At 54.7% G+C, this 57671-nt stretch carries 49 protein-coding genes and 7 tRNA genes (2 of these 56 cut by a window edge); 32 read left to right on the forward strand and 24 right to left on the reverse strand.

The annotated features are described in order from the left end of the window. The 7 genes from sucC to sdhC form a co-directional block, all read right to left on the reverse strand. On the reverse strand, positions 1–673 hold the 5' portion of the coding sequence (gene sucC / locus ACMYSK_RS11530; protein WP_434643149.1) for an ADP-forming succinate--CoA ligase subunit beta. It extends 494 nt beyond the left edge of the window; 673 of the gene's 1167 nt are visible here — the first part of the coding sequence; the start codon lies at positions 671–673; its stop codon lies beyond the left edge, outside the window. Between the two features lie 144 nt (positions 674–817). Continuing rightward, positions 818–2044 (reverse strand): 2-oxoglutarate dehydrogenase complex dihydrolipoyllysine-residue succinyltransferase, encoded by a 1227-nt coding sequence (gene odhB, locus ACMYSK_RS11535; RefSeq protein WP_434643152.1) that lies wholly within the window; start codon positions 2042–2044, stop codon positions 818–820. Between the two features lie 14 nt (positions 2045–2058). Continuing rightward, positions 2059–4866: a 2-oxoglutarate dehydrogenase E1 component gene (gene sucA, locus ACMYSK_RS11540; RefSeq protein ID WP_434643154.1), complete on the reverse strand. Its 2808-nt coding sequence runs from the start codon at positions 4864–4866 to the stop codon at positions 2059–2061. 323 nt (positions 4867–5189) lie between these two features. Beyond that, positions 5190–5906 (reverse strand): succinate dehydrogenase iron-sulfur subunit SdhB, encoded by a 717-nt coding sequence (gene sdhB / locus ACMYSK_RS11545; protein ID WP_434643157.1) that lies wholly within the window; start codon positions 5904–5906, stop codon positions 5190–5192. Between the two features lie 15 nt (positions 5907–5921). Further along, positions 5922–7688 carry a succinate dehydrogenase flavoprotein subunit gene (gene sdhA / locus ACMYSK_RS11550; RefSeq protein WP_434643160.1) on the reverse strand — a complete coding sequence of 589 codons (1767 nt, stop codon included), beginning with the start codon at positions 7686–7688 and terminating at the stop codon, positions 5922–5924. Further along, complete coding sequence (gene sdhD, locus ACMYSK_RS11555; protein ID WP_434643163.1) at positions 7688–8035, reverse strand: succinate dehydrogenase membrane anchor subunit; 348 nt, start codon at positions 8033–8035, stop codon at positions 7688–7690. The genes sdhA and sdhD overlap by 1 nt, the downstream gene beginning before the upstream one ends. Then, a complete protein-coding gene (sdhC, locus tag ACMYSK_RS11560) occupies positions 8029–8433 on the reverse strand; it encodes a succinate dehydrogenase cytochrome b556 subunit (protein WP_434643166.1) in 405 nt (134 codons plus the stop codon). Before sdhC ends, sdhD begins: the two co-directional genes overlap by 7 nt. A 324-nt stretch (positions 8434–8757) precedes the next feature. Here sdhC and ACMYSK_RS11565 point away from each other — a divergent pair, with 324 nt between their 5' ends. Both ACMYSK_RS11565 and gltA read left to right on the forward strand, forming a co-directional pair. Beyond that, positions 8758–8889, forward strand: a complete 132-nt coding sequence (locus ACMYSK_RS11565) for a hypothetical protein (protein ID WP_418325369.1) — start codon at positions 8758–8760, stop codon at positions 8887–8889. A gap of 181 nt (positions 8890–9070) precedes the next feature. Continuing rightward, positions 9071–10357: a citrate synthase gene (gltA, locus tag ACMYSK_RS11570; RefSeq protein WP_434643168.1), complete on the forward strand. Its 1287-nt coding sequence runs from the start codon at positions 9071–9073 to the stop codon at positions 10355–10357. Positions 10358–11438: 1081 nt separating this feature from the next. On the opposite strand, the gene nei is transcribed toward gltA, so the two are convergent. From nei to ACMYSK_RS11610, 8 genes are all read right to left on the reverse strand, one after another. Beyond that, positions 11439–12230: an endonuclease VIII gene (gene nei / locus ACMYSK_RS11575; RefSeq protein ID WP_434643171.1), complete on the reverse strand. Its 792-nt coding sequence runs from the start codon at positions 12228–12230 to the stop codon at positions 11439–11441. Between the two features lie 15 nt (positions 12231–12245). After that, on the reverse strand, positions 12246–12890 hold the full coding sequence (gene pcp / locus ACMYSK_RS11580) for a pyroglutamyl-peptidase I (protein ID WP_434643173.1): 645 nt from the start codon (positions 12888–12890) through the stop codon (positions 12246–12248). Positions 12891–12899: 9 nt separating this feature from the next. Continuing rightward, positions 12900–13895, reverse strand: a complete 996-nt coding sequence (locus ACMYSK_RS11585; protein ID WP_434643175.1) for a DUF979 domain-containing protein — start codon at positions 13893–13895, stop codon at positions 12900–12902. After that, entirely contained in the window at positions 13892–14620 is a 729-nt protein-coding gene (locus tag ACMYSK_RS11590; protein ID WP_434643178.1) for a DUF969 domain-containing protein, read from the reverse strand. The genes ACMYSK_RS11585 and ACMYSK_RS11590 overlap by 4 nt, the downstream gene beginning before the upstream one ends. A 62-nt stretch (positions 14621–14682) precedes the next feature. Next, positions 14683–15429, reverse strand: coding sequence for a 5-oxoprolinase subunit PxpA (pxpA, locus tag ACMYSK_RS11595; RefSeq protein ID WP_434643181.1), 747 nt, complete (start codon positions 15427–15429; stop codon positions 14683–14685). After that, positions 15419–16351, reverse strand: coding sequence for a 5-oxoprolinase subunit PxpC (gene pxpC / locus ACMYSK_RS11600; protein ID WP_434643184.1), 933 nt, complete (start codon positions 16349–16351; stop codon positions 15419–15421). The genes pxpA and pxpC overlap by 11 nt, the downstream gene beginning before the upstream one ends. Beyond that, the gene (pxpB, locus tag ACMYSK_RS11605; RefSeq protein ID WP_434643186.1) at positions 16345–17001 is read right to left on the reverse strand and encodes a 5-oxoprolinase subunit PxpB; all 657 of its coding nucleotides are present in this window, start codon (positions 16999–17001) and stop codon (positions 16345–16347) included. Before pxpB ends, pxpC begins: the two co-directional genes overlap by 7 nt. A 14-nt stretch (positions 17002–17015) precedes the next feature. Beyond that, positions 17016–17759: a type 2 GTP cyclohydrolase I gene (locus ACMYSK_RS11610; protein ID WP_434643188.1), complete on the reverse strand. Its 744-nt coding sequence runs from the start codon at positions 17757–17759 to the stop codon at positions 17016–17018. Between the two features lie 270 nt (positions 17760–18029). Here ACMYSK_RS11610 and dtpD point away from each other — a divergent pair, with 270 nt between their 5' ends. Next, positions 18030–19508 carry a dipeptide permease DtpD gene (gene dtpD / locus ACMYSK_RS11615; protein WP_434643190.1) on the forward strand — a complete coding sequence of 493 codons (1479 nt, stop codon included), beginning with the start codon at positions 18030–18032 and terminating at the stop codon, positions 19506–19508. Here the strand turns inward: dtpD and phrB are convergent. Together phrB and ACMYSK_RS11625 are read right to left on the reverse strand one after the other, a co-directional pair. After that, positions 19480–20922, reverse strand: a complete 1443-nt coding sequence (gene phrB / locus ACMYSK_RS11620) for a deoxyribodipyrimidine photo-lyase (RefSeq protein ID WP_434643191.1) — start codon at positions 20920–20922, stop codon at positions 19480–19482. The genes dtpD and phrB overlap by 29 nt on opposite strands. Positions 20923–21119: 197 nt before the next feature. Continuing rightward, positions 21120–21326 carry a DUF2517 family protein gene (locus ACMYSK_RS11625; protein WP_434643193.1) on the reverse strand — a complete coding sequence of 69 codons (207 nt, stop codon included), beginning with the start codon at positions 21324–21326 and terminating at the stop codon, positions 21120–21122. Positions 21327–21634: 308 nt separating this feature from the next. On the opposite strand from ACMYSK_RS11625, the gene kdpF reads away from it, so the two are divergent. The 9 genes from kdpF (at position 21635) to potE (ending at position 33729) form a co-directional block, all read left to right on the forward strand. Next, entirely contained in the window at positions 21635–21724 is a 90-nt protein-coding gene (gene kdpF, locus ACMYSK_RS11630) for a K(+)-transporting ATPase subunit F (RefSeq protein ID WP_015584874.1), read from the forward strand. Beyond that, positions 21724–23403, forward strand: coding sequence for a potassium-transporting ATPase subunit KdpA (kdpA, locus tag ACMYSK_RS11635; protein ID WP_434643196.1), 1680 nt, complete (start codon positions 21724–21726; stop codon positions 23401–23403). The genes kdpF and kdpA overlap by 1 nt, the downstream gene beginning before the upstream one ends. A gap of 20 nt (positions 23404–23423) precedes the next feature. Continuing rightward, positions 23424–25472, forward strand: a complete 2049-nt coding sequence (gene kdpB / locus ACMYSK_RS11640; protein ID WP_434643198.1) for a potassium-transporting ATPase subunit KdpB — start codon at positions 23424–23426, stop codon at positions 25470–25472. A 10-nt stretch (positions 25473–25482) separates the two neighbouring features. Further along, entirely contained in the window at positions 25483–26058 is a 576-nt protein-coding gene (gene kdpC / locus ACMYSK_RS11645; protein ID WP_434643200.1) for a potassium-transporting ATPase subunit KdpC, read from the forward strand. 1 nt (position 26059) lies between these two features. Then, positions 26060–28747 carry a two-component system sensor histidine kinase KdpD gene (gene kdpD, locus ACMYSK_RS11650; RefSeq protein ID WP_434643202.1) on the forward strand — a complete coding sequence of 896 codons (2688 nt, stop codon included), beginning with the start codon at positions 26060–26062 and terminating at the stop codon, positions 28745–28747. A 155-nt stretch (positions 28748–28902) separates the two neighbouring features. Continuing rightward, the gene (gene kdpE, locus ACMYSK_RS11655) at positions 28903–29580 is read left to right on the forward strand and encodes a two-component system response regulator KdpE (RefSeq protein ID WP_434644054.1); all 678 of its coding nucleotides are present in this window, start codon (positions 28903–28905) and stop codon (positions 29578–29580) included. A gap of 278 nt (positions 29581–29858) precedes the next feature. After that, a complete protein-coding gene (gene speFL / locus ACMYSK_RS11660; RefSeq protein ID WP_113991227.1) occupies positions 29859–29963 on the forward strand; it encodes a leader peptide SpeFL in 105 nt (34 codons plus the stop codon). Positions 29964–30214: 251 nt separating this feature from the next. Beyond that, entirely contained in the window at positions 30215–32413 is a 2199-nt protein-coding gene (gene speF / locus ACMYSK_RS11665) for an ornithine decarboxylase SpeF (RefSeq protein ID WP_434643204.1), read from the forward strand. After that, a complete protein-coding gene (gene potE / locus ACMYSK_RS11670; RefSeq protein ID WP_434643206.1) occupies positions 32410–33729 on the forward strand; it encodes a putrescine-ornithine antiporter in 1320 nt (439 codons plus the stop codon). The genes speF and potE overlap by 4 nt, the downstream gene beginning before the upstream one ends. 113 nt (positions 33730–33842) lie before the next feature. Here the strand turns inward: potE and pgm are convergent, their stop codons facing one another. Both pgm and seqA read right to left on the reverse strand, forming a co-directional pair. Continuing rightward, a complete protein-coding gene (gene pgm, locus ACMYSK_RS11675; RefSeq protein WP_004859615.1) occupies positions 33843–35483 on the reverse strand; it encodes a phosphoglucomutase (alpha-D-glucose-1,6-bisphosphate-dependent) in 1641 nt (546 codons plus the stop codon). Between the two features lie 32 nt (positions 35484–35515). Further along, positions 35516–36064, reverse strand: a complete 549-nt coding sequence (seqA, locus tag ACMYSK_RS11680) for a replication initiation negative regulator SeqA (RefSeq protein WP_434643209.1) — start codon at positions 36062–36064, stop codon at positions 35516–35518. Positions 36065–36247: 183 nt separating this feature from the next. Between seqA and ybfF the strand changes: the two genes are divergently transcribed. The 4 genes from ybfF (at position 36248) to fur (ending at position 38873) form a co-directional block, all read left to right on the forward strand. Continuing rightward, positions 36248–37021, forward strand: a complete 774-nt coding sequence (gene ybfF, locus ACMYSK_RS11685; RefSeq protein WP_434643211.1) for an esterase — start codon at positions 36248–36250, stop codon at positions 37019–37021. A 133-nt stretch (positions 37022–37154) separates the two neighbouring features. After that, positions 37155–37448 carry a LexA regulated protein gene (gene ybfE, locus ACMYSK_RS11690; RefSeq protein ID WP_434643214.1) on the forward strand — a complete coding sequence of 98 codons (294 nt, stop codon included), beginning with the start codon at positions 37155–37157 and terminating at the stop codon, positions 37446–37448. Between the two features lie 149 nt (positions 37449–37597). Beyond that, on the forward strand, positions 37598–38128 hold the full coding sequence (gene fldA, locus ACMYSK_RS11695) for a flavodoxin FldA (protein WP_434643217.1): 531 nt from the start codon (positions 37598–37600) through the stop codon (positions 38126–38128). Positions 38129–38420: 292 nt separating this feature from the next. Then, positions 38421–38873 (forward strand): ferric iron uptake transcriptional regulator, encoded by a 453-nt coding sequence (fur, locus tag ACMYSK_RS11700; protein WP_434643220.1) that lies wholly within the window; start codon positions 38421–38423, stop codon positions 38871–38873. Positions 38874–38944: 71 nt separating this feature from the next. Here fur and chiQ read toward each other — a convergent pair whose 3' ends face one another. From chiQ to nagE, 4 genes are all read right to left on the reverse strand, one after another. Continuing rightward, complete coding sequence (gene chiQ / locus ACMYSK_RS11705) at positions 38945–39277, reverse strand: ChiQ/YbfN family lipoprotein (RefSeq protein WP_434643222.1); 333 nt, start codon at positions 39275–39277, stop codon at positions 38945–38947. Between the two features lie 47 nt (positions 39278–39324). After that, positions 39325–40728: a chitoporin ChiP gene (chiP, locus tag ACMYSK_RS11710; protein WP_434643225.1), complete on the reverse strand. Its 1404-nt coding sequence runs from the start codon at positions 40726–40728 to the stop codon at positions 39325–39327. A 450-nt stretch (positions 40729–41178) separates the two neighbouring features. Continuing rightward, entirely contained in the window at positions 41179–42846 is a 1668-nt protein-coding gene (glnS, locus tag ACMYSK_RS11715) for a glutamine--tRNA ligase (protein ID WP_434643228.1), read from the reverse strand. Between the two features lie 178 nt (positions 42847–43024). Next, a complete protein-coding gene (gene nagE, locus ACMYSK_RS11720) occupies positions 43025–45046 on the reverse strand; it encodes an N-acetylglucosamine-specific PTS transporter subunit IIBC (RefSeq protein WP_434643231.1) in 2022 nt (673 codons plus the stop codon). Positions 45047–45358: 312 nt separating this feature from the next. On the opposite strand from nagE, the gene nagB reads away from it, so the two are divergent. The 12 genes from nagB to ACMYSK_RS11780 all read left to right on the forward strand — a co-directional run bounded on the left by nagB (position 45359) and on the right by ACMYSK_RS11780 (position 52430). Continuing rightward, positions 45359–46159: a glucosamine-6-phosphate deaminase gene (nagB, locus tag ACMYSK_RS11725; RefSeq protein WP_123755961.1), complete on the forward strand. Its 801-nt coding sequence runs from the start codon at positions 45359–45361 to the stop codon at positions 46157–46159. Between the two features lie 128 nt (positions 46160–46287). Continuing rightward, on the forward strand, positions 46288–47436 hold the full coding sequence (nagA, locus tag ACMYSK_RS11730; protein ID WP_434643234.1) for an N-acetylglucosamine-6-phosphate deacetylase: 1149 nt from the start codon (positions 46288–46290) through the stop codon (positions 47434–47436). A gap of 7 nt (positions 47437–47443) precedes the next feature. After that, a complete protein-coding gene (gene nagC, locus ACMYSK_RS11735) occupies positions 47444–48664 on the forward strand; it encodes a DNA-binding transcriptional regulator NagC (RefSeq protein WP_434643237.1) in 1221 nt (406 codons plus the stop codon). A 47-nt stretch (positions 48665–48711) separates the two neighbouring features. Further along, positions 48712–49464, forward strand: a complete 753-nt coding sequence (locus ACMYSK_RS11740; RefSeq protein ID WP_015584887.1) for an HAD-IIA family hydrolase — start codon at positions 48712–48714, stop codon at positions 49462–49464. A gap of 279 nt (positions 49465–49743) precedes the next feature. Then, complete coding sequence (asnB, locus tag ACMYSK_RS11745; RefSeq protein WP_434643241.1) at positions 49744–51405, forward strand: asparagine synthase B; 1662 nt, start codon at positions 49744–49746, stop codon at positions 51403–51405. Positions 51406–51633: 228 nt separating this feature from the next. Continuing rightward, positions 51634–51710: transfer RNA gene (locus ACMYSK_RS11750), tRNA-Met, on the forward strand. 9 nt (positions 51711–51719) lie between these two features. Next, a tRNA-Leu gene (locus tag ACMYSK_RS11755) sits at positions 51720–51804 on the forward strand. A gap of 110 nt (positions 51805–51914) precedes the next feature. Next, positions 51915–51989: transfer RNA gene (locus tag ACMYSK_RS11760), tRNA-Gln, on the forward strand. A gap of 37 nt (positions 51990–52026) precedes the next feature. Next, positions 52027–52101 (forward strand) — tRNA-Gln (locus ACMYSK_RS11765). 21 nt (positions 52102–52122) lie between these two features. After that, positions 52123–52199: transfer RNA gene (locus tag ACMYSK_RS11770), tRNA-Met, on the forward strand. Positions 52200–52244: 45 nt separating this feature from the next. Then, positions 52245–52319, forward strand: a tRNA-Gln gene (locus tag ACMYSK_RS11775). Positions 52320–52355: 36 nt separating this feature from the next. Further along, positions 52356–52430, forward strand: a tRNA-Gln gene (locus tag ACMYSK_RS11780). A gap of 133 nt (positions 52431–52563) precedes the next feature. Here the strand turns inward: ACMYSK_RS11780 and ubiF are convergent. Continuing rightward, positions 52564–53739, reverse strand: coding sequence for a 3-demethoxyubiquinol 3-hydroxylase (gene ubiF, locus ACMYSK_RS11785; protein ID WP_434643243.1), 1176 nt, complete (start codon positions 53737–53739; stop codon positions 52564–52566). A 254-nt stretch (positions 53740–53993) separates the two neighbouring features. Here ubiF and miaB point away from each other — a divergent pair, with 254 nt between their 5' ends. The 4 genes from miaB to corC all read left to right on the forward strand — a co-directional run. Further along, positions 53994–55418 (forward strand): tRNA (N6-isopentenyl adenosine(37)-C2)-methylthiotransferase MiaB, encoded by a 1425-nt coding sequence (gene miaB / locus ACMYSK_RS11790; protein WP_434643245.1) that lies wholly within the window; start codon positions 53994–53996, stop codon positions 55416–55418. 153 nt (positions 55419–55571) lie between these two features. Then, on the forward strand, positions 55572–56618 hold the full coding sequence (locus ACMYSK_RS11795) for a PhoH family protein (RefSeq protein ID WP_434643247.1): 1047 nt from the start codon (positions 55572–55574) through the stop codon (positions 56616–56618). After that, positions 56615–57082 (forward strand): rRNA maturation RNase YbeY, encoded by a 468-nt coding sequence (gene ybeY / locus ACMYSK_RS11800; protein ID WP_434643250.1) that lies wholly within the window; start codon positions 56615–56617, stop codon positions 57080–57082. The genes ACMYSK_RS11795 and ybeY overlap by 4 nt, the downstream gene beginning before the upstream one ends. Positions 57083–57182: 100 nt before the next feature. Further along, positions 57183–57671 carry the 5' portion of a CNNM family magnesium/cobalt transport protein CorC gene (corC, locus tag ACMYSK_RS11805; RefSeq protein ID WP_434643253.1) on the forward strand. The gene runs 390 nt beyond the window's last position, so the window shows 489 of its 879 coding nt (coding positions 1–489); the start codon lies at positions 57183–57185; the stop codon falls past the right edge of the window.

Consider the following 57671-nt stretch of genomic DNA (forward strand, 5'->3'; position numbering starts at 1 on the left):
GGAACAGTGCGTTGCCGTCAGCACCCAGTTTGCCGTCGAGGCAAATCAGGTCACCCTGCTTAGTGATAACCAGCGGGTTAATTTCGATCAGCGCCAGATCGCGCTCAAGGAAAATGTTCGCCAGGCCCATAAAGATTTTGGTGAACTGCTGAACCTGCTTACCTTCCAGGCCCAGTTTGAACGCCAGCTCGCGGCCCTGGTAAGGCATCGGGCCTGCCAGCGGGTCGATAGCAATTTTGTGGATCAGGTGCGGGGTTTCTTCCGCCACTTTTTCGATTTCCACGCCGCCTTCGGTGGAAGCCATAAACACCACACGACGGGAGCTGCGGTCAACAACCGCGCCCAGATACAGCTCTTTGGCAATATCGGTCGCTGCTTCAACCAGAATCTGGTTAACCGGCTGGCCGTTAGCGTCTGTCTGGTAGGTCACCAGACGTTTGCCCAGCCAGTGTTCAGCAAATGCGCGAATGTCTTCTTTGCTGTTAACTACTTTCACACCGCCCGCTTTGCCGCGGCCACCGGCGTGAACCTGACATTTCACTACCCACGGACCCGCACCGATTTTTGAAGCGGCTTCTTCTGCTTCGCGCGGAGTAGTACAGGCATAACCCACCGGCGCCGGTAAGCCATAGCGGGCAAACAGTTGTTTTGCCTGATATTCATGTAAGTTCATGTGTTCAGTCCATCCTTCAGGGTATAATTATCTTTAAACCTGTAGGCCTGATAAGACGCGCTAGCGTCGCCATCAGGCATCTCATCAACGCCGGATGGCGGCTAAACGCCTTATCCGGCCTACGGTAGGTCATACACTTGCTGACTACACGTCCAGCAGCAGACGAGTCGGGTCTTCCAGCAGCTCTTTAATCGCAACCAGGAAGCCTACCGATTCACGTCCATCGATCAGACGGTGGTCGTAGGAGAGTGCCAGGTACATCATCGGCAGAATTTCTACCTTGCCATTGACCGCCATCGGCCTGTCTTTTATGGCATGCATACCCAGAATGGCGCTCTGCGGTGGGTTGATGATTGGCGTAGACATCAGAGAACCGAAGACGCCGCCGTTGGTAATGGTGAAGTTACCGCCGATCAGGTCTTCTACGGTCAGCTTGCCGTCGCGGCCTTTCACTGCCAGCTCTTTAATATTCTTTTCGATATCCGCCATGCCCAGCAGATCAACATCGCGCAGAACCGGTGTCACCAGACCACGAGGTGTAGATACGGCCATGCTGACGTCGAAGTAGTTGTGATAAACCACATCGTCGCCGTCGATGGAGGCGTTCACTTCCGGATAGCGTTTCAGCGCTTCAACGACCGCTTTCACGTAGAAGGACATAAAGCCCAGACGGATGCCGTGACGTTTTTCGAACGCGTCGCCGTACTGCTTGCGCAGATCCATAATCGGCTTCATGTTGACTTCGTTGAAGGTCGTCAGCATGGCGGTAGAGTTTTTCGCTTCCAGCAGACGCTCAGCTACGCGTTTGCGCAGGCGGGTCATCGGAACGCGTTTTTCCGAACGGTGGCCCAGTTGAGCAACCGGTGCCGCTGCTGCCGCTGCCGCCGGTGCTTTCGCTTCAGCTTTAGCTGGTGCTGCTGCCAGATGTTTCTCAACATCTTCACGGGTCAGACGGCCGCCAACGCCGGTGCCTTTGATCGCACTGGCATCAAGGTTGTGTTCCGCCAGCAGACGGCGAATAGCCGGGCTGAGGGCATCGTTGCTCTGCTCTTCCAGAGACGCCTGCTGACGCTGAGCCGGGGTGGACTCTTTTGCATCAGCCTTCGCCGCGGACTCTTTGCCTGCGCTGTTGCCTTCACGCAGGCGACCGAGGATCTGGCGAGAAAGTACGGTGGCACCTTCATCTTCCAGCACTGCATCCAGAATGCCGTCCGCTGAAGCCGGTACTTCCAGTACCACTTTGTCAGTTTCGATTTCCACCAGCACTTCATCACGCTGGACGCTATCGCCCGGTTTTTTATGCCAGGTCGCAACCGTCGCGTCAGCTACGGACTCAGGCAGATCGGGAACCAGAATATCTACGCTACTCATTATGTATCCTTTAATTAATCGACGTTCAGCGCGTCATTGACCAGATCTTGTTGCTGTTTCTGGTGAACGGACATATACCCTACCGCCGGAGAGGCGGAGGCCGGGCGGCCTGCGTAACGCAGAGAGGCCCCAAACGGAATCACTTCGCGGAAGTGATGCTGGCTGCAGTACCACGCGCCCTGGTTGAGCGGTTCTTCCTGACACCAGACAAAATCATGCACATGAGCGTAAGGCTTCAGCGCTTCCTGCACCGCCTGATGCGGGAATGGATAGAGCTGCTCTACGCGCACGATAGCGACGTTCTTTTGGTCGTTCTTACGACGCTGTTCCAGCAAATCGTAATAAACCTTACCAGAGCACAGGACAACACGCTTCACGGCTTTCGGGTCGAGATCGTCGATTTCACCGATAGCCGGCTGGAAGGTGCCATTCGCCAGTTCATCCAGGCTGGATACCGCCAGCGGATGACGCAGCAGAGACTTCGGCGACATCACCACCAGCGGACGGCGCATACCGCGCAGCGCCTGACGACGCAGCATGTGGTAAACCTGAGCCGGGGTTGACGGTACGCAAACCTGCATATTCTGTTCAGCACACAGTTGCAGATAACGTTCCAGACGCGCGGAGGAGTGCTCCGGACCCTGACCTTCGTAGCCGTGTGGCAGCAGCATGACCAGGCCACACATACGACCCCACTTCTGCTCGCCGGAGCTGATGAACTGGTCGATAACCACCTGAGCACCGTTAGCAAAATCGCCAAACTGCGCTTCCCAGATAGTCAGCGTGCGCGGTTCTGCAGTGGCATAGCCGTATTCAAACGCCAGGACCGCTTCTTCAGAGAGCACGGAGTCCCAGACTTTGAAATGCTCCTGGCCGTTATGCACATGCTGCAGCGGGGTATAGGTTGAACCGTTCACCTGGTTATGAATCACCGAGTGGCGGTGGAAGAACGTACCGCGGCCGGAGTCCTCACCGGACAGACGAATTGGAATGCCTTCGTCAACCAACGTGGCGTAGGCCAGGTTTTCCGCGCCGCCCCAGTCGAACAGCTTCTCGCCGGCAGCCATCGCCTGGCGGTCACCATAAATCTTCGCCACACGAGACTGCATTTCGATGCTGTCTGGTACGGTGCTGATGCGCTTAGCCAGCTCCTGCAGACGTTTCATCTCAACTTTACTTGGGTAGTTCTCATCCCACTCGTGGTTGAGATACGGTGACCAGGTAAAGGAATGCAGGTTCATCGGACGCCATTCCTCAACCACACATTCGCCGGCATCCAGCGCGTCACGGTAGAGGTTGACCAGCTCGGTCGCATCTTCCAGGGTCGACACTTTGTCCTGCTCAAGTTTGTCGGCATAGATTTTGCGCGGAGTCGGATGCTTTTTAATTTTCTGGTACATCAGCGGCTGGGTTGCACTCGGCTCGTCGGCTTCGTTATGGCCGTGACGGCGGTAGCACACCAGGTCGATAAAGACATCGCGTTTGAAGGTATTGCGGAAATCCAGCGCCAGGCGGGTAACGAAAGCAACCGCTTCCGGGTCATCCGCGTTAACGTGGAAGATAGGTGCCTGAACCATTTTACCGATATCGGTACAGTATGGCGTAGAACGCGCATCCAGCGGATTCGACGTCGTGAAGCCCACCTGGTTGTTGATAACGATACGTACGGTACCACCCACTTCGTAGCCGCGCGCCTTGGACATGTTCAGGGTCTCCTGAACCACGCCCTGACCGGTCACCGCGGCATCGCCATGGATAGTAATCGGCAGCACTTTATTGCTGCTCGGTTCATCGAGGCGATCCAGACGAGCGCGCACGGAGCCGATAACAACCGGGCTGACGATTTCGAGGTGCGACGGGTTAAACGCCAACGCAAGGTGTACCAGACCCCCTTCGGTTTCCATGTCGGAAGAGAAGCCCATATGGTACTTCACGTCGCCGGTGCCGAGGTGTTCTTTATGTTTGCCCGCGAATTCGTCGAACAGGTCCTGCGGTTTTTTACCCAGAACGTTAACCAACACGTTCAGACGACCGCGGTGCGCCATGCCCAGCACCACTTCGCGGGTGCCGCTTTTGCCAGCGTGACGGATCATCTCTTTAAGCATCGGGATCAGCGCATCGCCGCCTTCCAGCGAGAAGCGTTTTGCCCCCGGGAATTTCGCGCCGAGATAGCGTTCCAGACCTTCAGCTGCCGTCAGCTCGGTTAAGAAACGTTTCTTCTCTTCAGCGGTAAAGCTGGCTTTACCTGCCACCGATTCAATACGCTGCTGAATCCAGCGTTTTTCTTCGGTAGAGGTAATGTGCATGTATTCCGCGCCGATAGCGCCGCAGTAGGTTTGTTTGAGCGCGGCAATCAGCTCGCCCAGTTTCATCGTGTCTTTGCCGATGGCAAAAGAACCTACGTTATAGCTTTCCTGGAAATCGGCCTCGGTCAGATCGTGGTATGCAGGATCGAGATCCGCCACTTTCTCTTGCTTCCACAGTCCCAGCGGATCGAGATTCGCATGCTGGTGACCGCGGAAGCGATATGCGTTGATGAGCTGCAGGACTTTAACCTGCTTCACATTGGTATCAGGGTCGGAAATCGAAGAAGTGTAACGTGAGGCATCCTTCGCCAGTCGACGGAAATAATCACGCGTTTTCGAATGAAATTGATCCGGTTTGACTCCGGTGCCAGGTAACTGCTGGAACATAGAACGCCAGTTGGCGTCAACAGAGTCAGGATCGGTTAAGAAGTCTTCATAGAGCTGTTCTATCCAGCTCTGGTTTGAACCAGAGAGGTAAGAAGAGTCCAGCCAGGCTTTCATTGCGCCGTTCTGCATCGTGATCCCTTAAGCATTTATATGCTTATTTCGCCGTAGAAACTACCACGCACATGGATTGTACGTGCCGGGGTTCACTCTTTACGGACGAGTTGTGGCTTCTGCGTCCGCGAAGGAACCTTTAAAAACTGTCTAATAATCTTCCTTGTTCAGGCAGCGACTGTGTGACGCTGAACATGTCGATTATCACTATTCGTATGGCAGTTTTTAGAGGTTTCCTGCTATCTCTTCAGCCTGATGGCGCTGCGCTTATCTGGCCTACAAGGTACGTACCCCGTAGGCCGGATAAGACGTTTACGTCGCCATCTGGCAACAACGACTACTTACGCACTACGATGGAGCAGCATCGACTTAATATGGCCGATAGCGCGCGTCGGGTTCAGCCCCTTCGGACATACACTGACGCAGTTCATAATGCTGTGACAGCGGAATACGCTGAAAGCATCGCTTAACCCTTCCAGGCGGCTCTCGGTTTCGGTATCGCGGCTGTCGATCAGGAAGCGATACGCAGCCAGCAGACCGGCCGGGCCGATAAACTTGTCCGGGTTCCACCAGAACGACGGGCAAGACGTTGAACAACATGCGCACAGAATACACTCGTACAGGCCATCGAGTTTTTCCCGCTGCTCTGGCATCTGAAGATGCTCACGAGCCGGAGGATTTTGCCCATTATTCAACAAGTAAGGCTTAATCTTCTCATATTGTGCATAGAATTGCCCCATGTCTACAACCAAATCGCGGATAACCGGCAGACCGGGCAGCGGACGGATAACAATTTTCTTACCCGGCTGATTCAGCGCGGAGATCGGCGTAATACACGCCAGACCATTTTTACCGTTCATGTTCAGACCATCGGAGCCACAGACCCCTTCACGGCATGAACGACGAAAAGAGAGAGACGGGTCTTTTTCTTTCAGCTGCATCAGGGCATCGAGCAGCATCATGTCACGACCTTCTTCCGCTTCCAGGGTGTAATCCTGCATATGCGGAGCATCGTCTACGTCCGGGTTATAACGATAAACTGAGAACTCGAGTTTCATATTCCTGTCTCCGCATTAATAAGTACGAATCTTCGGCGGGAATGCCGGACGCAGTTTCGGTTCCATATTGACGCTACGACGCGTCATGGATTCCGATTCTGGCAGATACAGGGAATGACACAGCCAGTTCGCATCGTCACGATCCGGGAAGTCGAAGCGGCTATGCGCGCCGCGGCTTTCGGTACGGAAGTTTGCAGAGACCGCAGTGGCGTAGGCGGTTTCCATCAGGTTATCCAGCTCCAGGCACTCTACGCGCTGAGTGTTGAACTCGCTGGATGTATCATCCAGACGCGCATTTTTCAGACGCTCGCGGATCGCTTTCAGCTGCTCAAGACCTTTGGCCATCGCATCACCTTCGCGGAATACCGAGAAGTTGTGCTGCATACACTCTTGCAGCGCTTTGCGGATTTCGACCGGATCTTCACCATCACGGTTGCCGTTCCAGCGGTTGAGACGCTCAAGGGAGGCATCAATTTCAGCCTCGGTCGCATCGCGCAGTTCGCCCTGCTCGGCAATCGACTCCTGCAGATGCAGGCCGACAGCACGGCCAAAGACCACCAGGTCAAGCAACGAGTTACCGCCCAGACGGTTGGCACCGTGTACCGATACGCAGGCAATTTCACCCACCGCGAACAGGCCAGGAATCACCACGTCTTCACCCTGCTCATTCACGGTCAGCGCCTGACCGGTTACTTTGGTCGGGATACCGCCCATCATATAGTGGCAGGTTGGGATAACCGGGATTGGCTCTTTCACCGGGTCGACGTGAGCGAAGGTACGGGAGAGTTCCAGGATGCCCGGCAGACGGGATTCCAGAACTTCTTTACCCAGATGGTCCAGTTTCAGCTTAGCGTGTGGGCCCCACGGGCCGTCACAGCCGCGGCCTTCACGGATTTCGATCATGATGGAACGCGCCACCACGTCACGACCCGCAAGGTCTTTAGCATTCGGGGCATAACGCTCCATAAAGCGCTCGCCGTGTTTGTTCAGCAGATAACCGCCCTCACCGCGACAGCCTTCTGTCACCAGAACCCCAGCCCCGGCGATACCGGTCGGGTGGAACTGCCACATTTCCATATCCTGCACCGGCACGCCAGCGCGAATAGCCATCCCGACGCCGTCACCGGTATTGATGTGGGCGTTGGTAGTCGACTGATAGATACGGCCAGCACCACCGGTTGCCAGTACGGTCGCTCGGGCTTTGAAGTAAACAACTTCACCGGTTTCAATGCTCAGTGCGGTACAACCGACCACCGCGCCATCTTCGTTTTTCACCAGATCCAGCGCATACCACTCGGAGAAAATGGTGGTGTGGTTTTTCAGGTTTTGCTGATAAAGCGTGTGCAACAGCGCGTGGCCGGTACGGTCAGCTGCTGCCGCTGTACGTGCCGCCTGCTCGCCGCCGAAGTTTTTCGACTGGCCACCAAACGGACGCTGATAGATGGTGCCATCTTCCAGACGGGAGAACGGCAGGCCCATATGGTCCAGTTCCAGAATCGCTTCCGGGCCGGTCTTACACATATATTCGATGGCGTCCTGGTCACCGATATAATCGGAGCCTTTCACCGTGTCATACATATGCCATTCCCAGTTATCTTCATGGGTATTACCGAGCGCCACGGTGATGCCACCCTGGGCGGAAACGGTATGGGAACGGGTAGGGAACACTTTGGAGAGCAGCGCACAAGTCTGGCCGCTCTGGGAAATTTGCAGCGCCGCGCGCATACCTGCGCCACCGGCACCAATCACAACTGCATCAAATTCTCTTACAGGCAATTTCATTACACACCCCACACCACAACAAATCCATAAAGAACGTAAGCCACCAGCGCGACAACGATAACCAGTTGCAGAACTAAGCGTACAGCCAGCGGCTTAACGTAGTCCGTCAACACCTGCCACATACCGATCCAAGCGTGAATCAGAATAGAGACGAGGGCTAACAGGGTGAAGACTTTAGTGAATGCGGAGGAGAAAAAGCCCGTCCAGACTTCCCAGGAAATTTCACCGGTGGTGGCAAAAAAGCCGACCATATAGATGATGTAAAGGGTCAGAACGATGGCGGTAGCACGAACCAGAATGAAGTCATGTACGCCGTTGCGTCCCAGTGCTGAGGCGTTGCTTACCATACGAGGACTCCTGCGAGAAGTGAAAGCACGACAGTAATAACAAAAGAAATCTTGGCGGAGCGTGTCCCTACTTCGAGGGTTTCTTCCAGGTGACCAAAATCCATCATCAGGTGGCGGATACCGACCACTGCGTGATAAGCCAATGCGGTCAGAATGCCCCACATAATGAATTTCACGAAGAAGCTATCCATAATGGATGCCGCAGTGAGGAAACCTTCGGGAGAGGAAAGGCTGGTGCCCAGCAACCAAAGCAGAATCCCGACCGCCACGAAGGTGATCACACCGGATACGCGATGGAGAATGGACGCTATCGCCGTGATTGGGAACCGGATCGTTTGCAGATCCAGATTGACAGGTCTTTGTTTTTTCACATTTCTTACCATGAATAACGCCCACATGCTGTTCTTATTGTTTCCTTCCTCCGGTCTGCTTGCGGGTCAGACAGCGTCCTTTCTATAACCTGTGGTCATGATAAAACCCCTTTTCAAGAGCTAAAACGTGACCAAACAACGCTGGGTGGCTCGGGATTGCAGGGTGTTCCGGAGACCTGGCGGCAGTATAGGACGTTCACAAAATCATTACAATTAACCTACATATAGTTTGTCGGGTTTTGTCCTGAACAGTGATCGATGTCACGATAACAACATTATTTTAAATTTTAATCACCTGATTTGACAAATATTAAACATTCTTGTTACAACCATTACCAGATAAATGCAATAATGCTCAAAAGTTATGGGGTCACTCTTTCACCTGAGAATAAGTTATGCAACAGTGTGATGGTATTGACCGATGTAATCAGGACAGTTATTAGTGGTATACAGATTTTCAAATTCGGACTGCTAAAACGCTGATTTGCTGCTGTTTCGTCGTAGGCTGAAGACGTACCATCAAGCGCCTTTGCTCTGTACCCTGCAATTTCCGCTGACGCAGAGCTGTGTGCAACATAACAAACTGGTAACGTAATCAGGCACGAGCCGAAGGCAAATCCCCACCCGGCAGTCTTAAGCAATAAAGGCGCTAAGGAGACCATAAATGTCTGATGCTAAAGCAAAAATCACCCTAGGCGGTGATACTGCTATTGAACTGGATGTGCTAAAAGGCACGCTCGGTCAGGATGTTATTGATATTCGTAGTCTTGGATCAAAAGGCGTATTTACCTTTGACCCGGGTTTCACTTCAACCGCATCGTGTGAATCTAAAATCACGTTTATCGACGGTGATGAAGGTATCCTGCTCCACCGTGGTTTCCCGATCGATCAGTTAGCGACCGAGTCCAACTACCTCGAAGTGTGCTACATCCTGCTTAATGGTGAAAAACCAAATCAGGAACAGTACGAAGAATTCAAAACCATCGTTACCCGCCACACCATGATTCACGAGCAGATTACCCGTCTGTTCCACGCATTTCGTCGTGATTCTCACCCGATGGCGGTCATGTGCGGTATTACCGGCGCGCTGGCCGCGTTCTATCACGACTCCCTGGATGTCAATAATCCACGTCACCGTGAAATCGCCGCCTATCGCCTGCTGTCTAAAATGCCGACAATGGCAGCGATGTGTTACAAATATTCAATCGGTCAGCCTTTCGTTTATCCGCGCAACGACCTCTCCTACGCGGGCAACTTCCTGAATATGATGTTCTCCACGCCGTGTGAAACCTATGAGGTTAACCCGGTCCTGGAACGCGCAATGGACCGTATCCTGATCCTGCACGCTGACCACGAACAGAACGCATCAACTTCCACCGTCCGTACCGCAGGCTCTTCTGGTGCGAACCCGTTCGCTTGTATCGCTGCGGGTATCGCCTCTCTGTGGGGACCGGCGCACGGTGGTGCAAACGAAGCTGCACTGAAGATGCTGGAAGAGATCAGTTCCGTTGAGCACATTCCGGAATTTGTCCGTCGCGCGAAAGATAAAAACGACTCTTTCCGTCTGATGGGCTTTGGCCACCGCGTGTACAAGAACTACGACCCGCGCGCCACCGTGATGCGTGAAACCTGCCATGAAGTCCTGAAAGAGCTGGGCACCAAAGACGATCTGCTGGAAGTGGCGATGGAACTTGAGCATATTGCGCTCAACGACCCGTACTTCATCGAGAAAAAACTCTACCCGAACGTCGATTTCTACTCCGGTATCATCCTGAAAGCGATGGGCATTCCGTCCTCCATGTTTACCGTTATCTTCGCGATGGCGCGTACCGTGGGCTGGATTGCACACTGGAACGAAATGCACAGCGATGGCATGAAAATCGCGCGTCCGCGTCAGCTGTATACCGGCTACGAAAAACGCGACTTCAAATCCGACGTGGTCAAAGGCTAAGTGCGGAACTGAAGACAAAAAAACGCGCTTTCGGGCGTAATGCTGGTCACTTAAGGTGGCCAGCTTTTTTTTGTCTATCGCGGACCAGAGTGATGCCGGTAAGCGGCGGTTTGCGTGAAAGTGTTTTTCGTACTTCGGCGCATGTGTTCTGTGGAGTATTCCGTTCACTTTTGTGGCATGTTCCGTTCACGATGAATCCGGCACTTTTCTCGCACCCGCTGCGGGTGAACGGCATTGCGCTGAAAACGGCCGCTGCGCGGTATGCTCCACTCCGGCTTCATCTGGCGCACCGGGCTGGACTCAGCGTCCCTGTCTCGACCTGCCCTCTGGCCGCCTTATTCGTCCCGTCCCTGGGACTCACCCCTTCGGGGCCGACGTCAACGTCGTTCAAAAACGCCTCCGACGTTTTTGTCCTGGTGGCCAGTCCTGGATGCGCACCTGCGTTCCCGCCCGCTTTCCTGATGCGCCTTACCCCCCGCGCTGTCATCCCGTGGCCGTCCCGTCGCGATATCATTGCTGAAGGTTTTTCAGCGGCAGAATGGTCAGCATGGAATATCAGGACATGCCGCAGGGGGGTGGCGCGGCTAAAAATCGCTGAGACGCAGGCGACTGGCCGGGGCCGCCAGCAGGGATGCTGGCGGAGGCAAGCCTTACAGGGAAGTGACATCTTGCCGTCCCCGAACAGCCAGACGGCGGAGACGAAGGTATCGCGTAGCGACGATTTTTCTTGCCGAAATGCCGGGTTCCCAGGGCCGGGCGAAACCGGCCCTGGGCCGTTCACCTGTCGCGCAGGATACAGGGAGGCGCGGGACCTGTGGTGAACGGAACATTCCACCGTTCTGACAACAACAAACGTTCGTGCACCACCGTAAAACTAAATCCCCGGCTTAACTGTGCCCTCCAGGACTGGCTTGCCTGCAGAGGCGTTGAAAACCTGACAACGCCGCATAAAAAATCGGCAATCTCTGTGAGATGACTGATTCTTACACCACTACCGGATCGGTCAACCGCCCCTTAAACGCTCGGCACTTAATACGGGATCAATGCCTAAAAACGAGCGATCGCTTGACTCATCACGTCGCTAACGTTGGCATCCCGGGCACCAGTAAAACGGCCGCGACGCAAGCATCGTTTTCTCAATAATCCCGCCGCAGCGTTCGCAGGCCTCTCCGTCACGATGGAAAACCTTAAAGCGGAATAGCGCGCCATGATGCTTATTCTCATCCACCGTTCCGCGGGTGCGATACGACAAGCGCGGAATATCCAGCAGCGCATGGGCCAGCGCATCAAGCTGCTCATCATTGAGCTCCGATGCGTTATGTCGCCCGGTTAGCCCGACCTGCCAGAGAATTTCAACGCGTAAATAATTCCCCAGCCCTGCCAGAAAAGCCTGATCCAACAGCAAACCAGAAAACTGCCGCCGGCGAAATCTTGCCGACAGCAGGCGGGCTTTGACCGATTCTGCGGTCAGCGTCATATCCAGCACATCGGGACCAACCCGCAATAAAAACGGATGTTCCGCCAGTTGCCCGGGCGTCAGAATGTCGATATCTGACGCACTATAAAGCAAAATCGCCTTCTCCGCCGTCTGCAGCCTGACTCGTAATACCCGATTGCTGACCGGCTGCTCTCCAGCGTCCACCACCCGCCAGACGCCGTACAGCTGATTATGGCTGTAGAGCGTCAACCCGCCGGAGAAATGCGTGAGCAGCGCTTTGCCGCGGGTTTCTATCTCCGTCACCCGCTGGCCGACCAGCTGCGATTGATAATCGTGCAGCCGGGCATAGGCAAACCAGACATCGGTAAGCGGTTTGCCTTTGACAGCCGCCTCCAGGCTATCCGCCGCGCGGCGGATCTCCGGACCTTCCGGCATAATAACGTCCTTTTGTTAGTGCGTTGCTCCACCGACCATTTTCACATCACCGTCCTGGCGTAGCGAGACCGCAATCGCCGTTTCCAGCGCCGCACGTACCGTTTGTACCGCCATACTCGCCTCTCCCGGATGGGCGGCCGCCTGCTCCGGTAAATACGGAATATGGATGAACCCGCCTTTAACCCCGGCTCTTCCGTGTAGTGCATGCAGCAGGCCATACATCACATGGTTGCAGACGAATGTCCCCGCCGTTTGCGACACCGAGGCGGGGATCCCCTGCTCACGCAGCGCCGCGACGATCGCTTTCACCGGCAGGCTGCTAAACCACGCAGCCGGGCCGCCGGCCACCACCGGCACGTCAATCGGCTGCTGACCTTTATTATCGGCAATGCGTGCATCATCGACATTTATCGCTACACGTTCGACGGTAATATCGACACGACCGCCCGCCTGGCCGACGGCTATAGTTAACACAGGTTGATACTCATCTAGCGCAGCATGCAGCGCCGTCAGCGCCTCACCAAATACGCAGGGTAGCTGCTTCGCGACCACGTGCTCACCGGCAATGATAACGCCATCAAGCTGCCTGACCACTTCCCATGAAGGGTTAACCGCTTCCCCTCCAAAAGGTTCAAATCCGGTAATTAATACGCCCGCCATCTTCCCTCCTTACAGGAACATCAGGAAATAGAGTAAGAATACATTGACGATCAGCAGCAGTACGCCGGTCGGAATCTGCGCCTTAATCACCGCGTTTTTATCCGGTAGTTCCAGCAGGGCCGCCGGCACGATGTTGAAGTTTGCCGCCATCGGCGTCATCAACGTTCCGCAGTAGCCGGAGAACATCCCGATTGCCGCCATCACCGCCGGATTACCGCCGTGCTGCAGCACCAGAATCGGAATACCGATGCCCGCCGTTACAATCGGGAAGGCGGCAAACGCATTACCCATGATCATCGTCAGCAGCGCCATGCCGATGGTATAAACCGCTACGGCAACAAAGCGGCTGTCTACCGCCAGATAATGTTCGGTCAGCCAGGCAATACTGCTCCCCACCCCAGCGGAGGTAAACAGCAGCCCCAGCACCGCCAGAATCTGCGGCAGAATAAACGCCCAGCCCACCGAATCCAGCAGGCGACGCGCCTCCTGCAGCGGTTGAGCAACGTGCTCCCGGGTCATACGGATGGCCATCACCAGACCAATCAGCGTCCCGGCGGTCATCGAGAACAGGGTAATCAGCGTGGCATGATTACCCGGGCCAAACACCCAGACCTGCCACGACGGCAGGTTATTAAACATCAGCACGCCGATCACCGTGACAACCGGAATGGCCAGCGCCGGATAAAACAGCCGGTTGCCCAGGCGGGTCGCGCTGGCGGTTCGCTCCTCCTGGGTGCGCTGATGATAGCTTCCCAGGCGAACGCCGCCAAAACCGGCAATCAACGCCAGCGCCACAACGGCAACACCGACGGCAATATTGACGGTGCGCTTGTCGTCCACCAGCTGATAAGTCCAGTCACCAAGCAGGAACATCAGGCCATACAGCCCCCAGAACAGGCCGGTGGTCAGGCGACGAGGGTTGCTTTTGTCGCGCCATGACATGACCGCAACCACCAGCAAAACGACGCCCGCCAGCCAGTAGAGCCAGGTTTGTTGAAAATTCATGCCGCACCGCCTTTCGCCTGTGCGGCGGCGTTCACCTTATCCAGCTCACGCTGCAGGTGGCGATCGAGGCGCCACAGGCGTGCAGAATGGATCAGGAAGGCGCAAATCGCCGTCGGGATACCCCACAGGGCAATATGTAGCGGCTCGGTCTGGATGCCGCCGGATTCCAGCATAAAGTTATGCATAAAGATGATGGCACCGAAGGCAACGAATATATCCTCGCCGAAGAACAGGCCAACGTTGTCGGTCGCCGCCGACATCGCACGTAAGCGATAGCGAACGCTTCCGGGAAGCGGCCCTAAGGTTTTTTCCGCCGCGCCTTCCGCCATAGGTGCCAACAGTGGGCGTACCATTTGCGGATGTCCTCCGAGGCTGGTTAATCCCAGCGCAGCCGTCGCTTCGCGTACGAACAGGTAGACGATCAGCAGACGTCCGGCGGTGGCGCTGTGGATCTTCGCGATCCACGCCTGGGCGCGCTCTTTCAGACCGTGCCGTTCCAGCAGCCCAATGACCGCCAGCGGCAGCAAGAGAATAAACGGCAGATTGCGGGTATTAAGAAACCCCTCCCCCAGCTTTTCGAGAATGGTGGCGATGGGCATATTTGCCGCTACGCCGGTGACAATTCCAGAGATAATGACCACTAAAACTGGATTAAAACGCAAAATAAATCCGACCACAATCACGGCAATACCGATCAGCGGCCAGAGAGATATCGCTTCTCCCATAATAACGTCCTGTTGGTTGTGAGTGTTGTTGTGAGTGTTGTAATGCCTCAATAATTATTGTTTTATTCTTCTGTTTCCGCACTGACCTGAATGTTGCGTCCAGCAAAAGCCGCACGCAAACGGCGCGCAAAATCCAGCGCATGTTCACCGTCACCGTGGAGACAAACGGTCTCGGCGATAACGTGCGCCCATTCACCGCTGATACTGCGTACCCGATTGTGTTGCACCATTTCCAGCGTCTGCGCTAACGCCTGTTCTTCGCTGTCAATAAGCGCTCCAGGCTGAGAACGCGGCACCAGACTACCGTCGGCCTGATACCCGCGATCGGCAAACACTTCCTGGCGCGTGGCCAGTTTGTAATGCTGACCCGCGCGAATTAATTCGCTTCCCGCCAGCCCGACCAGGATCAGCGCAGGATCGAAATCCCGCACCGCTCTGGCAATGGCATCGGCCAGCGGCGCCTCTTTTGCCGCCTGGTTGTAGAGCATCCCGTGCGGTTTCACATGCTTCAGTTCACCGCCTTCAGCGCGAACAATCGCTGCCAGCGCGCCAATCTGATACAGCGTCTGGGCGTAAACCGTCTCTGGCGGCAGCTGCATCGCTGAGCGGCCAAAATTTTCCCGGTCAGGAAAACTGGGGTGCGCGCCGACGGCAACGCCGTTTTTCAGCGCTTCACGCACGCATTTATGCATCAGTAGCGCATCGCCGGCGTGAAACCCGCAGGCGATATTGGCCGAGGAAATCAGCTGCAACAACGCGCTATCGTGCGCGCAGCCTTCTCCCAGATCGGCATTCAAATCAATGATCATCGCTCAGTCTCCACGCCAGTTGTTCAAGATAACGCTGCTGGTCAGCGCGTGCTTTCAACGCCTCTTCCAGCGTGCACGGAACAAAATGAATCGGTTGACCCAGCGGGATTTGCGCCAGCTGGTACATATCGGCATCGATAATGCAGGCAATTCGCGGATAGCCGCCGGTGGTCTGTGCATCGTTCATCAGCACAATCGGCTGGCCGTTATGCGGTACCTGCACCACGCCCGGCAGCAGGCCGTGTGAGAACATTTCACGATCGGTGGTACGTACCAGCGGCTGGCCCTGCAGACGATATCCCATCCGGTTACTCTGGGCGCTAAGCTGCCAGGGTGAACGCCAGAACGATCCCTGCGACGCATGATCGAATTCATGATATTCCGGCCCCGGTAACGCACGGATGCGGTTTCCGATCGGCAGAGACTTAACGCCGCGCGGTGCGCTAAACCGCCGGGAGGTTTTCCCCAGTTTCAGCCGATCGCCATCCTGCAGCCGCCGTCCTTCAAGACCGCCAATCCCCACTTTCAGATCGGTACAGCGCGAGCCCAGCACCACCGGGACATCAATGCCTCCGGCCACTGCCAGATAGCTGCGGATCCCGTACTGTGGATTTTTAAGCACCAGATGCTGCCCGGCCTTCGCCGCCATTCGCCAGCCAACCCATACCGGCTTGTCATCCAGCATCGCTTCGCAGGCAGCGCCGGTCAGTGCAAACCAGCAGTCGCGCTCAAACTGAATATCAACCTGACCAAGCGTAATTTCCAGCGCGGCGCTATTTGGCTCGTTGCCGACCAGCAGGTTAGCAATCACCAGTGAGGGTTTATCCAGCGCACCGCAGAGACTGATCCCTGACTGCCTCTTTCCCTCACGCCCGCCATCCTGTACCGACGAGTACATTCCGGCACGGATCATCTTCAACATACCCCCTCCTTTTGCGGTACAAAGCGGACTCTGTCACCGGAACGCAGCAGGACAGGCTCTTTACGTGTTGGATCAAAGAGCGCCAGCGGCGTACGGCCCAACAGCTGCCAGCCGCCCGGCGTCGCCAGCGGATATACCCCGGTCTGCGCTCCGCCGATACCGACAGAGCCAGCCGGAACCCGCAGACGCGGCTCCGCCCGTCGCGGCATCGCCAGCCGTTCCGGCAGCCCGCCGAGATAAGGAAATCCCGGCTGAAAACCAAGAAACCAGACGACGTATTCGACGGAGGCATGCAGTTCAACAACCTGCTTTTCACTCAATCCGCTGTGACGAGCCACTTCCGCCAGGTCGGGCCCGTCTTCACCGCCGTAGATAACCGGAATCGTCATCTGCCGCGACTGCGGCTCAAGCGCTTCGCTCTCTTCCCACCAGCGCTGCAGCTGTTCAATCGCATCCCACGCCATCACCTGCGGGTGACGCAGGACGACAGTGATATTGTTCATCCCTGGTATCGCATCCAGGGCCTCTTCGTGATCCGCCAGTCTCTGGGCCAGGCGCCAGATACGCTTTTGGCTTTCCAGCGTGACCGGGGGTTCGAGCTCCAGAACTACGGCGGTTTCGCCTAACATGTAACAACGCGCTCGCTGCACTTTTCTCTCTCTCATCAGGCCGGGTTAGGGATATCAATAAAGGTCACATCCAGATCGGTATTTTCCGTCAGCCATTCGCTCAGCGCGCGAATGCCGCCACGTTCGGTGGCATGATGTCCGGCGGCATAAAAATGCAGAGACTGCTCGCGCGCGGAATGAATGGTTTGCTCCGAGACTTCACCAGTAATAAACGCATCCACGCCAAAGCGAGCGGCGCTATCAATAAAGCTCTGGCCACCGCCGGTACACCAGGCAACCCGGGCAACTTTATCCGGCCCGGTATCGCCGCACCATAGCGGTTTTCGTCCCAGACGCGCCTCAATCCACGAGGCCAGCTCCAGCCCGGAAACCGGCATCGACAGCTCTCCCCACGGCACCAGCGGCTCAATTTCTCCCATGATATTGATACCCAGCAGCTGCGCCAGCTGAGCATTATTCCCCAGCTCCGGGTGCGCATCCAGCGGCAGATGCCAGCTGTAAAGATTGATATCATTCGCCAGCAGCGTCTTCAGGCGCTGGCGTTTTATGCCACGAATCACCGGAGACTCGCCTTTCCAGAAGTAACCATGATGCACAATGACCGCGTCTGCCTGCAGGCGTACGGCCTCATCCAGCAGCGCCTGGCTGGCGGTGACGCCGGTGACAATTTTTTGCACCGTTTCACGCCCTTCTACCTGAAGGCCATTTGGCGCGTAGTCGCTGATTGTCGCGCTATTAAGCTTTTCGTTAATCAGTTGTTCCAGTTCGCTATTTTTCATTGCCGCTCCATCAGGTCATCATTTTGTGCAAAGGCATAACATAGCGGTATCCGCATAGATCGTCGATAGTCTCTGCGCGAGAGACGCTATGTTGACTTTTAGCTTAAACCCGCAATTTGTCTACCCACCCCATAACGCATTCGTGTATATTTATGCATTATTAAAGCATATTAAATAATCAGAAAGCCTTTAAGGCCATGAATATCACTACTAAACCGCTATTCATGCAGAAAGATCGACTTTCGTTTTATGGCAGGAACCAGGCGTTACATGAACAGACAATCCTCACAGCCGCGCGCAATCTATTACGTCGTCGCGCTCCAGATTTGGGAATACTTTAGTTTTTACGGAATGCGGGCGCTGCTGATTTTGTATCTCACCAATCAGCTCAAGTATGACGACAGCCACGCTTACGCCCTCTTCAGCGCATACTGCTCTCTGGTGTATGTCACGCCGATCCTCGGTGGCTTCCTGGCCGATAAACTCCTCGGTAATCGAATGGCGGTAATGCTTGGCGCTTTACTGATGGCCATCGGCCACCTGGTACTGGGCGCCAGCGAAATTGCACCAGCCTTCCTCTATCTGTCGCTCGCCATCATCGTCTGCGGCTACGGATTGTTTAAATCCAACGTCAGTTGCCTGTTGGGCGAACTGTACGAGCCGACCGACCCGCGTCGCGATGGCGGTTTCTCGCTGATGTATGCGGCGGGAAATATCGGCTCGATCGTCGCCCCCATCGCCTGCGGGTATGTGCAGGAAGAGTACAGTTGGGCGATGGGCTTTGCCCTGGCCGCTATTGGCATGATTGCAGGCCTGGTCATTTTCCTCTGCGGCAGCCGCCATTTCCGTCATACCTCAGGCGTGAATCGGCAAGCGCTCTGCGCGCGTCACTTTATGCTGCCTAACTGGGGCTGGCTGCTGGTTCTGCTGATCGTCGCGCCGCTGGTGATTACCGTTCTGTTCTGGAAAGAGTGGTCGGTCTATGCGCTGATTGTTGCGACGATTATCGGTCTGGTGGTGCTGGCAAGAATTTATCTGCGGGCTGAAACCGCCAAACAGCGCAGGGACCTGCGGCTGATTATCGTCCTGACCGGGTTCAGCCTGTTGTTCTGGGCCTTTGCTCAGCAGGGCGGCAGCTCTATCAGCCTGTATATCGACCGCTTCGTGAACCGCCATGTGATGAGTTATGAAGTCCCGACAGCGATGTTCCAGTCGGTGAACGCCTTTGCGGTCATGCTCTGCGGCATGGTGCTGGCCTGGCTGGTGAAAGAGAATATTAACGGCAACCGTACCGTACGGATCTGGGGTAAATTTGCGCTTGGTCTGGGATTAATGAGCGCCGGGTTCTGTATTCTGACGCTGAGCGCGCGCTGGTCCGCTACCTACGGTCAATCTTCGATGCCGCTGATGGTGCTGGGTCTGGCGGTCATGGGCTTTGCCGAGCTGTTTATCGACCCGGTGGCGATGTCGCAAATCACCCGTATCGAGATCCCCGGCGTGACCGGCGTGCTGACCGGTATCTATATGCTGCTCTCCGGCGCCATTGCCAACTATCTGGCCGGCGCGATCGCCGACCAGACCGCCCAGGGGGCCTTCGATGAAGCCGGTGCGACCAGCTATGCCATCGATGCCTACATTAACGTCTTCAGCCAAATCACCTGGGGGGCCTTAGCCTGCGTCGGCCTGGTGCTGGTAATCTGGCTGTATCATGCCCTACGGGTCAGGACCCGCGCCCTGGCCGTGGGGTAATGCTTTTACTGGCGGCCTCCCAGGCCGCCAGCGTCTCCAGCCGCGCCTGTTTATGGTCGACCAGCGGGCGCGGATACGGCAAGGTTACACCTTGCTTATCCGCCCAGATCCACGGCTGATGCAGCGCTTTCTCCGGCACCTCCGCAAGCTCAGGCAGCCATTGCCGAATAAACGTTCCCCCCTTATCAAACTTCTCACCCTGGGTTGTGGGGTTGAAGATCCGAAAATAAGGGGCTGCATCGGTTCCTGTCGACGCCGCCCACTGCCACCCGCCGTTATTGGCCGCCAGGTCGCCGTCAATGAGCTGGCCGATAAAGTAGCGCTCGCCCGCGCGCCAGTCGATGCGCAGGTCCTTTACCAGAAAACTGGCCGCAATCATCCGCAGGCGGTTATGCATCCAGCCCGTGGCATTAAGCTGGCGCATCGCGGCATCGACAATCGGAAATCCGGTTTGCCCGTTTTGCCACGCCTGCAATCCCTGCGCATCATCACGCCATGCCACGTTATCCGTCCATGCAATAAACGGATGTCCTTTGCATAAGTTCGGGTAGAACACCATCAAATGCCGGTAAAACTCCCGCCAGATCAGTTCGTTCAGCCAGACGGACCCCGCTTCACCATCGAGTGCGGCTGGCTGTTCCACCAGCAGTCGATGCAGACACTGACGGGGTGACAGCACGCCCACGGCCAGGCAAGGTGAAAGCCGGCTGGTGCCTTCCTGAGCGGGGAAATCACGCTGCTGGTCATAATCGGCGGCCTTTTGTTGGCAAAAGCTACGCAGCCGGACGATAGCCGTTTTCTCATCCCCGGCAAAAAGATGCGGGTCAAAATCCAGCTGCGGGTACCGAATCTCCGGTAACGGCGCCGGCATCACTCCCCCGTGAGAGCGCACCTTCGGCGCGGAGACACACTCCGGCAGCGCCTCACGCAGCCGACGGATAACGGCATTTTTAAAGGGGGTAAACACCTTGTACATCTCGCGATTCCCGGTCAGCACGCTGCCGGGAGGCAGTAAAAGCGCATCATCGAATCCCTGACACACCACGCGACTCAACCGTTTTTCAACCGCCGCATCGCGCTGACGCTCATTGATTTCATACTGATAGTTATAAAACAGATGGCTGACTTGCCGCTGCGCGCAATAGTCGACCAGCAGCTCGACGCTGGCCGAAAAATCTGCCGCCTCGACCACCTGCAACGGGATCCCTCGCTCGGCAAGTGAGGCCTGCAGGCTGTGCAGATGACGGCTGATGAACGCCGCCTGACGCGGGGCCATACCATGCTGATGCCACTGGCCCGGCGTGGCGATAAACAACGCCTGCACGCTGGCATGCGGATCGCGACAGGCGGCAGCTAGCGCCAGGTTGTCATGGATACGTAAGTCTGCGCGAAACCAGACCAGATGAGTGGCCATATAACTCCTGCAATTGGTGACATTTCGTGGGTTTGATACTTCCTGGCAGCGATAAACGCCCGCAAACCGGTGGAATAAGCATCAGGAAATTCAGTCATATAGTGTTGCAGGAGACGTGCAGGTGCAAGCGGCGGCGGCTGGCTCGGGCAAAAAAAAACCGCCGGAGAACCGGCGGTCATTCAGTCAAGCGGAAGTCATCAGTAAAAATCGGCGGCGGCTTTTTCAGCCTGCGCCATCCACACCGGCTGTTCGCTGGTTTTCGCCCATACGCGGTGCAGCCAGCTGTAATAACGGGCGCGGTCTTTCCAGAACAACATCACCGGAAGTGCCACTACGCCAGCCACGACGGCGAAAGCGCGACGTAAAAAGACAACGTGAGCAGGATAAGTTTTATACAACGTCATAATTTCTCTCCCTTAGTCAGGCCGGCAAGTTACGCCGGTAAAGTGTCAATGTATCTCTGGCTAAAATAATACCGCTTTGCGTGTAATTTTACTACTCATCCGACCACTATAACGCAGTAATTTAGCCTTTATTTACATTCACCCGGTAATTGAGTTACGAAAAAGTTAAATTAATACTAACCATTGGTTAAATTGTGGTTTTTATGATTTTTATATTTTTTTTACACCGCCCGTTCTGATTTTTGCAAAATCTTTGCACCAGAATTCCTATTCTTCGGGTAAATCGTAAATACACCCGGAGGTGGATTGTGAGTGCAGGCGTAATTGCTGGCGTGGCGCTGGTATTCCTGTTGCTGGCCTATTTGGTCTATGCCCTGATAAATGCGGAGGCATTCTGATGGCCGCACAAGGATTTTTACTTATCGCCAGTTTTCTTCTGCTGCTGATGGTGCTGGCTCGCCTGACGGGGATGCTGCTGGCCAGAATGATCAACGATACCCCGCTGCCGGGTCTGGCCGGGATTGAGCACGGCATCTGGCGGCTCTCGGGAATCCGTACACAGGAGATGAACTGGTGCCAATATCTGCTTGCCATTCTGCTGTTTAATGGTCTTGGGCTGGTGGTGCTATTCACGCTGCTGATGTGTCAGGGCGCACTGCCGCTCAACCCTCAGCATCTGCCCGGCCTGTCGTGGGATCTCGCGCTGAATACGGCGGTAAGTTTCGTCAGTAACACCAACTGGCAGGCCTATGCCGGAGAAAGCAGCCTGAGCTATCTCAGTCAGATGGCCGGACTGACGGTGCAAAACTTCCTCTCGGCGGCAACGGGCATCGCGGTGGTTTTTGCCTTCACCCGCGCCTGGTCGCGTCAGCAGGTCAGCACCCTTGGCAACGCCTGGGTCGATCTCACCCGCATCACTTTGTGGCTGCTGCTGCCAGTCTCACTGCTGATCGCTGTGTTCTTTATGCAGCAGGGCGTGCCACAAAACTTCCTGCCGTACCAGGCATTCACCTCGCTGGAGGGCGTGCATCAGTCGCTGCCAATGGGGCCAGTTGCCTCACAGGAAGCAATCAAAATGCTCGGCACCAACGGCGGCGGATTCTTTAACGCCAACTCATCGCACCCGTTTGAAAACCCCACTGCTCTGAGCAACATGGTGCAAATGCTGGCGATCTTTTTGATTCCGGCGGGACTGTGCTTTGCCTTTGGCGATGTTGTCGGCGATCGCCGCCAGGGTCACGCGATTCTGTGGGCAATGACGCTGATCTTTATCGTCTGTGTCGCGGTGGTGATGTGGGCGGAAACCCACGGTAACCCGCACCTGCTGCAGCTGGGCGCAGACAGCAGCCTCAATATGGAAGGCAAAGAGAGTCGCTTTGGCATCTTAGCCAGCAGTCTGTTCGCGGTCGTCACAACCGCCGCCTCCTGCGGTGCGGTTAACGCCATGCACGACTCCTTTACCGCACTGGGTGGCATGGTTCCCATGTGGCTGATGCAGATCGGCGAAGTGGTCTTCGGTGGCGTCGGTTCGGGCCTGTACGGCATGCTGCTGTTCGTTATGCTCGCGGTATTTATCGCCGGGCTGATGATCGGCCGGACGCCGGAATATCTCGGCAAGAAGATCGATGTGCGCGAGATGAAAATGATCGCTCTGGCCATTCTCGTCACGCCAACGCTGGTCTTGTCAGGAACCGCGCTGGCGATGATGACCGAGGCCGGACGCGCCGGGATGTTCAACCCGGGGCCGCACGGTTTTAGCGAAGTTCTGTACGCCGTCACCTCTGCTGCCAATAACAACGGCAGCGCCTTCGCAGGCCTCGGAGCAGCAACGCCGTTCTGGAACCTTCTGCTGGCATTTTGCATGTTGCTGGGTCGCTTTGCCGTCATTGTGCCCGTCATGGCCATCGCCGGTTCGCTGGTGGGCAAAAAAATCCAACCGACCAGCTCCGGTACCCTCGCCACCCACGATGTGCTGTTTATCGGTCTGCTGATCGGTACCGTGCTGCTGGTCGGCGCCCTGACCTTTATTCCCGCCCTGGCGCTCGGCCCGTTGGCGGAATACTTCTCCTTACTTTAAGCGATGCGGAGCAACCTGTTATGAGTCGCAAACAATTAGCCCTGCTGGAGCCGACGCTGGTGCGCCAGGCGCTGCTGGACGCGGTGAAAAAACTGAGCCCGATGGTACAGTGGCGTAACCCGGTCATGTTCATCGTCTGGATAGGTAGCCTGATAACCACGCTGCTTGCCGTGGCGATGGCCAGCGGGCATCTCACCGGAAGCGCGGCATTTACCGCGGCGGTGAGCATCTGGCTATGGTTTACCGTGCTGTTCGCAAACTTCGCCGAGGCAATGGCTGAAGGCCGCAGTAAAGCGCAGGCCAATAGCCTGAAGGGCGTCAAAAAAACCTCCTTTGCCCGTAAGCTACGCTCCCCGCAACATGACGCGACTATCGACCATATTCCGGCCGAAGATTTACGTAAAGGCGACGTGGTGCTGGTGGAAGCGGGCGATATCATTCCCTGCGACGGGGAGGTGATTGAAGGGGGAGCTTCGGTGGATGAAAGCGCCATCACCGGTGAATCCGCACCGGTGATCCGCGAATCCGGCGGTGACTTTGCCTCGGTCACCGGCGGGACCCGCATTCTCTCTGACTGGCTGGTGATCCGCTGTAGCGTCAACCCTGGCGAAACCTTCCTTGACCGGATGATCGCCATGGTCGAAGGCGCCCAGCGCCGCAAAACGCCCAATGAAATTGCGCTGACGATCCTGCTGATCGCCCTGACGCTGGTGTTCTTGCTGGCTACCGCCACCATCTGGCCGTTCTCCGCCTGGAGCGGCAACGCGGTCAGCGTGACGGTACTGGTCGCGCTGCTGGTCTGCCTGATTCCGACCACGATCGGCGGGCTGCTGTCGGCCATCGGCGTTGCCGGAATGAGCCGCATGCTGGGAGCCAACGTTATCGCCACCAGCGGGCGCGCAGTGGAAGCGGCGGGCGACGTGGATGTCCTGCTGCTGGATAAAACCGGTACGATTACCCTCGGTAACCGTCAGGCCTCGGCGTTTTTACCGGCTGACGGCGTGGAAGAAAAAACCCTCGCCGATGCCGCCCAGCTCTCATCCCTGGCGGATGAAACGCCGGAAGGTCGCAGTATCGTCATCCTGGCAAAGCAGCGCTTTAACCTGCGTGAACGGGACCTGCAGTCGCTGCACGCAACCTTCGTCCCCTTCACCGCTCAGACGCGAATGAGCGGGATTAACATCGATCAGCGGATGATCCGCAAAGGTTCCGTAGACGCGATTCGCCGCCACGTTGAGGCCAACGGCGGCCACTTCCCGGCGGATGTCGACAAACAGGTGGAAGACGTTGCCCGGCTGGGCGCAACGCCGCTGGTGGTCGCGGAAGGCAAGCGCGTGCTGGGGGTGATTTCACTGAAAGATATCGTTAAAGGCGGGATTAAAGAGCGCTTTGCTCAGCTGCGTAAGATGGGTATTAAAACGGTAATGATTACCGGAGATAACCGTCTGACCGCCGCAGCAATTGCCGCCGAAGCGGGCGTCGATGATTTCCTTGCCGAAGCGACTCCGGAAGCCAAACTGGCGCTGATTCGCCAGTACCAGTCCGAGGGGCGCCTGGTCGCGATGACCGGTGACGGCACCAATGATGCCCCGGCGCTGGCCCAGGCCGACGTTGCGGTAGCAATGAACTCCGGGACCCAGGCGGCAAAAGAAGCGGGCAACATGGTAGACCTGGACTCCAACCCGACCAAACTGATCGAAGTGGTGCATATCGGTAAGCAGATGCTGATGACCCGCGGTTCGCTGACTACCTTCAGTATTGCCAACGACGTGGCGAAATATTTTGCCATTATTCCGGCAGCCTTTGCCGCCGTTTACCCGCAGCTCGCCATGCTGAACGTCATGCACCTGCACTCGCCTGCCTCGGCGATTCTGAGCGCGGTTATCTTTAACGCGCTGATTATTGTCTTCCTGATCCCGCTGGCGCTAAAAGGGGTGAGCTACCGTCCACTGTCGGCTTCGGCCATGCTGCGTCGTAATCTGTGGGTCTACGGCCTGGGCGGGCTGCTGGTGCCGTTTATCGGTATTAAAGCTATCGATCTGTTACTGACTCTGACCGGACTGCTGTGAGGAAAATACCATGTCATTCATTCGACCAGCACTTGTGCTTTTTATTTTGTTAACGCTTCTCACCGGCGGAGTCTATCCCCTGCTGACCACCGCTCTCGGGCAGTGGTGGTTCCCGCAGCAGGCAAACGGCTCATTGATTCGCATCGCTGGCGAAATCCGCGGTTCAAGCCTGATTGGCCAGAACTTTACCGCGGCTGGCTACTTCCAGGGACGCCCTTCGGCAACCGCTGAAATGCCTTACAATCCACTCGCCTCCGGCGGCAGTAATCTGGCCGTCAGCAATCCGGCACTGGATAAAGCCGTCAGCGAACGGGTGCAGGCACTTCGTCTCGCCAACCCGCAGGCTAACCCACGTGTTCCGGTAGAGCTGGTGACAACTTCAGCAAGCGGGCTGGACAATAACCTCACGCCAACGGCCGCGCTCTGGCAGGTACCGCGCGTCGCTCAGGCCCGCAACCTCAGCATTGACCAGGTCACCCGTCTGGTGAACGACGCCACGCAAAAACCGCTGGCCAGTTTTCTCGGCCAACCTGTGGTAAATATAGTGCAACTGAATATGGCGCTGGATGCCCTGAAGGATAAGTAAAATGAGTGACGAGCCGCTGCGCCCGGACCCCGACCGCCTGTTGCAACATACCAGCGAGCCGCATCGCGGTAAGCTAAAAGTGTTCTTTGGCGCCTGTGCGGGCGTTGGTAAAACCTGGGCTATGTTGGCAGAAGCGCAGCGGCTACGCGCCCAGGGACTGGATATTCTGATTGGGGTGGCGGAAACCCACGGTCGGAAAGAAACGGCGGCGATGCTGGACGGGCTCAGCACCCTCCCCCAGCGCCGCTTTTCTCATCGTGGGCGCTACGTCCACGAATTCGATCTCGACGCCGCCCTGGCGCGCCGACCGGCGCTGATTCTGGTTGATGAGCTGGCGCACAGCAACGCGCCGGGATCGCGTCACCCCAAACGCTGGCAGGATGTTGAAGAGCTTCTTGAAGCCGGGATCGACGTCTTTACCACCGTCAACGTCCAGCACCTGGAAAGCCTGAATGATGTCGTCAGCGGCATTACCGGCGTTCAGGTGCGCGAAACCGTCCCCGATCCTTTTTTTGACGCCGCCGATGACGTTGTGCTGGTCGACCTGCCCCCTGACGATCTTCGTCAGCGACTGAATGAGGGCAAGGTCTATATCGGCGGCCAGGCGGAACGGGCCATCGAGAACTTTTTCCGCAAAGGAAATCTGATTGCCCTGCGTGAGCTGGCTTTGCGCCGGACCGCCGATCGCGTCGATGAACAGATGCGCGCCTGGCGCGACCGTCAGGGCCAGGAGAAAGTCTGGCATACCCGTGACACCATTCTGCTGTGCATCGGCCACAATACCGGCAGCGAAAAACTGGTTCGCGCTGCCGCGCGGCTGGCCGCACGCTTCGGCAGCATCTGGCATGCGGTCTATGTCGAAACCCCTTCCCTGCACCGTCTGCCGGAAGCCAAACGGCGGGCAATTCTGGCCGCGCTGCGGCTCGCGCAGGAGCTCGGCGCAGAAACGGCTACCCTTTCCGACCCGTCCGAAGAGAAGGCCGTCCTGCACTACGCCCGCGAGCATAATCTGGGCAAAATCGTCATCGGTCGCCAGGGAAAACGCCGCTGGTGGAACCGTAGCGGATTCGCCGACCGCCTGGCGCGCTACGCGCCGGACCTCGATCTGGTGGTGATCGCCCTTGATGAAAAAAGCGATCCTCTTCCCGCTCGGGCCAGCGACAGCCGCACCACCATGGAAAAATGGCGCCTGCAAATCCAGGGCTGCTGCGTAGCGCTGGCGCTCTGCGCGGTTATTACGCTGGTGGCGATGCAGTGGCTGGTGGCCTTTGAAGCGGCCAACCTGGTTATGCTCTATCTGCTTGGAGTGGTGATTATCGCTCTGCTGTATGGCCGCTGGCCATCGGTGCTGGCGACGGTTATCAACGTGGTCAGCTTCGATCTGTTTTTTGTTTCACCCCGCGGTACGCTGGCGGTTTCCGACGTGCAATACCTGCTGACCTTCGGGGTGATGCTCACCGTCGGTCTGCTGATCGGTAATCTCACCGCCGGGGTTCGCTATCAGGCCAGGGTGGCGCGCTATCGTGAGCAACGCACCCGCCATCTGTATGAGATGTCAAAAGCGCTGGCGGTCGGGCGCAGTGAGGATGACATTGCGGCAACCAGCGAGCGGTTTATTGCGTCCACTTTCCAGGCCCGCGGCCAGCTTCTGCTGCCTGATAGTGACGGCAAACTGCATCCGCTGACTCACCAGCCGGGTTTGACCTCCTGGGACGATGCCATTGCGCGCTGGAGCTTCGATAAGGGCCAGCCTGCCGGCGCCGGTACCGATACGCTGCCCGGCGTTCCCTATCAAATCTTACCGTTGAAAAGCGCCTCCCGGACCTGGGGTCTGCTGGTGGTGGAACCCGAAAACCTGCGTCAGCTGATGATTCCCGAACAGCAGCGCCTGCTGGAAACCTTTACGCTGCTGGTCGCCAGTGCGCTTGAGCGGCTGACGCTGACCGCCAGCGAAGAGCAGGCTCGGCTCAACAGTGAGCGAGAAAGCCTGCGAAATTCGCTGCTGGCGGCGCTCTCGCATGATTTGCGTACCCCGCTGACCGTCCTCTTCGGACAGGCAGAGATCCTGACGCTCGATCTGGCCAGCGAAGGGTCAAAGCATGCTCCGCAGGCAAATGAAATTCGCCAGCACGTTCTGAATACCACCCGGCTGGTCAATAATCTGCTGGATATGGCGCGTATTCAATCCGGCGGTTTCAATCTGCATAAGGAGTGGCTCACGCTTGAGGAGCTGATCGGCAGCGCCCTGCGGATGCTGGAGCCGGGCCTCGGCGGGCAGCAAATTCAGCTGGCGCTGCCCGATCCGCTGCTGCTGGTTCACGTCGACGGCCCGCTGTTTGAACGGGTGCTGATTAATCTGCTGGAAAATGCGCTGAAATATGCCGGTTCGCAGGCGCAGATTGGTATTACCGCGCAGGCCGGCGATCGTCAGCTGCTGTTAAACGTGTGGGATAATGGCCCCGGGATCCCGGCGGGCCAGGAACAAGCTATCTTTGATAAATTCGCCCGCGGGCATAAAGAGTCGGCGATCCCCGGCGTTGGGCTGGGTCTGGCCATCTGCCAGGCGATCGTTGAAGTACACGGCGGGACGATTAGCGCCCATACGCGGCCGGAGGGCGGCGCCTGCTTCCGTGTTACACTCCCCAGGGAGACGCCGCCGGGACTGGATGAATGGGGCGGAGCGGCGTAGCACTTCATCGGTGGATGCCCCGGAGGCGGTGCTGCGTACCTGCCCGGGCTATCGCCAGCTCCTGACCTTGCGTGAGGATACCCCGGATAAGATGTTAGCCGCACCCCGGGCGTTTCTGAAGGAGAGTGTCCTATCTGTCTGAACGGGAAGAACGGGTGATAAACGTACTGATTATTGAAGATGAACATGCAATCCGCCGCTTTCTGCGCACCGCGCTGGAAGCTGACGGCATGCGCGTATTTGAAGCCGATACCCTGCAACGGGGACTGATTGAAGCCGCAACCCGCAAACCTGATTTAACCATCCTCGATCTCGGCCTGCCCGATGGCGACGGCAATGAATTTATCCGCGAAGTGCGCCAGTGGAGCCAGATGCCGATTATCGTGCTGTCTGCCCGCACTGAGGAGCACGATAAAATTGCCGCGCTTGACGCTGGCGCCGATGACTATCTGAGCAAACCCTTTGGTATCGGTGAGCTACAGGCCAGACTACGGGTAGCGTTACGTCGCCACGCCGGTGCCCAGGCCGATGATCCGGTCGTGCGCTTCGCTGATATTCAGGTTGATATCCCCGCCCGCCGCATCGTACGCGGTGAGGAAGAAATTCACCTGACGCCCATTGAGTTTCGCCTGCTGACGGCGCTACTGAATAATCCTGGCAAGGTACTCACTCAACGCCAACTGCTCAATCAGGTGTGGGGGCCAAATGCGGTAGAGCACAGCCACTATTTACGCATTTATATGGGGCATCTGCGGCAAAAGCTGGAGGTCGACCCGGCGCGCCCGCAGCATTTACTGACCGAAACGGGGATCGGCTACCGGTTTATGCCGTGAATTATTATTCATTTATTTTGAATTTATTTTTAACCCCCTTATCTCACTAACTTAATGGCCAGAAAATAATATTTCCTGGCCATCCTACCTTTTTAATCACGAAAACAAACACAACACTAACACAAACCAAACAACAAAGAGAATAATCACATAAAAGCAACAAAAATAAGCAAAAAATATCGCCATTGATCTATTTAATTGATCAACTTCACGGAAACTACCAGTTTTATGAATAAAATGGCGTTACTTTCAACAGACAACTGAAAGGCACGCTAAAAATGGAAAATAATAACCGAACAATGCCCCACATAAGGCGAACAACACATATTATGATGTTCTCCCACCGCAACAGTTTCGACTTTCATTTCTTTAATGCCCGATAGTCTTTCGACTACGGGCACTTCCGCATACAGGTCTTCCTGACCCTTGCATTACAGGCAACCGCCTGTATTCAGTGGTGCTCACCTCACTAAACCCTGAGTTTACCGTAGCCGGACTGGTTAGGGTTTAGCCTGTACATCCAAAAAAAACAATTTACAGATTCCTGTATCAGTAAATATGTTTTTTCCCGGAGATATCAATTTCTCATTTGAGAAATTGAGGACCTGCTATTACCAAAAAAAGGCAAATGAAAATGTCAGAATTAAAAATAGCCGTAAGTAATACGTGCCAAGATTACTTCTCCAGCCAACGAAAAATAATTAATATTGATGAAACTACATTTATTGATATTGCCGCCGCAGTGATTTCCATCAATGATATTGAAGAAGGAAAACTCGACAAAATTGAAGCAACAGGATACGGAATTCCTGTTTTTGTCGCAGTGCAAGACGAAGAGCGAGTACCTTCAGACTATCTACCGCGAATTTCGGGGGTCTTCGAATACGCTTCCGAGCGATGTGCATTCTATGGCCGCCAGTTGGAAACCGCCGCCAGCCACTATGAAACCCAACTGCGGCCGCCTTTCTTTCGCGCGCTTGTCGACTATGTTAATCAGGGTAACAGCGCTTTTGATTGTCCTGGGCACCAGGGAGGCGATTTTTTCCGTCGCCATCCTGCTGGAAATCAATTCGTTGAATACTTTGGCGAAACGCTTTTCCGTTCCGATCTGTGCAATGCCGATGTTGCCATGGGCGATCTGCTTATCCATGAAGGCGCGCCCTGTATTGCACAACAACATGCAGCAAAAGTGTTTAACGCGGACAAAACCTATTTTGTCCTCAACGGCACGTCATCATCCAATAAAGTCGTACTTAATGCCCTGTTAACGCCAGGCGATCTAGTGCTGTTTGATCGTAATAATCATAAGTCCAACCACCACGGCGCGTTACTCCAGGCAGGTGCGACACCTGTATATCTGGAAACCGCTCGTAATCCGTACGGCTTTATTGGTGGAATCGACGCCCATTGCTTTGAGGAAGGCTATCTGCGCGAACGGATTAGCGAAGTGGCGCCACAGCGTGCCAGAGACGAACGTCCTTTCCGCCTGGCGGTGATTCAACTCGGTACCTATGACGGCACCATTTACAATGCCCGCCAGGTGGTGGATACAATTGGACACCTGTGCGATTACATCCTGTTTGACTCCGCATGGGTCGGCTATGAGCAGTTCATCCCTATGATGGCCGATTGTTCTCCATTGCTGTTAGATCTGAATGAAAACGATCCGGGTATTTTAGTGACTCAGTCGGTACACAAGCAGCAAGCAGGTTTCTCCCAGACATCTCAAATCCATAAAAAAGACCGCCATATTAAAGGTCAGCCTCGCTATGTTCCGCATAAGCGTATGAACAACGCGTTTATGATGCATGCTTCCACCAGTCCGTTCTACCCACTATTCGCGGCGCTGGACGTTAACGCTAAAATGCATGACGGCTTGAGCGGGCGCAATATGTGGATGAATTGCGTGATGAACGGTATCGATGCGCGTAAGTTGATCCTTGAGAACTGCCATCACATTCGCCCGTTTGTACCAGACAGCGTCGATGGTCAGCCGTGGGAATCGTACACAACCAGCCAAATCGCCAACGATCTACGCTTTTTCCATTTTGTTCCTGGCGAAAGCTGGCACGCATTCGACGGCTATGCAGAAAATCAGTATTTCGTTGACCCGTGTAAACTCCTGCTCACTACACCGGGTATTAAGGCCCGTACCGGCGAATATGATACCTTCGGGGTCCCCGCCACCATCCTCGCCAACTTCCTGCGCGAAAACGGTGTTGTCCCAGAAAAATGTGACCTTAACTCAATTTTGTTCCTGCTCACCCCAGCAGAAGATATGGCGAAATTACAGCAACTGGTCGCACTGCTGGTTCGTTTCGAAAAACTACTGGATTGCGACGCGCCTCTGGCAGAGGTTCTGCCGTCAATGTACAAGCAGCATGAAGCACGTTATGCCGGATACACCCTACGTCAGCTATGCCAGGAAATGCACGATCTCTACACCCGCCACAATGTTAAACAGCTGCAGAAAGAGATGTTCCGTAAATCGCATTTCCCTCGAATAAGTATGAATCCTCAAGAGGCAAACTACGCCTTTTTACGAGGTGAGGTTGAGCTGGTTAGTCTGGCGAATGCTGAAGGACGGATCGCCGCAGAAGGGGCTCTTCCTTACCCACCGGGAGTACTTTGCGTAGTGCCAGGTGAGATCTGGGGTGGCTCCGTACTGCATTATTTCAGCGCACTGGAAGAAGGAATCAATCTGCTACCGGGTTTTGCACCTGAATTACAAGGCGTCTATATCGAAGAACACGATGGACGCAAGCAGGTGTGGTGCTACGTCATTAAACTGCGCGAGCCACAGCAAGCTCTGCTGAAAGGGGAATCGCTATGAGCAAATCTAAGTCCAATAAAATGGGCGTTGTCCAGCTCACTATCCTGACGATTGTTAACATGATGGGTTCCGGGATTATTATGCTGCCCACCAAGCTGGCGGAGGTCGGAACTATTTCTATCATCTCCTGGCTGGTTACCGCCGTCGGTTCAATGGCGCTGGCATGGGCGTTCGCCAAGTGCGGAATGTTCAGCCGCAAAGCAGGAGGTATGGGCGGTTATGCAGAGTATGCGTTCGGGAAATCCGGTAACTTTATGGCGAACTACACGTATGGCGTGTCGCTACTTATTGCTAATGTCGCTATCGCCATTTCTGCCGTCGGGTACGGTACCGAGCTGCTGGGCGTCACGCTAAGTCCTTTGCATATTGGTGTCGCAACCATCGGCGTCCTGTGGCTTTGTACCGTCGCTAACTTTGGTGGGGCGCGTATTACCGGCCAGATCAGTAGTATTACCGTCTGGGGCGTGATTATTCCGGTCGTTGGACTGTGTATCATCGGCTGGTTCTGGTTCAGCCCGACGCTCTATGCCAACTCGTGGAACCCGCACCACGTTCCGTTCTTCAGCGCCGTAGGATCATCCATTGCCATGACCTTATGGGCCTTCCTGGGGTTGGAATCTGCCTGCGCGAATACCGATGTGGTAGAAAATCCGGAGCGCAACGTGCCCATTGCAGTTCTCGGGGGCACGCTAGGAGCGGCGGTGATTTATATTGTCTCAACTAACGTCATCGCCGGGATTGTACCCAATATGGATTTGGCAAACTCCACCGCGCCATTTGGCCTCGCGTTTGCCCAAATGTTCACGCCGGAAGTGGGTAAGGTCATCATGGCATTGATGGTAATGTCCTGCTGCGGTTCACTGCTGGGGTGGCAGTTTACCATCGCCCAGGTTTTTAAATCATCGGCAGATGAAGGTTATTTCCCCAAAATTTTCTCCCGCGTATCTAAAGTTGATGCGCCGGTGCAGGGGATGCTGGCTATTGTGATTATACAAAGCGGTTTATCACTGATGACAATCAGCCCGTCTTTGAATAATCAGTTCAACGTGCTGGTTAATCTGGCGGTGGTGACAAATATCATTCCATATATTCTGTCGATGGCCGCGTTGGTCATTATCCAGAAAATGGCGAATGTCGCTCCAGAAAAGGCCAGAATGGCGAATATCGTGGCGTTTATCGGGGCGCTGTATAGCTTCTACGCACTTTACTCCTCCGGAGAAGAAGCGATGTTATACGGCTCTATCGTGACCTTCCTCGGCTGGACATTGTATGGTCTGGTCTCACCGCGCTTTGAGCTGAAGAACAAACACGGCTAAGTCTGGAGGCCTGGCGCCTGCGGCCTGACTTAGTCGTTATAATGGACGCAGAGAATACGCGGATGTAAAAAAGGAGCCTTACGGCTCCTTTCATCATGTCACATTGTTCAGCATTACGCGTTTTTCAGCACTTCACTGACGATTTCTACCGCTTCTTTTTCGATCTGCTTACGATGTTCTTCCCCGAGGAAGCTCTCGCAGTAGATCTTGTAAGCGTCTTCTGTACCTGACGGACGTGCGGCAAACCAGCCGTTGTCGGTCATGACTTTCAGACCGCCAATCGATGCGCCGTTACCCGGTGCAGCGGTCAGACGCGCGGTGATCGGGTCACCGGCCAGCTGGCTGGCGCTGACCATTTCCGGAGAAAGTTTAGACAGCGCGGCTTTCTGGGCAGAAGTCGCCGAAGCCTGCAGACGGTTATAGCTCGGTGCGCCGAAGCGGGCAGCCAGTTCGTCGTAGTGCTCCTGCGGGTTTTTACCGGTGACGGCGGTGATTTCTGCGGCCAGCAGGCACATGATGATACCGTCTTTGTCGGTCGACCACGGAGTGCCGTCAAAACGCAGGAACGATGCGCCCGCGCTCTCTTCGCCGCCAAAACCGAAGCTGCCGTCGAACAGGCCGTCCACAAACCATTTAAAGCCCACCGGCACTTCCACCAGCTTGCGGCCCAGGTCGTTCACCACGCGGTCAATCATCGCGGAGGAGACCAGCGTTTTACCAACCGCCACATCCTGACCCCACTGCGGGCGATGCTGGAACAGGTAGTTAATGGCCACTGCCAGATAGTGGTTCGGGTTCATCAGACCCGCCGGGGTGACAATGCCGTGACGGTCATAATCCGGATCGTTAGCAAAAGCCAGGTCAAACTTATCGCGCAGCGCCAGCAGTCCGGCCATCGCACACTCAGATGAACAGTCCATGCGAATAGCGCCGTCTTTATCAAGGTGCATAAAGCGGAAGGTTTGATCGACGTGATCGTTCACGATAGTCAGGTCGAGTTTGTAGTACTCCGCAATGCGTTTCCAGTATTCGATACCGGAACCACCCAGCGGATCGACGCCGAGCTTCAGGCCAGCTTTCTGAATCGCCGCCATGTCGACGATATCCGCCAGTCCTTCGATAAACGGCTGCACCAGATCCTGCTCTTTAACATGACCGGACGCCAGTGCCGCATCGAGGGAGATACGCTTGACGCCCTGCAGGCCGGAGGCCAGCAGTTCGTTTGCGCGGTTCTCGACTACCTTGGTGACGTTGGTATCAGCCGGGCCACCGTTCGGCGGATTGTACTTGATACCACCATCTTCCGGCGGGTTATGCGACGGCGTGATGACGATACCGTCCGCCAGAGGACCACCTTTTTTGTTGTGCACCAGGATGGCATTGGAAATGGCCGGCGTCGGGGTGAAGCCGTTGTTTTCCTGCACGATAACATCAACGCCGTTTGCTGCCAGGACTTCCAGTACGGAAATAAAGGCCGGTTCGGACAGCGCGTGGGTGTCTTTACCAACGTAGCATGGACCGGTAATACCGTTCTTCGCGCGGTCTTCTGCAATCGCCTGAGCAATCGCCAGAATATGCTGCTCATTAAAGTTATGGCGCCCTGCGCTGCCGCGATGGCCGGAGGTCCCAAACTTCACTGCATGCTCCGCGTTGCCCGCTTCCGGCTTCAGTACATAGTACTGGGCGGTCAGCTGAGCGACGTTAATCAAATCACTCTGTTGTGCAGGCTGCCCCGCACGCTTATCGATTGCCATTGCCTGATCCTTCTGATGCAAGGTGAATAAAACTAGATCGTGCCGCAGACCTTCTCAATTAATTCCGCTGGGAACTGCATCGACTGCATGATGTGTTCAATCATGCTGCACTTACGGCCGGTATTGGTATTGGTGATGACCCACCACGGCGTACCAGGAACCTGTTTTGGTTTGGTCTGGTTACCGCTTTTCAGCAGGATCCGCGAATCTTCAGCAAAGTAGACGCGGGTACGCCCGTGCAGAGACTCGGTGGCCTCAGCAAACGCTTTGTTATCCAGGGAGTAGAGCGTGGTCAGGACCAGCATAAAGCGGTTTACCGCGCGTTTTTGCTCGGCGTATTCATCAGATAACAGCAGCTCGCGCATGGCGCGGACTTTATCTTTCGCCGGATTCACGGGTTTTGCTTCGACGGCAGGCGTCGCTACCGGAGCCGGCGCGGCTTTTACGACCGGAGTGGCAGTCTGGGAAACGGCGGAAAATTTCAGCATGCGCCGTAAAATGTCGGATGCACTCTCGCCAATATGCTGGGTGTGGCTGGCAATATAGCGATAGAGATCATCATCAACTTCAATTGTTTTCATCTTAATCCAGTGCGATATCTTATTCTGAATACAAGTTGTCAGGATTATAAGGACAAATCCTGACCGCGGATAGCGTCAAACCAGGATGGCGGTAAAACTCAGATAGCTCTGGGTCTTGCAGCCGGATGGCAGAATGTCCAACATAATACCCTAACCCGACGAAGCGAAAAAAAGAACTTTGCCATGAAATTAAATAGCCGCACGCAATCTGCACAAAATCCGCACAATAAATCCCCTGTCGTTCTGGTCCATGGTCTGTTTGGCAGTCTCGACAACCTGGGCATCCTCGCTCGTGACCTGGTGAACGACTACGATATTTTGCAGGTTGATATGCGCAACCACGGTCTTTCCCCTCGTTCACCGGAGATGTCCTACGCGGCGATGGCGCAGGATCTGCTCGATACGCTAGACGATCGGCAAATAGAGAAAGCCACTTTTATCGGCCATTCAATGGGCGGTAAAGCGGTCATGGCACTCAGTGCACTGGCCCCAGAACGCATCGATGGCCTGGTAGCCATTGATATTGCCCCGGTGGATTACCACGTGCGCCGTCATGATGAAATTTTCAGCGCCATTAATGCCGTCACCGACGCCGGTGCTACGTCCCGTCAGCAGGCGGCCGCAGTGATGCGAGAACATCTGCAGGAAGAAGGCGTGATTCAGTTCCTGCTGAAATCCTTTGTTGACGGCCAGTGGCGCTTTAACGTCTCGGTGCTGTGGGATCAGTATCCCCATATTGTTGGCTGGCAAACCATTCCCGCGTGGCCACATCCGACGCTGTTCATTCCGGGAGGCAACTCCCCATACGTCACCGATGCGTATCGCGACACCCTGCTCGCTCAGTTCCCGCAGGCGCGGGCGCACGTGATTGCCGGAGCCGGACACTGGGTGCATGCGGAGAAACCCGAAGCCGTCCTGCGCGCCATTCGCCGCTATCTGACCGATTTGCAGGCGTAACTGGCTAAAAACTGCCCGACCGCGCAGCAGAATGCCCGCGGTCGTTGGCGCAGCGGTTCGCCTGATGTATTATGGCGCGCTATCTGTGTCGGCTATAGCCCGGCAACTTGTTTCCCCGAAGTCACTCTGAATCATGGCAAAAGAACAAACGGACCGTACGACATTAGATTTGTTCGCAACCGAGCGTCGCCCGGGTAGACCAAAGACCAATCCGCTTTCGCGCGATGAACAGCTGCGCATAAATAAGCGCAATCAGCTCAAACGCGATAAAGTTCGCGGCCTGAAGCGTGTGGAGTTAAAACTCAACGCGGAGGCAGTTGATGCACTCAATGAGCTGGCGGAAGCTCGCAATATGAACCGCAGTGATTTGATCGAAGAGATGCTGATGAACCAGCTGGCAACCCTACACAGCCTGGGTAAAGCCTGAAAATCCTCAAAAAAACACTTTCATGTAGCAGAGTGTGCAGTCGGGCGTGATTGCTGTTTCCGCGTCCTCCCCTGTTCTGCTATGATTGCCGTTATCTGCGGGCATTACGCCACTACCACATCATTAAGTTTCAAGAGGTTATTTTACTCATGGCAATCATCGGCATCTTTTTTGGCAGCGACACTGGCAACACCGAGAATATTGCAAAAATGATTCAGAAGCAGCTTGGTAAAGATGTTGCTGATGTTCACGACATTGCCAAGAGCAGCAAAGAAGATCTGGAAGCCTACGACATTCTGCTGCTCGGCATCCCGACCTGGTACTACGGTGAAGCCCAGTGCGACTGGGATGACTTCTTCCCGACGCTGGAAGAGGTCGATTTCAACGGTAAACTGGTTGCGCTGTTTGGCTGCGGCGATCAGGAAGACTACGCGGAATACTTCTGTGATGCGCTGGGGACTATCCGTGACATCATTGAACCACGCGGCGCGACTATCGTTGGCCACTGGCCGACTGCGGGCTATCATTTCGAAGCGTCAAAAGGCCTGGCGGACGACGATCACTTCGTCGGTCTGGCTATCGATGAAGACCGTCAGCCGGAACTGACCAACGAACGCGTGAGCAAGTGGGTTAAGCTGGTCTCTGATGAGCTGCATCTCGAAGAAATCAAAAACGCGTAATGATTGAGCGGCGTTACCATAAAGTTTCGCCGCATTAATAGATAAAAGCAATCAAACTAATAGCTACAAGTTTTTAACTTTTAATCACATATCTGTACAATGTCCTCTGATTTAACGAGGTCAGGTGACGCAGTTTGTAGCTGGGACCTCGTTTTTGACAGCATACAAGGCTCGATGCTTGCAGTTTTCATTTCATCATGGCAGTTCTATAATGAGACGCATTACATCGGGTGATTCTCTGTATTACTTCCGCTGATGGAAGTAGATCGTTTAGCAACAGGACAGATTCCGCATGACTGACAACAATACCGCATTAAAGAAGGCTGGCCTGAAAGTCACACTTCCACGATTAAAAATCCTGGAAGTCCTGCAGGAACCGGATAACCATCACGTCAGTGCGGAAGACTTATACAAACGCCTGATCGACATGGGTGAAGAAATTGGTCTCGCTACCGTTTACCGCGTGCTGAACCAGTTTGATGATGCCGGCATTGTTACCCGCCATAACTTCGAAGGCGGTAAATCTGTTTTCGAACTGACCCAGCAGCATCATCACGATCATCTTATTTGCCTCGATTGTGGCAAAGTGATCGAGTTTAGCGATGATTCTATCGAAGCGCGTCAACGCGAAATCGCTAACCGCCACGGCATCCGTCTGACCAACCACAGCCTGTACCTGTACGGTCACTGTGCTGAAGGTGACTGCCGCGAAGATGAACATGCACACGATGCGGTGGTAAAGTAATTCCCCGCAGCGCGAATAGCAAAAAGCCAACCTGACGGTTGGCTTTTTTTATGTCGTTACGGCGTGAAAAATCAGGATTTGGTATTGTTGCTGCGGATCTCTTTCCAGATCTGATCGCAGCGCGCTTTCACCGCCTGGTCATTACCGGTACGGGTGGCCAGAATACACTGCTGGTAATCCAGCACCCGCACGCTTTCCTGATTCGCAAACGTCTGATGCTGTTTATCTTCTTTCAGCACATCCAAAACGCTCTGGCAGGCCTGAACCTTGTCCGGGTTCCCTTCCGCCGTATTAATGCAGGCGCTGTAGGCATCTTTTAATTTTGTATCTTCTTTCGGTGCGGGAGACTGCGTACAGGCTACCAGGCCCGATGCCATAACCGCGATAAGCAGTAGCTTCTTCATAATCGACCTCTCAGGTTTGCGGCAGGTTTACGCCTGCCGCAGCGGCATCAGAAAATAGTGAACGGGGCAATAACCATGAATTTCACGTCACGCTCGTCCTGGAAGATGTTGCCGTAACCACCGCTCCAGCTCGGGATATCGGAGTGGTTGTCGTATTGCGTAAAGTGCAATTTGAACAGCGTTCCTTTTGCCCGGCCATCCTGTACGGTATACATGGCATCCAGGCTATAGGCGGACTCTTCCAGGCGTTTATCCGGATTGTAGTAAGCGTCAGGTGAGGACATTTTGCCCGGCTTAGCATCCCACGCGTAAACGTATGACGCGCCAAACGCCCAGCCCGGCATATTCCAGTTTTTCATGTCATACATCGCGCCGAAGAATACCGCTTTTTCGCCGTTGGCGTTGAAGTCGGAGCGGTTATCCCACCACACATCAAGACGACCGTTAGAAGATGCATAGGTTGGCGTCATGCGCTGCAGGAAGTAGCCCTGCTGGCCTTCAGCTTTCACCCAGGTGCCTTCCAGACGCAGATCGAGGACATCAGCAACCTTGTAACCGAAGGTCAACGCCTGCAGCCAGGCGGTGCCATCATAGATATCGTTCGTGCCGCCATTGCTGACTTTGTCACGCGTACCGTAGAACTGGTAGCTGGTGTTTAACGGCGTACCGGCGATATCAAATTTGTAACTGGCTTTGGCAAAATACTGGTCGATATAGCCTTCAGCCTGACCAAACGCCGCTTCCAGCACGAGGTCATTTTTAAAATCGTATTTGGCGCCCAGGGAGTGCAGATAATCGACTTTGGTTTTCTTGTCGTTCTGGTAGAAATCATCCATCTCAATGTGCCATGGCGCTTTGTATTCGTTCGTCCACATATAGGAGAAACTCAGCGCGCCAGAATCGCCGTAATCAAAGTTGGCCCCGGCTTCAGCACCTTGATAGGTACCCGGCATAAAGCTCCAGTGCGGAGCCAGCAGCGTTTGCCCGGTTGGCTGGATATAACCGGCACGCGCCCATACCGGGCCGTATTTAAATTTCGCCGCAGCCTTATACAGGCTGATCCCGCTCTTATCGCCAGAGTAATCTTCGTCGTAGGCTTTATTTTTTGAGGAGAAGGCAATTTCGTTCGGGTGGCCGCTTTCGCTGCTTTCCGCCATTTCAATCGCGGTAAAGGCAGCAACGTCAATACCAAACATATCAGCGGCATAGCCGGACTGGAAATCCAGGTTGGCGTTCCAGGTTGAATGAGAAAGGTTGGTTTTGTATTTATCGCCGTCGGTTACATCTTTACGGTCACGCTCACGCTGCCAGTAATAGATGCCGCCGGTTAAGGTGGAATCATCAATAAAACCTGCTGCGCTGGCCTGCGGAACAACGATCCAGCTCGACATCGCGGTGACGGCGGCAATAGCCAGCGCCAGCGTACTACGTTTGCCACTAAACGTACGCATGTGCATATCCTCTTTGACGTTTTAAAACGCGGAGCCAAAGGCAAGCCGCGAAAAAATAAATAAGACTGCTAAAAGGTGGAGCGGTAAAATCCGCGTAACCACGATTGATAGACTATTTTTCGTGACGCGAATTATCAATCTCTTTCTCCGATCAAAGCTTAAGATTATGACAAAGCGCACATATTCTATTTCTTTTTGTTACAATCTTAGATGTCATACATTTCACGCGTAACTAATTACTAAATAAAAAGAAAATAACAAATGAAAGCGTTTACAGTCATTTTTGGCACTGGCGGGAGGTATAGCGGACATGGCAGATATGACAAACAGTAAACAAGATTAATTCGCATCGCGAAAATAACGAACATTATTCACGAATGCCAAAATAAAAAAACGCCGCAAATGCGGCGTTTTTTACGCGGAGATGGCGGCAGAACCGCGACGAGAATTCTATTCGCCGACTTTCGCCCAGGTATCGCGCAGTCCGACGGTGCGGTTAAACACCAGGTGATTTTCAGTTGCATAACGGCTATCAAGGCAGAAATAACCTTCACGCTCAAACTGATAGGCCTTGCCAGCCTGCGCGCTGGCCAGGCTCGGCTCAGCGAAGCCCTGCTTAATAACCAACGATTCAGGGTTCATTACTGCCAGGAAATCTTCCTCCGCACCCGGGTTCGGCACGCTGAACAGACGATCGTACAGGCGAATTTCAACCGGCAGCGCGTGGGCCGCGCTGACCCAATGAATGACACCCTTTACTTTACGGCCATCGGCCGGGTCTTTGCTCAACGTATCGGCGTCATAGGTACAGAAGATAGTGGTGATCTTGCCCTCTGCATCCTTCTCTACGCGCTCAGCCTTGATCACATAGGCATTACGCAGGCGAACTTCTTTACCCAGCACCAGACGCTTGTACTGCTTATTTGCCTCTTCGCGGAAATCAGCACGATCAATCCAGATCTCAGCGCTAAACGGGACTTCACGGCTGCCCATCTCCGGCTTATTCGGATGATTCGGCATCGTCACCATTTCGCTCTCACCCTGCGGATAGTTTTCGATAACCAGTTTGACCGGGTCGATAACCGCCATCGCGCGCGGGGCGTTTTCGTTCAGATCTTCACGAATGCAGGATTCCAGCGACGCCATCTCAATAGTATTGTCCTGCTTGGTCACGCCAATGCGTTTGCAGAACTCACGGATGGAACCGGCGGTATAGCCGCGGCGACGCAGGCCGGAAATAGTCGGCATCCGCGGATCATCCCAACCTTCAACATGCTTCTCGGTGACCAGCTGGTTCAGCTTACGCTTGGACATCACGGTATATTCGAGATTCAGACGCGAGAATTCGTACTGACGCGGATGAACCGGGATGCTGATGTTGTCCAGAACCCAATCATACAGGCGACGGTTGTCCTGGAACTCCAGCGTACACAGGGAGTGCGTGATGCCTTCCAGCGCATCGCTGATGCAGTGTGTGAAGTCGTACATCGGGTAGATGCACCACTTGCTGCCGGTCTGATGGTGATCGGCGAATTTAATACGGTACAGCACCGGGTCGCGCATCACGATAAACGGCGAGGCCATATCGATTTTCGCACGCAGGCAGGCTTTACCCTCTTCAAAACCACCGGCACGCATTTTTTCAAACAGCGCCAGGTTCTCTTCTACGCTGCGATCGCGGTACGGGCTGTTTTTACCCGGCGCTTTCAGCGAACCGCGATACTCGCGAATCTCATCCGCCGACAGTTCGTCAACGTATGCCAGGCCTTTGTTAATCAGCTCAACGGCATACTGGTGCAGCTGGTCGAAATAATCTGACGAGTAGCAAACATCCCCGGACCAGTGGAAACCTAACCACTGCACGTCGTTTTTAATCGACTCAACGTATTCGATATCTTCTTTCACCGGGTTGGTGTCATCGAAGCGCAGGTTGCATTGGCCTTGATAATCCTGAGCAATACCGAAGTTCAGGCAAATAGACTTCGCATGGCCAATGTGCAGATAACCGTTCGGTTCCGGTGGGAAACGGGTATGAACGGTGGTGTGCTTACCAGTAGCCAGATCTTCATCAATGATCTGACGAATAAAGTTAGTCGGGCGGGCTTCTGCCTCACTCATCGTGGGTTCCTCAAAGCGTAAACAACGTATAACGGCACATGATCTTACAAGCGGGGCGTAGAGACAACTATTAGTTACTGAAAATACGTATCTGAAGAAGATTATGGGGGCAGATGCGACAAAAAAAAGCGGCGGAGGTTTCCCTCCGCCGCTGAGGCATAAACTCTACTCAGGAGCCTTACTTGCCTTTAATCTCGTACAGCGGCGTCTGACCCGCGACAACCTTACCCGTTGCCTGAATCACCAGCGCACTGTAATCATCGCTGTTGCTGCACACGACCGGGCTGATCATTGAACGGGCATTGGCATTCAGGAAGTCCAGATCCATTTCCAGAATCGGCTGACCTGCCTTAACTTCCGCCCCTTCTTCAACCAGGCGTTTGAAGCCCTGGCCGTTCAGCGCCACGGTATCGATGCCCATATGGACGACGATTTCCGCACCATTTTCCGTTTCCAGACAGAACGCGTGGTTGGTATTGAAGATCTTCACGACGGTACCCGCAGCCGGAGCCACAACGGTCTTGTCGGTCGGTTTCACCGCCACGCCATCGCCGACGGCTTTACTGGCGAAGGCTTCATCAGGCACCTGCTCCAGCGCAACGATGTCACCGGTAATCGGCGATACCAGCGCCGCGATGGTTTTGGCATTAGCGACGGCCTGCGGTTTTGCAGTCGGAGCGGCTGCGGCTGGTGCAACCGTTGATTCTGCCGCCGCCACCGGTCCAGTCGTTTTCATTGCGTTAGCAATTTTTTCCGCCACGAAGCCGACAATAATCTGCACGCTGGTTTTATTCAGACGAATCACGCCAGAAGCACCCAGTTTTTTCGCCAGCGCTTCGTTCACTAACGCGGAGTCTTTGACGTTCAGGCGCAGACGAGTGATACAAGCGTCGATGCCAGTCAGGTTGTCAGAACCGCCGACTGCGGCGATGTACTGACGCGCCAGGCCTGCAACATCCTGCTCTTTACCGCCACTCACATTCACATCCTCACCATCCGCTTCGCTGCCGGCAACGGCCAGTTCACGACCCGGGGTCATCAGGTTGAATTTAGTGATGGTGAAGCGGAACACCACATAGTAAATCACGAAGAACACCAGACCCTGCGGGATCAGCATCCACCAGTGAACTGCCAGCGGGTTGCGAGACGACAGCACCATATCCACCAAACCGGCGCTGAAGCCGAAACCGGCAATCCAGTGCATGCTGGCAGCGATGAAGACAGAAATACCAGTCAGTACGGCGTGGATAACGTACAGCACCGGCGCAACGAACATGAAGGAGAATTCCAGCGGTTCGGTGATACCCGTGAAGAAGGCTGCAAACGCCCCTGCCATCATGATACCCAGAACCTTCGCTTTGTTCTCAGGACGAGCACAGTGGTAGATGGCCAGCGCTGCACCAGGCAGACCGAACATCATAATCGGGAAGAAACCAGCCTGATAACGACCGGTAATACCGACGACCGCTTTACCCGCTTCGATGGACTGCGCACCGCCGAGGAAGTTAGGGATATCGTTAATACCAGCAACATCAAACCAGAATACGGAGTTCAGCGCATGGTGCAGACCAACCGGAATCAGCAGACGGTTGAAGAAGGCATAGATACCTGCACCCGCAGAGCCCAGTTTCTGGATGTGCTCACCGAAGTTCACCAGGCCGTCGAAGATAACCGGCCAGACGTACATCAGGACGAACGCCACGGCAATCATCACGAAGGAAGTCAGAATCGGCACCAGACGGCGACCACTGAAGAATGACAGCGCCTTCGGCAGCTCAACGCCGCTGAAGCGGTTGTACAGTTCCGCAGAGATGATACCCACCAGGATACCGACGAACTGGTTGCTGATTTTGCCGAACGCAGCAGGAACCTGGTCGACCGGAATCTTCTGGATCATGGCAACAGCTGCCGGAGAACAGAGCGTGGTCAACACGAGGAAGCCCACGAAACCTGTTAGCGCGGCTGCGCCATCTTTATCTTTGGACATACCATAAGCCACACCGATGGCGAACAGTACGGACATGTTGTCGATGATGGCGGAACCCGATTTAATGAAGAGCGCCGCAAGCGCGTTGTCTCCACCCCAGCTAACCGGGTCAATCCAGTAACCGACACCCATTAGTATCGCTGCCGCAGGCAGCGTGGCGACCGGCACCATCAGCGCGCGGCCAACCTTCTGTAAATAGCCTAGAATGCTCACTTTATTCCCCCTATTAGACCCCGTAAGGCTCATGTAAAGCCATTTTTTTATTGTGTAACCAGGTCAGATTTTTAACTTACTGGTAAAGTGTGTTGAAAATTAATTCGTATCGCAAATTAAATACGTATTTTTTGTGACTATAATCACCAAATATCGTATTAACCCCTCCCTGTGACTGGCTAACATCGAAAACTTATTTTATCATTCAAAAAATCAACACGGATTGACCCCGCCCGGCGTAGTGACTGTAATACTCTTAATAGTATGCTGGCGCCAATCCGCCAGGTTCTAATTTAACTATAGAGGTGAAGAATGAGACTGATCCCCCTGGTAACTGCTGAACAAGTCGGCAAATGGGCTGCTCGCCACATCGTTAACCGCATCAACGCGTTCAAACCGACGGCAGACCGTCCGTTTGTCCTGGGTCTGCCTACCGGTGGTACGCCTCTGACCGCTTATAAAGCGCTGGTTGAAATGCACAAATCAGGCCAGGTTAGCTTTAAACATGTTGTGACCTTCAACATGGACGAGTACGTTGGCCTGCCGAAAGAGCATCCGGAAAGCTATCATAGCTTCATGCACCGCAACTTCTTTGATCACGTTGATATTCCGGCGGAAAACATTAACCTGCTGAACGGCAATGCGCCAGATATCGACGCAGAATGCCGTCGCTATGAAGAAAAAATCCGCTCCTACGGTAAAATCAACCTGTTCATGGGCGGCGTCGGCAACGACGGGCATATCGCTTTCAACGAACCGGCCTCTTCTCTGGCTTCTCGTACCCGTATTAAAACGCTGACCCATGACACCCGCGTGGCAAACTCCCGCTTCTTTGACGGCGACGTTGATCTGGTACCGAAATACGCACTGACCGTGGGCGTAGGCACCTTGCTGGATGCGGAAGAAGTAATGATCCTGGTGCTGGGGCATCAGAAGGCGCTGGCGCTGCAGGCGGCGGTTGAAGGCAACGTGAACCATATGTGGACCATTACCTGTCTGCAACTGCACCCGAAAGCGGTCGTCGTCTGCGACGAGCCGTCCACTATGGAGCTGAAAGTGAAGACGTTGAAATACTTCAATGAATTAGAAGCCGAAAACGTCAAAGGGCTGTAAGGTAGTCTCGTCCTGCGGCCAGTCCGCGGGACATTTCATTTTTTTGCGACACACGCTCCGCCAGGCGATATCAGCGTAACCTTGAAGAAGCCAGCCTGCAGCAGAGCGCGTGTGAACCGGGGGTCGTAATGTATGCATTAACCCAAGGCCGGATTTATACCGGTCATGAAATTCTGGATGACCATGCGATTGTTATCGCTGATGGCCTTATCGAACGTATCTGTTCACTGACTGATTTGCCGCCTGAGATTGAGCAGCGCTCGGTCAATGGCGCCATTCTTGCCCCCGGTTTTATCGACGTACAGCTGAACGGCTGTGGCGGCGTGCAGTTTAACGACAGCCCTGATGCGGTCACCGTCGACACGCTGGAAATTATGCAGAAGGCCAACGAACGTTCCGGCTGCACCAGCTATCTGCCGACGCTTATCACCTCCAGCGATGAGTTGATGAAACAGGGCGTGCGCGTCATGCGCGAATACCTGCAAAAGCATCCAAACCAGGCGCTGGGTCTGCATCTGGAAGGCCCGTGGCTGAACGTGGTGAAGAAAGGGACGCACAACCCGGACTACGTGCGTAAGCCGGACGCTGCGCTGGTCGATTTTCTGTGTGAAAACGCCGATGTGATCACCAAAGTCACCCTCGCCCCTGAGCGTGTTGGTACTGAAGTGATTCGTAAACTGGTCGATGCCGGGATCGTCGTTTCCGCAGGCCACTCCAATGCCACGCTTAAAGAAGCGAAAATCGGCTTCCGCGCAGGCATTACCTTTGCCACCCATCTGTACAACGCTATGCCCTATATTACCGGGCGTGAGCCGGGACTGGCCGGAGCAATTTTCGACGAGCCGGACGTTTACTGCGGTATTATCGTCGACGGTATGCACGTTGATTATGCTAACGTGCGAAATGCAAAACGCCTTAAAGGCGACAAGCTGTGCCTCGTCACCGACGCAACCGCACCGGCAGGCGCGCAGATTGACCAGTTCATTTTTGCTGGTAAAACAATATACTACCGCAACGGGCTGTGCGTGGATGAAAACGGTACCCTCAGCGGTTCGTCACTGACCATGATTGAAGGTGTCCGTAATCTCGTCGAGCATTGCGGTATCGCACTGGACGAAGTGTTGCGTATGGCAACCCTCTACCCTGCGCGCGCAATCGGCGTAGAAAAGCAGCTCGGCAGCATCGCACCGGGAATGGTCGCTAACCTGACCGCCTTTACCCGCGATTATAAAATCATCAAGACCATCGTTAATGGTAACGAGGTCGTCACTGAGTAAGTAAAGTATGACAGCAGGCGGACATGCTCAAATTGGTAACGTTGATCTCGTAAAACAGCTGAACAGCGCGGCCGTGTATCGGCTCATTGACCAGCACGGCCCTATCTCGCGCATTCAGATCGCGGAACAAAGCCAGCTTGCCCCTGCCAGCGTGACCAAAATCACGCGTCAACTGATTGAACGCGGGCTGATTAAAGAAGTCGATCAGCAGGCCTCCACCGGGGGCCGCCGCGCCATCTCAATTATTGCGGAAACCCGCAACTTCCACGCTATCGGCGTACGCCTTGGCCGCTACGATGCCACCCTGACGCTGTATGATTTAAGCAGCAAGACGCTGGAAGAAGAGCATTTCCCGCTGCCTGAGCGAACTCAGGAAACGCTGGAACATGCGCTGCTGAACATTATTGCGACCTTTATTGAACGCTGTCAGCGCAAGATTCGCGAGCTTATCGCTATTTCAGTGATCTTACCCGGACTCGTGGACCCGGAAAGCGGTGTGATTCGCTACATGCCGCATATTCAGGTCGAGAACTGGGGTCTGGTTGAGGCACTGGAAAAACGCTTTAAAGTTACCTGTTTTGTCGGTCACGATATTCGCAGCCTTGCGCTGGCAGAGCACTATTTCGGTGCAAGCCAGGACTGTGAAGACTCGATTCTGGTGCGAGTCCATCGCGGTACCGGCGCCGGGATTATCTCCAACGGGCGAATTTTTATCGGCCGTAACGGCAACGTCGGTGAGATCGGTCATATCCAGGTCGACCCGTTGGGCGAACGCTGTCACTGCGGGAACTTTGGCTGTCTGGAGACCGTCGCGGCGAACGCGGCCATCGAACATCGTGTACGTCACCTGCTTGAACAAGGCTACCAGAGCAAGCTGACAACGGATGAGTGCACTATCAAAGCCATCTGCAAAGCCGCCAATAAAGGCGACGCCCTGGCCTGCGAGGTCATCGAACATGTAGGACGCCACCTGGGCAAAACCATTGCTATCGCCATTAACCTGTTTAACCCACAAAAAGTGGTGATCGCCGGTGAAATTGTTGAAGCAGAGAAAGTACTGTTACCCGCGATTGAAGGCTGCATTAACGCCCAGGCGCTGAAGGCGTTTCGCAAGAACCTGCCGGTGGTACGTTCCACGTTGGATCACCGCTCCGCAATCGGCGCTTTTGCGTTGGTGAAACGCGCCATGCTCAACGGTATTCTGCTCCAGCGTTTGCTGGAAAGCTAACGCGGCTATATAGTTTCGCCTTTCTTCAAAAAGATGTCGGACAGTCCATGACCATTCAAAACGTAATCTGTGATATTGACGGCGTGCTGATGCACGACAATGTGGCCGTGCCTGGCGCTGCTGAATTTATCAAACGCATTCTTGAAAAAGATATGCCGTTAGTGATGTTGACCAACTACCCTTCCCAGACCGGGCAGGATCTGGCAAACCGCTTTGCGACCGCCGGGATCGACGTCCCGGATAGCGCTTTCTATACCTCCGCCATGGCCACCGCTGACTTCCTGCGCCGCCAGGAGGGCAAGAAGGCCTACGTAGTCGGTGAGGGTGCGCTGATTCACGAACTTTATAAAGCCGGCTTTACCATTACCGACGTCAATCCGGACTTTGTTATCGTCGGTGAAACCCGCTCCTTCAACTGGGAGATGATGCATAAAGCGGCCTTCTTTGTTGCCAACGGCGCGCGCTTCATTGCCACCAATCCTGATACTCACGGCCGTGGCTTCTATCCAGCCTGCGGCGCACTGTGCGCCGGTATTGAGAAAATTTCCGGCCGCAAGCCGTTCTACGTTGGAAAACCGAGCCCGTGGATTATCCGTTCTGCGCTGAATAAGATGCAGGCGCACTCCGAACAGACGGTTATCGTCGGCGATAACCTGCGGACCGACATTCTGGCCGGTTTTCAGGCCGGTCTGGAAACCATTTTGGTCCTCTCCGGAGTCTCAACGCTCGACGATATCGACAGCCTGCCATTCCGGCCATCATGGATTTATCCCTCGGTCGCCGAAATTGATATTTTCTGAAAAAAACCACGTCTCAGGACGTGGTTTTTCATTTATGACGTCTAACAAAAGAGCTCCATCTAATAAAAACGCCGTATTACTGAACATTCATCAATGAAGCAGCTCAAAACATGTTCTTTTTTTAATATTCCATAATCGTCATTGCGTTTTTTCTTTTACTGCCCCTAAATCCCTTGCGCCCCTCTCTCCTTTACGGCATTTTCTTAGACATGCACTGAGACTTCGCAATAAGACGATGTCTGCACAACATCACAACACGACAGGGTAATGGAGAAGGTTATGTGTTCAATTTTCGGCGTACTGGATATTAAAACTGACGCGGTCGAGCTGCGTAAAAAGGCACTGGAACTTTCCCGACTGATGCGCCACCGTGGTCCGGACTGGTCCGGTATCTACGCCAGCGATAAAGCGATTTTGGTCCACGAGCGTCTGTCTATCGTCGACGTTAACGCCGGCGCCCAGCCGCTGTACAACGCGCAAAAAACTCACGCCCTGGCGGTAAACGGTGAAATTTACAACCACCAGGCGCTGCGCGCGGAATACGGCGACCGCTACACCTTCCAGACCGGCTCCGACTGTGAAGTCATCCTCGCGCTGTACCAGGAAAAAGGCGCAGCTTTCCTCGACGATCTGCAGGGGATGTTCGCTTTCGCTCTGTACGACAGCGAGCAGGATGCCTATCTTATCGGTCGCGATCACATCGGTATCATTCCGCTGTATATGGGCCACGACGAGCACGGTAACTTCTACGTTGCTTCTGAAATGAAAGCACTGGTTCCGGTCTGCCGCACGATTAAAGAGTTCCCGGCCGGGAGCTATCTGTGGAGCAAAGACGGAGAAATCCGTGAATACTATCAGCGTGACTGGTTTGACTATGATGCGGTGAAAGACAACGTCACGGATAAAAACGCGCTGCGTCAGGCGCTGGAAGAATCCGTCAAAAGCCACCTGATGTCTGACGTGCCTTACGGCGTGCTGCTGTCCGGTGGACTCGACTCGTCGGTTATCTCCGCTATCACCAAAAAATTCGCCGCTCGCCGGGTTGAAGATCAAGAGCGTAGCGAAGCCTGGTGGCCACAGCTGCACTCCTTCGCCGTCGGCCTGCAGGGTTCGCCGGATCTGAAAGCGGCGCAGGAAGTCGCCAACCATCTGGGCACCGTTCACCACGAGATCCACTTCACCGTCCAGGAAGGCCTTGATGCCATCCGTGACGTTATCTATCACATCGAAACCTACGACGTAACCACCATCCGCGCTTCCACGCCGATGTATCTGATGTCGCGTAAAATTAAAGCGATGGGCATCAAAATGGTGCTGTCTGGCGAAGGTTCTGATGAAGTGTTCGGCGGCTATCTTTATTTCCATAAAGCGCCAAACGCCAAAGAGCTGCACGAGGAAACCGTACGTAAGCTGCAGGCGCTGCATATGTTTGACTGCGCCCGGGCAAACAAAGCCATGTCCGCCTGGGGTGTTGAAGCACGCGTCCCGTTCCTGGATAAGCAGTTCCTTGACGTTGCGATGCGCATTAACCCGCAGGACAAAATGTGTGGTAACGGCAAAATGGAAAAACATATTCTGCGTGAATGTTTTGAATCCTATCTGCCGGCCAGCGTCGCATGGCGCCAGAAAGAGCAGTTCTCCGACGGTGTAGGCTACAGCTGGATCGATACACTGAAAGAGGTCGCGGCTAAACAAGTCTCCGATCAGCAGCTGGAAACCGCCAGCTTCCGTTTCCCGTACAACACGCCATCCTCTAAAGAAGCGTACCTGTACCGAGAAGTCTTTGAAGAGCTGTTCCCGGTGCCTAGCGCAGCCGAATGCGTACCAGGTGGCCCGTCAGTGGCCTGCTCATCGGCTAAAGCGATTGAATGGGATGAATCATTCAAAACCATGAACGATCCGTCAGGACGCGCCGTTGGCGTTCACCAGTCGGCCTATTAATCCGCATTTATAAGACCAGCGGACCCTACGGGGTCCGTTTTTTTATCACTTTATTGCGTGCTGAAAAACGATAAATAACTAATAACTGCCGATTATTCCATCACGCTGTTCGCAACCTAACCAAACAGTCACATTCCAACGATTTTCCGTGAAAAAGGGGTTGACGCTCGCAGGCCCAATACGCATAATGCGCCCCGCAACGCCGATAAGGTAACGCGAAAAAAAGATGGCTACGTAGCTCAGCTGGTTAGAGCACATCACTCATAATGATGGGGTCACAGGTTCGAATCCCGTCGTAGCCACCATCTTTTTTTGCGGGAGTGGCGAAATTGGTAGACGCACCAGATTTAGGTTCTGGCGCCGCAAGGTGTGCGAGTTCAAGTCTCGCCTCCCGCACCATTCACCCAAAGCGTTGCTCGGATGGGGTATATCCAGGCTGTAAGTTAGCCGTAAAGGCTACCGGTAATAAGTTTGAAGATATCCTCCTCCGAAAGTAAAAGATTTTTTGTTGGGGTATCGCCAAGCGGTAAGGCACCGGTTTTTGATACCGGCATTCCCTGGTTCGAATCCAGGTACCCCAGCCATATTTCTTCGATGATTGCGGTTCACCGCGACGGTTATTGGGGTATCGCCAAGCGGTAAGGCACCGGTTTTTGATACCGGCATTCCCTGGTTCGAATCCAGGTACCCCAGCCATCGAAGAATATGATAAGATTTGGCTACGTAGCTCAGCTGGTTAGAGCACATCACTCATAATGATGGGGTCACAGGTTCGAATCCCGTCGTAGCCACCATACAAAGGAATTATTGATTCAGTTCGATAAATCCAAACAAATTGTTGGGGTATCGCCAAGCGGTAAGGCTCTGGTTTCTGATACCAGCATTCCGAGGTTCGAATCCTCGTACCCCAGCCAATTTAAAAAGTCGTTCACTCTGTGAGCGCACCCTGTTGGGGTATCGCCAAGCGGTAAGGCTCTGGTTTCTGATACCAGCATTCCGAGGTTCGAATCCTCGTACCCCAGCCACTTAATAGCAAAAAAGCTCGCCTCGGCGAGCTTTTTTGTTTTCTGCGCTCGGCTGATGCCTCGGTCCGCGTTTCTACACCACAACACCGCAGCGCATATCCCGGCTAAGCGCAGCGCCCGCCGGGAATCTCGATTACAATCCTAACGCATACTTCAGCGCCTGACGTTTTAACACGCCTGCATGCGCGGCGGCCATTAAGCCAATATTGCGCAGCACACGTACCGGAGCCAGATCGTTCGTGAAGCCGGCATAAAACAGATCCATTCCCGACTGCATAATAAAATTATCCGCTCTGCGTCGCGCCTGATAGCGTTTCAGCACCGGCAGACTGGCCCACGCTTCGCCCTGGCCTTTCGCCTCGCTTAAAATATCCAGCAACGCGTCAACGTCGCGATAGCCCAGATTAACCCCCTGCCCCGCCAGCGGATGAATGGTATGCGCGGCATCTCCCACCAGCGCCAGGCCAGGCTGCACATATTGCAGCGCGTGACGGCGGGTCAGCGGAAACGCGCCGGCGCTCAGCGGTGTGACGCGCCCAAGTCGGGACGGGAAGTGGCGGACAATTTCCTGCTGTAACTGCGGCATACTCATGCTTTGCAACTGACGAATCCGCGCGGGCGTGTCGTACCACACCAGCGACGCCCAGTTATCGAACAGCGGCAGAAACGCACGCGGCCCCGATGGCGTAAACTGCTGCCAGGTGCTGTCACCGGGGTCACCCTCGCACCGCACGCTGATTAACATGCAGGATTGCTGATACTGCCATGCCTGGACCCCGATCCCAGCCAGCTGACGAACCTGGGAGTTCGCCCCATCGGCACCGATAACCAAGGTTGCCGCACACTCACCGCCGTCTGTCAGGCGCAATGTGGTGTTCACCGACTCCCGCAGCATCTCCTGCACAGAACAGCCTGTCTGCAACGTGATGCGCTCATGCGCCATCAGTGCCTGCCACAGAGCGAGCTGCAGAACATTATTCTCGACCATGTAGCCCAGTTCCGGCAGCTTTAGCTCCGCGGCCTCAAAGGTCACATGCGCATTTTCCCATTCCCAGGTCTCCAGCCGGCGATAGGGATGCACGCGCATCGCCCGTACCGCATCCCAGACGTCCAGGCTTTTCAGTAGCGCAACGGAAGCCGCGCTAATCGCCGAGATACGCACATCCGGCGGCGCTGACGCATCAAATGCAGGCGGTGCCGATTGTTCAATGACCGTTACCGTAAAACCGTGCTGCGCCAGCCCCAGCGCCAGGGCTCCGCCAACCATTCCGCCGCCCACAATGGCGACATCTGTTGCATGAATTGTCATGGCTATTATCCTTAAACCTGAATCCGTTAAGTTTACCGGATTTTCCCTACCTCGTGGTGATAACGCTCGTACTGGTCAGGGCGCGACCAAAGCATTACAATACGCGTCCTGCAATCCTGGCTATACTCGTCGTCTTTCAAATTGCAGACGCGTTGGCTGCGGCCTCTCGGGCTTGCCGCCTTTCTGCAATTCGAAATTCATAGAGTATACGTACCCGTCATTTTGAATTTCTATAATTAAGCATGAGCAAGTCGATGACAAAAAAACTCCATATTAAAACCTGGGGCTGTCAGATGAACGAATACGATTCATCAAAGATGGCCGATCTGCTGGATGCCACGCACGGGTATCAACTCACCGAGATCGCTGAAGAAGCGGACGTTCTGCTGCTCAACACCTGCTCAATCCGTGAGAAGGCGCAGGAGAAAGTTTTCCATCAGTTGGGTCGCTGGAAATTATTGAAAGAAAAAAATCCCGATCTGATTATCGGTGTTGGCGGCTGCGTTGCCTCACAGGAAGGTAAACTCATTCGTCAACGCGCCCACTATGTGGACATTATTTTCGGGCCACAGACGCTTCATCGTCTGCCGGAAATGATCAACTCGGTCCGCGGCAATCGCAGCCCGGTCGTGGACGTCAGCTTCCCGGAAATCGAAAAATTCGACCGTCTGCCGGAACCGCGCGCCGAAGGCCCAACGGCATTTGTTTCGATTATGGAAGGCTGTAATAAGTACTGTACTTACTGCGTGGTGCCCTACACCCGCGGTGAAGAAGTCAGCCGCCCCAGCGACGATATTCTGTTTGAAATTGCTCAACTGGCGGCCCAGGGAGTACGGGAAGTCAACCTGCTGGGCCAGAACGTCAATGCCTGGCGCGGAGAGAACTACGACGGAACCACCGGCAGTTTTGCCGACCTGCTGCGTCTGGTAGCGGCTATCGACGGGATCGACCGCATTCGCTTTACCACCAGCCATCCGATCGAGTTTACCGATGACATCATTGACGTCTATCGTGATACGCCGGAGCTGGTAAGCTTCCTGCACTTGCCGGTACAGAGCGGTTCCGACCGGGTCCTGAACCTGATGGGGCGCACCCATACGGCGCTGGAGTACAAAGCGATCGTCCGCAAACTGTATGAAGCCCGCCCGAATATTCAGATTAGCTCCGACTTTATCGTCGGCTTCCCAGGCGAAACCAACGAAGATTTCGAGAAGACCATGAAGCTGATTGCCGATGTGAATCTCGACATGAGCTACAGCTTTATCTTCTCTGCACGACCGGGGACTCCGGCGGCAGATATGGTCGACGACGTGCCGGAGAAAGACAAGAAGCAGCGTCTGTATATCCTGCAGGAGCGTATCAACCAGCAGGCAATGGCCTGGAGTCGCCGCATGCTCGGCACCACTCAGCGTATTCTGGTCGAAGGCACCTCCCGTAAGAATATTATGGAACTCTCCGGGCGTACCGAGAATAACCGCGTGGTCAACTTCGAAGGCTCACCGGATATGATCGGTAAGTTTGTTGATGTTGAAATCGTTGACGTTTATACCAACTCGCTGCGCGGCAAAATTGTGCGTACCGAAGAGGAGATGGGGCTGCGTATCACGGAATCGCCGGAATCCGTTATTGCTCGTACCCGTAAAGAAAACGACCTCGGCGTCGGAACCTACCAGCCGTGATCCGTTCAGGCCTGCCGACTCCGGCAGGCCTTGCATTTCCTCTCCCCGACCCAATATATATCGCAATGCTTGCGCCATATTCTCATGACGTGAATAATTTCCTTACAGGCCGGAGACGTTCGCCGTCCGGCAAGACGCGTAAAGAGGAACAGTTTGAACATAGAAACCCGTGAAATTACCCTTGAGCCAGCGGATAACGCACGCCTGCTGGGGCTGTGCGGCCCGTTTGACGACAATATCAAACAGCTGGAACGCCGTTTAGGCATCGAAATTAATCGTCGCGACAATCACTTTAAACTGACCGGGCGTACGATATGCGTGAACGCGGCGGCCGATATCCTGCTTAGCCTGTATGTCGATACTGCGCCCATGCGCGGACAGATTAAGGATATTGAGCCAGAGCAGATTCATCTGGCGATTAAAGAAGCGCGGGTGCTGGAACAAAGCGCCGATAGCGTGCCGGACTACGGCAAGGCCATCAATATCAAGACCAAACGTGGCGTCATTAAGCCACGTACGCCGAATCAGGCGCAGTACATCGCTAACATCCTCGATCATGATATTACCTTCGGCGTCGGCCCTGCCGGGACCGGGAAAACCTATCTTGCGGTTGCCGCTGCGGTAGACGCGCTCGAGCGACAGGACGTGCGTCGTATCCTGCTGACTCGCCCTGCCGTTGAAGCCGGGGAAAAACTGGGCTTCCTGCCCGGCGACCTGAGCCAAAAAGTCGATCCGTACCTGCGCCCGCTGTACGATGCGCTGTTCGAAATGCTCGGCTTCGAGAAGGTTGAAAAGCTGATTGAGCGTAACGTTATCGAAGTCGCGCCGCTGGCCTATATGCGCGGGCGTACGCTGAACGATGCGTTTATTATTCTCGATGAAAGCCAGAACACCACCATCGAGCAGATGAAGATGTTCCTGACCCGTATCGGTTTTAACTCAAAAGCGGTGATCACCGGCGATGTCACCCAGATAGACCTGCCGCGCAGTACCAAATCCGGCCTGCGCCACGCCATCGAAGTGCTGGCAGAAGTCGATGAAATCAGCTTCAATTTCTTCCATAGCGAAGATGTCGTTCGCCACCCGGTGGTTGCCCGCATCGTGAATGCTTATGAAGCGTGGGAAGAAGCAGATCAAAAACGTAAAGCAGAACTGGCCGCCGAGCGCAAACGCGAAGCCCAGGAACAGGAGCAGAAATGAGTCAGGTTATTCTCGATTTACAGCTGGCTTGCGAAGATAACGGCGGTTTGCCGGATGAAGCCCAGTTTCAACGCTGGGTAGACGCCGTCATACCTCAGTTTCAGGAAGAGTCAGAAGTGACCGTGCGCCTGGTAGACGAAGCCGAAAGCCATGAGCTGAATCTGACCTATCGCGGCAAGGATAAACCGACAAACGTGCTGTCGTTCCCGTTTGAAGCACCGCCGGGTATCGAACTGCCGCTGCTTGGCGATCTGATCATCTGCCGTCAGGTCGTTGAACAGGAAGCAAAAGAGCAAGACAAACCGCTGGAGGCACACTGGGCACATATGGTGATTCACGGCAGTCTGCACCTGCTGGGCTATGACCATATCATTGATGAAGAAGCGGAAGAGATGGAAGGCCTCGAAACAGAGATAATGCTTGCTCTGGGCTATGAGGATCCGTACATTGCCGAGAAGGAATAGCCTGCCGCCGGTTTAACCGGCGAGCGGCCCCGTGCCGTCCGGCGCTGAGTATACGCGCGACGAGCGACAAATTAACTGACATGAGAACCCACACGACGCCATGAGCGACGACAATTCACACAGTAGTGACACAGTAAACAGCAAAAAGGGATTCTTCTCCCTGTTACTCAGCCAGCTTTTTCACGGAGAACCGAAAAACCGTGATGAACTGCTGGAGCTGATCCGTGATTCCGGGCAAAACGACCTTATCGACGAGGATACGCGCGATATGCTCGAAGGGGTAATGGACATCGCCGACCAGCGCGTCCGCGATATCATGATCCCCCGCTCGCAGATGATTACCCTGAAACGCAACCAGACGCTGGACGAATGCCTCGATGTGATTATCGAATCCGCCCACTCGCGTTTCCCGGTCATCAGCGAAGACAAAGATCACATTGAAGGGATTCTGATGGCCAAAGATTTGCTGCCGTTTATGCGCAGCGATTCCGAAGCATTCAGCATGGAAAAAGTGTTACGCCCGGCGGTTGTCGTGCCTGAAAGCAAGCGGGTTGACCGCATGCTGAAAGAGTTCCGCTCCCAGCGTTAC

Source organism: Klebsiella sp. I138 (genome assembly GCF_051131765.1).
GTDB lineage: Bacteria > Pseudomonadota > Gammaproteobacteria > Enterobacterales > Enterobacteriaceae > Klebsiella.

What these genes read in the sequence shown, in the direction of transcription:
- phrB (WP_434643191.1), bottom strand. Translation starts at nt 20,922, where the DNA reads ATGGCCACTCATCTGGTCTGGTTTCGCGCAGACTTACGTATCCATGAC.
- pgm (WP_004859615.1), bottom strand. Translation starts at nt 35,483, where the DNA reads ATGGCAATCGATAAGCGTGCGGGGCAGCCTGCACAACAGAGTGATTTG.
- miaB (WP_434643245.1), top strand. Translation starts at nt 53,994, where the DNA reads ATGACAAAAAAACTCCATATTAAAACCTGGGGCTGTCAGATGAACGAA.
- potE (WP_434643206.1), top strand. Translation starts at nt 32,410, where the DNA reads ATGAGCAAATCTAAGTCCAATAAAATGGGCGTTGTCCAGCTCACTATC.
- nagC (WP_434643237.1), top strand. Translation starts at nt 47,444, where the DNA reads ATGACAGCAGGCGGACATGCTCAAATTGGTAACGTTGATCTCGTAAAA.
- nei (WP_434643171.1), bottom strand. Translation starts at nt 12,230, where the DNA reads ATGCCGGAAGGTCCGGAGATCCGCCGCGCGGCGGATAGCCTGGAGGCG.
- pxpC (WP_434643184.1), bottom strand. Translation starts at nt 16,351, where the DNA reads ATGTTGAAGATGATCCGTGCCGGAATGTACTCGTCGGTACAGGATGGC.
- fldA (WP_434643217.1), top strand. Translation starts at nt 37,598, where the DNA reads ATGGCAATCATCGGCATCTTTTTTGGCAGCGACACTGGCAACACCGAG.
- glnS (WP_434643228.1), bottom strand. Translation starts at nt 42,846, where the DNA reads ATGAGTGAGGCAGAAGCCCGCCCGACTAACTTTATTCGTCAGATCATT.
- ubiF (WP_434643243.1), bottom strand. Translation starts at nt 53,739, where the DNA reads ATGACAATTCATGCAACAGATGTCGCCATTGTGGGCGGCGGAATGGTT.
- nagA (WP_434643234.1), top strand. Translation starts at nt 46,288, where the DNA reads ATGTATGCATTAACCCAAGGCCGGATTTATACCGGTCATGAAATTCTG.
- speFL (WP_113991227.1), top strand. Translation starts at nt 29,859, where the DNA reads ATGGAAAATAATAACCGAACAATGCCCCACATAAGGCGAACAACACAT.
- kdpB (WP_434643198.1), top strand. Translation starts at nt 23,424, where the DNA reads ATGAGTCGCAAACAATTAGCCCTGCTGGAGCCGACGCTGGTGCGCCAG.
- speF (WP_434643204.1), top strand. Translation starts at nt 30,215, where the DNA reads ATGTCAGAATTAAAAATAGCCGTAAGTAATACGTGCCAAGATTACTTC.
- ACMYSK_RS11625 (WP_434643193.1), bottom strand. Translation starts at nt 21,326, where the DNA reads ATGACGTTGTATAAAACTTATCCTGCTCACGTTGTCTTTTTACGTCGC.
- chiQ (WP_434643222.1), bottom strand. Translation starts at nt 39,277, where the DNA reads ATGAAGAAGCTACTGCTTATCGCGGTTATGGCATCGGGCCTGGTAGCC.
- dtpD (WP_434643190.1), top strand. Translation starts at nt 18,030, where the DNA reads ATGAACAGACAATCCTCACAGCCGCGCGCAATCTATTACGTCGTCGCG.
- ybfE (WP_434643214.1), top strand. Translation starts at nt 37,155, where the DNA reads ATGGCAAAAGAACAAACGGACCGTACGACATTAGATTTGTTCGCAACC.
- chiP (WP_434643225.1), bottom strand. Translation starts at nt 40,728, where the DNA reads ATGCGTACGTTTAGTGGCAAACGTAGTACGCTGGCGCTGGCTATTGCC.
- sdhD (WP_434643163.1), bottom strand. Translation starts at nt 8,035, where the DNA reads ATGGTAAGCAACGCCTCAGCACTGGGACGCAACGGCGTACATGACTTC.
- ACMYSK_RS11740 (WP_015584887.1), top strand. Translation starts at nt 48,712, where the DNA reads ATGACCATTCAAAACGTAATCTGTGATATTGACGGCGTGCTGATGCAC.
- kdpC (WP_434643200.1), top strand. Translation starts at nt 25,483, where the DNA reads ATGTCATTCATTCGACCAGCACTTGTGCTTTTTATTTTGTTAACGCTT.
- sdhA (WP_434643160.1), bottom strand. Translation starts at nt 7,688, where the DNA reads ATGAAATTGCCTGTAAGAGAATTTGATGCAGTTGTGATTGGTGCCGGT.
- kdpD (WP_434643202.1), top strand. Translation starts at nt 26,060, where the DNA reads ATGAGTGACGAGCCGCTGCGCCCGGACCCCGACCGCCTGTTGCAACAT.
- ACMYSK_RS11610 (WP_434643188.1), bottom strand. Translation starts at nt 17,759, where the DNA reads ATGAAAAATAGCGAACTGGAACAACTGATTAACGAAAAGCTTAATAGC.
- seqA (WP_434643209.1), bottom strand. Translation starts at nt 36,064, where the DNA reads ATGAAAACAATTGAAGTTGATGATGATCTCTATCGCTATATTGCCAGC.
- pxpA (WP_434643181.1), bottom strand. Translation starts at nt 15,429, where the DNA reads ATGATCATTGATTTGAATGCCGATCTGGGAGAAGGCTGCGCGCACGAT.
- ACMYSK_RS11565 (WP_418325369.1), top strand. Translation starts at nt 8,758, where the DNA reads ATGCTCAAAAGTTATGGGGTCACTCTTTCACCTGAGAATAAGTTATGC.
- sdhB (WP_434643157.1), bottom strand. Translation starts at nt 5,906, where the DNA reads ATGAAACTCGAGTTCTCAGTTTATCGTTATAACCCGGACGTAGACGAT.
- sdhC (WP_434643166.1), bottom strand. Translation starts at nt 8,433, where the DNA reads ATGTGGGCGTTATTCATGGTAAGAAATGTGAAAAAACAAAGACCTGTC.
- sucA (WP_434643154.1), bottom strand. Translation starts at nt 4,866, where the DNA reads ATGCAGAACGGCGCAATGAAAGCCTGGCTGGACTCTTCTTACCTCTCT.
- kdpA (WP_434643196.1), top strand. Translation starts at nt 21,724, where the DNA reads ATGGCCGCACAAGGATTTTTACTTATCGCCAGTTTTCTTCTGCTGCTG.
- gltA (WP_434643168.1), top strand. Translation starts at nt 9,071, where the DNA reads ATGTCTGATGCTAAAGCAAAAATCACCCTAGGCGGTGATACTGCTATT.
- asnB (WP_434643241.1), top strand. Translation starts at nt 49,744, where the DNA reads ATGTGTTCAATTTTCGGCGTACTGGATATTAAAACTGACGCGGTCGAG.
- nagB (WP_123755961.1), top strand. Translation starts at nt 45,359, where the DNA reads ATGAGACTGATCCCCCTGGTAACTGCTGAACAAGTCGGCAAATGGGCT.
- pcp (WP_434643173.1), bottom strand. Translation starts at nt 12,890, where the DNA reads ATGGCGGGCGTATTAATTACCGGATTTGAACCTTTTGGAGGGGAAGCG.
- odhB (WP_434643152.1), bottom strand. Translation starts at nt 2,044, where the DNA reads ATGAGTAGCGTAGATATTCTGGTTCCCGATCTGCCTGAGTCCGTAGCT.
- ACMYSK_RS11585 (WP_434643175.1), bottom strand. Translation starts at nt 13,895, where the DNA reads ATGAATTTTCAACAAACCTGGCTCTACTGGCTGGCGGGCGTCGTTTTG.
- fur (WP_434643220.1), top strand. Translation starts at nt 38,421, where the DNA reads ATGACTGACAACAATACCGCATTAAAGAAGGCTGGCCTGAAAGTCACA.
- ybfF (WP_434643211.1), top strand. Translation starts at nt 36,248, where the DNA reads ATGAAATTAAATAGCCGCACGCAATCTGCACAAAATCCGCACAATAAA.
- ACMYSK_RS11590 (WP_434643178.1), bottom strand. Translation starts at nt 14,620, where the DNA reads ATGGGAGAAGCGATATCTCTCTGGCCGCTGATCGGTATTGCCGTGATT.
- ybeY (WP_434643250.1), top strand. Translation starts at nt 56,615, where the DNA reads ATGAGTCAGGTTATTCTCGATTTACAGCTGGCTTGCGAAGATAACGGC.